The sequence below is a fragment of the Pseudoalteromonas sp. ASV78 genome (genome assembly GCF_047806705.1).
GTDB classification, from domain to species: Bacteria; Pseudomonadota; Gammaproteobacteria; order Enterobacterales; family Alteromonadaceae; genus Pseudoalteromonas; species Pseudoalteromonas prydzensis_A.
This window is the reverse complement of sequence record NZ_JBLOPA010000001.1, coordinates 519,044-576,714: the sequence shown is the minus strand read 5'-3', so window position 1 is coordinate 576,714 and position 57,671 is coordinate 519,044. Positions and strand designations below refer to the sequence as shown.

Here is a 57,671-nt window from a genome sequence, read left to right as displayed (position 1 = left end):
GTATGATGGCATGACATCCCATGATTCCTCCTTACTCAAAGTAACGACGCCTGTATCCCTCTCGTTTAATTGCTTCGCCAATAGGCGTGCTTTCTGGGTGAATCCTTCTCTAATCTTAAGGGGACGATCATCGTAGCCCTTAGCATCATTGGAATCTCTAACGAAGAGAATTTTTTGCTCTCCATCCACGTTAAAAGTCGGATCTCTGAGAACGCCCTCATGCTCATGCACAGTGTGGCGCTCAGCCTCAATGTACTTACCTTTTACGTACCAGATTTTGTAACCATGAACCTTCTTTCCACCTAGCTGCTCGATTAGCTTCTCTGCGTTCATCTCACAACAACTCTGCCTACACCAAGTCTCTGGGGTTACCTCGATAAAAACGGGAGTTGCACTGCTCAGCCTCCGACAAAAAGAGGATACCTTTTGGTCTATGTTGTTCGGTGTAGTTAGACTTTTTGGATCAAGTTGCATCTGCGACCTCTTTTGCAGCTAACATTTTATAGTAAGCGCGTCGCGTATCTTTCTGCCGATGTCACGCTCATGTATCTAATAAATCTATTATTAACAAATAACTTAATGCATTGCCAACTATAATTTTTTATTGGTACTAAAGATATTCAGAAAAGAGAAAATGCGCTCGTCGCTCATTTTCTTGAATATGGGAGCAAAACAACTAGACGGTATACTTACTACAGTGCTTTATATTGGTAATGACATGAAAATGCGCTACAACTGTGGGGTAATGTGATTAGCCTTTTTCACCCATTGGGGCTAACGTATGTTAGCCCCAATGGGTGAATTTTATTTACAGTGTGTTGTTTAGTAACAACAAACCATAGCCTGCGAGTTGTTCGCCATTGAGGTCATGTTGCCAACTGGCGGTTAAACCGTCACGAGCGATGTTAGCAACAGTTTGTGGGTTAGCCGTTAAATTAAGCACGAACACACTTTTACTGCCGTTTAACTCGCGGGTTATTTCAACCAGGCCATTGTAGTGTTGAGTTAACGTGTAGCTGCCTTTAATGCCGAGCTCTGGGCGCTGTTTTTTCTGCGCGATTAATAATTTATATAGCTGCCAAATAGAGTCTGGCTGTGCTTGCTGGGCGGCTACGCTGCGATCTGCTGCTGCAAGTTGCTCGGCTAAAAATGCTGGCCACCAGCTTGCAAAATCATCACCAAACAATTCACTTTGTTCAACCCAGCTCGTTTTAGCTTTGGTAAAACCGGCTTGATTGCTGTTGTCCCACTGCATTGGCGCGCGTTTATAAACGTCGTGACCTGTGCCACCTTGTGTTAAGCCAATTTCTTCACCGTAGTAAATATAAGGGGTGCCCGGTGAGCTAAATAACATGGCGGCGGCAAGCTTTGCCTTGTCGTCATGCTCTGTTAGTTGATAAGCCACTCGCTCTTGGTCGTGATTGGTTAAAAACGGCGCAAAAAAGTCAAGTGGTGCGCTCGAGTCAATACGCTGTTGTAAGTTTTGCTTTAACACATTGGCATCAACCGCATTTTTTTGCTGGTTAGACTGCATAGTGCCAAATTGCGCTTCGCCACTGGCGTCAGGCTTTAATAAGCCAAGGATTTTATAGCCCACTTCAAAGTCAAAACCTTGATCGAGTCCTTTGCCATCGCCGTAATAACGCGCGGCAATTGGAATATCGGCCCATGCTTCACCGACTAAGTACGCGTCTGGATCAACACTTTTTACATACTGATTAAAGTGCTGCCAGTAAGCAATGGTTTCATCGGTGTCGGCTTGCGCATTGCCGCCGCTTTCCATGGCAAAGCGTACTGCGTCTAATCTAAAGCCTGCTACGCCTTTATCGAGCCAAAACTTGGCCATTTTTTCCATTTCGGCAATCACGTCGGGATGGCGTAAATTTAAATCAGGTTGGCTGGCACCAAATGCGCCATAGTAATATTGCTGACGGGTTTCACTCCAATGCCATACTGCATCTGGCTTGTCGTTATCGCTCCATGCGTGGCCCCAGCCACTGCCCGCTTTTGGCAAGTCGTCACGCCACACAAAATAGTCACTGTAAGGGCGCTCGCCGTTTGCAGAGCGTTTAAACCATGGGTGCTCACTTGAAATATGGTTAATCACTAAATCGAGTATCACCTTCATGCCTTTGTCGTCAGCGGCTTTTATAAAGGCTTCAAATTCTGCCATGCTGCCATAGTCGCTTTCTACTTGGTAAAACTCAGTAAAGTCGTAACCATGGTAAGATGGCGCTTCAAACATGGGGGTCAACCATAAAGCATTGACACCGAGCTCTTGTAAATACGGCAGCTTTTTAGTCATGCCGTTAAAGTCGCCATGGCCGTCACCGTCGCTGTCATAAAAGCTGCGTGGCCAAATTTGATAAAATATCGCACTTTGCCACCATGGCGTGGCGTGTTGTTCGGCACTGATTTGCGCCGTAGCGGCTGTATTAGTATTTTGTGTGTTAGTTGTGGGTGCGCTCTGGCAGCCCGTTAACATTAAAGCGAGGGCCAACGCACTCAAGGTAAAGGTTTTCATTGCATCTCCGTTATTATTTTAATAAATGCGCCTAGCCGTACGTTACTACGGCTAGTCATTTGCTGGAAAAGGTTATTGCAGTGCGTTTTCAACCACGGGGTAATGATCCCACACTTGCTTGTCGTGTAATGAACGAAGTAGTTTAATGTATTCAGCATGGGTCCATGCCAATGGTGTGGCTGAGTTGGTGCCCTCGCCTAGCTTATACCCTGCTTTGTTAACCCCTACGCCATCCCATACTTGCTCTGGTAGCATAAACCCTTGGTTAGCAAATGTTTCCATACCTTTTACATAGGTGTTTTTGATGGCGTTTTGCTTAGTGGTATCAAGGCTATTTGTGGCATTAGCGGCAGCAATTTCATAATGACCTCGCTCGCCGGTAAAAAACGGCCATACTCGCCCACGTTGCCCTGGGGTTTTTATGCCGCCTTCAGCGTAGTTTGCGCCCGTTACTTCGTCTTCACCGTAACCGTCGTTGCCATAACGGCGATAGCCAGAGAAAGTGCCTGAGCCGTCGGCAAACTCAAATGTGTAATGCACTTGCAAGTTATCTTCTAAGCTTTGATCATCATACTCAGGTAAGGTTTTAACAATACTCGGTGCGTTGGCATCTCTAACTCCGTAACGTACTAGCTCTAAAAAGCCGCCGTCGAGAATTTGCTTTTTATTAAAGCCTTCACGGCCATTATTGGCACTAATTTTAGTGTTTGAGTTGGCGTTTTTATCTTGACCAATACGAATAAAGTACTCACCGTCGCTTGCTTTTGAGTCAAGGTTGCCTTGAGTGGTAAACATGGTGTTTTCAATGTCGGCATTATAACTTTTTGCGGTTGCAAGGTAGCGTTTAGCATTGGCCTCATCACCCGCCATTTTGGCAATATCGGCGGCGGTAATTAAACCCGCTATAACCGCTGCGCTGGTTGACGGTGAATAACCCTCTTGCTCTTCCCAACGCTCTTGTTGTGTGGCCGGTGGGGTTATTTGTGTGTCGTTCCATAAAATTTTGGCAAGGCCGCCGTCCACTAAAAAATCTGCCGCAGGCTTTAACATACGCCCATACCAATCTGTGAGCTCGCCATCAGTTAATACACCGGCTTGATGTAACTTCCACGCCAGCATAATCGGCATCGCGGTTTGATCAAGCTGCACGCCGACCCATTCAAGCTCGCCATCAACATGCGTTTTTTGTAAAAACCAGCCTGTATCGCCTTGGTTGCCCGGGGTATTGTGGTTGACTTGCACTTTATCTAAATATTCGAATGCGGTTTTTGCGGTGTGGGTATCGCCCATGGCCATAAATGCCATCGCCACTTGGTAAAAGTCACGCACCCATACCGCTTTATAACCGGTAGAGCCGGTTTTAGCAGAGACGGTTTCGCCCCATGGGTTAGATAAAGACGCAATAAGCGCACCGGCATGAGTTTTGTCTTCTTGCGCTTTTAGCACCATGGCACTGGTGTACAGTAATTTGCCGTTGTCTGCGCTGCTGCTAACAAGGCTTGCAAGAGGTGCCAAGCTGTTAAGGTAATCCTGCCAGCCTATCGCCTCACCTTTACCATTGTAGTTATCAAGTACAGTTTGATAACCACGGGCTAAACTTGCTTGGCCTTCTTTAAAGCTGGCTTGCTCGCTGTTGCCAAAGCTAAGGGTTAAATCAAACTGCGTATTTTTGCCAATTTCACCCAGCTCTGCCAATAAACTAACATTACCTGATTGATCACCGGTATTTTTATAAACACTGCTAAGCTGCTGGGTTGTTTTAAGCGCGTTTAAACCATCACTTACGCCTGTAAAACCAACACTTGTTTGTTTAAATGGTTGTGCGCTTTGTAATGTTAAATAATTATCATCTTGCCACGCAACCAACCCTTGCTCGGTGGTTTTTGCAAAATCATCTAAGCCGTTATTGTTTATGTAAGGGTTAACAGTAACAAAAGCTTTTACGCCTTCATGCTCAGTATTAAATATACTGCGCACAAATAACGTTTGCCCGTCTGGATCGGTGAATATGTGTTTTTCGAGGCTAAAGCGCCCTTGCTTGTCTTTGCTTGTTACTTTGTAAGCCAGCGATAATGGCCGCCCTGCTTGATCTTTGTATAAGTAATCAATGCTTACATCTAAATCATCCGCTTCTGTAACGGTAAAGTCTTTGCCCACCACTATAAATTGCATGTCTTTAATTTGTGCTTGGTGAATAAGCCCAAACATGGTTTCGGTGATCATGCCTTTGGCAATGGAAAACCATACTTTTGACACTGTGCCAGTGGCGGCACTATCACTGTATTGGCCATTTTGATATTGCTCAAACGAGGTACCAATACCAGTTTTACCCGAATACGCCCAAAATGGCTCGGCGCCGGGGGCGCCAGGAGCTGATAACTGCACACTTGGTTTGGGTGTAACGGCTTGTTCAGAGCTACATGCACTAAGGCCAAGGGCCAGTATAGTTGCAGTAATAATGTTATAGTTTTTCACTGTGTGTCCCCTAAAATTATGATTGTTTAACGCGCAGTACGGCAATTGCTGCAAACACCAACGACAGCGCACCCAGCAATAATGCGTAAATAGGCTGGTTATCAAAAAAGTGGCGTAAAATTAGGCCTAAAATACTGGCGGCAAGTAATTGTGGGATCACAATAAAGAAGTTAAAAATCCCCATAAACACGCCCATTTTATGGCTCGGCACTGAGGTGCTTAGCATTGCATACGGCAGCGATAAAATTGACGCCCACGCAAAGCCAATACCTATCATTGGCCAAATAAGTAATTGCGGATCGGGTATCACAATAAAACTCGCCAGACCTAGTGCTCCTAAAATAAGGTTAAAGCAATGCGCCCACTGTATACCAATTTTTTTCACAATGAGTGGGATACACAATGCGGCCAGTGCGGCAAACCCATTGTAAGCAGCAAACAATACGCCAACCCAATCTGCACCATTGTTGTAAGCAACTGAGCTGGTATCACTGCTACCATAATGAAAACTGGTTACCGCTGAAGTGGTGTAAATCCACATTGCAAATAACGCAAACCAGCTAAAAAATTGCACCCACGCCAGTTGTTTCATCGTTTCTGGCATGGTGAATACATCGTTGATCACTTGATAAAAACCACCCGATGTTTTACCCGTTGCTTTTAACCGCGCTGCTATAAATTGGATCACGCCAAAAGAGATCAATCCAGCGGAAAGTAAATACAACTCTTTTTCAAGCTTAAGGCCAACAACCAAGGCTAATACAGCAACCCCTAAGCCAATAAATATCAGCGCACCTTTATTAAAATTAACTTTATTTTCAATAACTTGCTCTGATGCATTGGCGTCTTGTTGGTTAAACTCGGCAAGTTCTTTGGGTGAATATTCTTTGGTGGTCACTATGGTCCAGCCAACCGCGACAAATAAAATAACCGCACCAAAGTAAAACGAATATTTTACAGAATCAGGGATTTGCCCAGCGGCTGCGGTGTTAGCAATATCAAACCAGTTGGTCATCATCCAAGGCAAGGCCGATGCCACCACCGCGCCTACACCAATAAAAAAGCTTTGCATGGCATACCCAGTTGCTCGTTGCTTTTTATTGAGGTTATCGCCAACCAAAGCCCGAAACGGTTCCATGGTGACGTTAATAGAGGCATCCATGATCCACAACATACCTGCCGCAATCCATAGCGTGGGCGAATTTGGCATAATAAATAACGACAAGGTGGTGAGGATTGCACCATATAAAAAGAATGGCCGACGGCGACCTAGTTTGCCCCAGGTTTTGTCGCTCCAAAAGCCAATAATTGGCTGCACAATTAAGCCCGTTAACGGCGCAGCAATCCATAAAATAGGAATATCATCAACATTCGCGCCTAAGGTTTGAAATATACGGCTGACATTACCGTTTTGTAATGCAAAACCAAATTGAATGCCTAAAAAGCCAAAGCACATGTTCCATATTTGCCAAAAGCTTAGGTTGGGTTTGTTATTATTCATTATGTGCTCCAGTGGTCAATACTGCACTGCTAAGCGCATTTAACGTTAAACTGATTTTTACCTGCTCAGGTGTGATTGTTAACACGGCAGTTTGATTGGCTTCAAGCAGATCAAGTAATTGCTGCTCTGCCTGTTTGTGGTTTGCTAATGTGTTAAGTGGAATATCAATACTTACCGTATTTTCTTGCTCGGCAAAGTTGCTCACCACCCAAATGTGTTGTTGACCAATACTGCGGCTAAACGCAGCAACTTGGTCGCTACCTGTCACCGTTAACGGGTGCATGTCACCGGCAACAACCGCGGGATGTTTACTCAACGCCATAACCGCTTTGTAATATTCACGTAACTGACTTTGCTCGGCAGTTAATGCGCCGCCATCAAACTTGCCGTTGTTCATCCACGCTTGATGCGCTGGCACGCCAATATAATCAAAAATACTGGTGCGAGTTGGTTTGCCAAAACCAGCCTCTTCAGAGCCATCTTCACCTACATCTTGGCCAAAATATAATAGTGTTGGCGAGCGGCTAATAAGGTTTGATACTACCAATGCGGGTTTGCCCTTTTCACTGCTACCTGCAAAATCTGGGCTGGCAATGCGTTGTTCGTCATGGTTTTCTAGAAAATGCAGCATGTGCTGTTCAATATCTGCCACTTGTTGCTGTGCTGCAAAAATGCTACTCGCGGCTTGAGTGCCTTGCATCACGGCTTTTAGGGTGTCGTAAAAGCCCACTTTATCGTACAAGTAGTCCATTTTGCCTTGCTGGATATACGGGCGATATAAATCTGGGTTGTATACTTCGGCTAGTAAAAATGCCTCTGGGTTGTGCATCTTGATAGATGAATTTAAAAAGCTCCAAAACTCCACGGGCACCATTTCAGCCATATCATAGCGAAAACCATCTACGCCTTTATCGAGCCAATACAAGGCGATATCACGAAATTTATACCAGCTGTTTGGCAACTCTTTATCTTGCCAAAATTCAAAGTGCGCGCGTAAATCTTGATTGGCATAATCGTTTGGTAACGTTGGAAAGTCGTAGCTACCATCGGGTTTTACACCGTAGTTAACTTTAACCGTTTCGTACCAATCGTTACTATCAGGCTTGGCAGCTCGGGCACCGTTACCAGTCCATTTTGCAGGCGTTTCATCAAATAAGTTGTCTGCAAGTGGGTGGGCATTACCGCCCAGTACTTGGTAATTTTCACTGGTTGGTACTTGAAATGACTGCCCAGTAACGTAGTAAAAGTTATTATCGCGGGCATACTCTACACTGGTGTCATCTTGCTCACCAAAATCTTTCACACCAGTAGGTTTAGCAGTCGATTGATAATGACGCGCCACATGATTTGGCACAATATCAATCACCACTTTCATACCGTGTTGGTGGGTGCGCTCAATCAATGCCGCAAATTCTTCAAGGCGGCGCTCTGGATTGATTGCTAAGTCAGGGTTTACATCGTAATAGTCTTTAATAGCATAAGGAGAGCCTGCGCGCCCTTTCACTACATCCGGATCATCTTGGCTAATTCCATATTGGCTGTAATCGCCTACCAACGCGTGGTGAAGCACACCAGTATACCAAATATGGGTGGTGCCAAGTTCTTTAATACCTGCTAATGCGACATCGTTAAAATCACTAAATGTGCCTACGCCATTTTGCTCTTTGGTTCCCCATGGCACATTGGCTGTTTGGGTATTACCAAATAAACGGGTGAATACTTGGTAAACCACCGGCTTTGAATGTTCGTTAACTTGTTCAGCTACTTTTTTGTCAGCACTGGGGATTGTGGGCTCATCTGAGCAGCTCGATAACAATAAGCTACTAGCTAATACCCATGAGCCATATTTAAATGTACTAATTGTGGTTTTGTTTGTTGTCATAATGTTCTTACTTAGATCTGACGTTTTAATGGATTGTCATTTAAACGTCATTTTTATTATAAATTTAATACTAAAGTGAACAGCCACTGACTGACAGCGGCTGCATACGTATTCACACAGGCTTTATTCAATTATTAATACCGTTGCACTCATAGGCGCTAAAGTCACTGTATCAATTAGGCTAATTGCTTGGTTAGTCAAAAGGTTTATGGCCTGTTTATGTTGCCCAATAACCTCCTGCATATATGCTAATGACCAGCTTTTTGCTGCGGTATTTTTATTTAAAAACACCAGTACCGTTTGCTGATCACTGATCCGCGCATAGCTGTATATACCTGCTTTAGGGCTAAAGTGAGTCAGTTTACCTTGCGCTATTGCTGGGCTTTGCTTTCTAAAATTAAGTAAAGTGGTAATGGTTTGCTGCATATCACGCTGCTCATCTGATAAGCCCTGCCCTGTAAACGCATTACTTGGTTGGCCTTTAAAGCCACCGGGGAAATCAATGCGAATATCACCGTGATCATTACTGCCCGTGTTATCAAGCAAAACTTCGGTACCGTAGTACATTTGCGCAATACCACGGGTAGTTAAAAGCAATGTCATCGCCATTTTAGTTTTCGCTAAATCTTGCTTAAGCTCAGTATAAACTCGGCTCATGTCGTGGTTATCGGCAAACACCAGTAAGTTGTCTGGGTTTGGGTATAAAAAGTCATCGGCGATTGATTGATACACTTTAACCCAGCCGGTGTTCCAACTTTCCTCTTCATTAAGTGCTTGAATAAGTGACTCTTGTAATGAAAAGTCCATCACGCTTGGTAAACTTGAAGTATAGCCGTCGTTATTTACCTTACCGGCTTGCCAATATGAGGCAATCGCAGGATTGCTGGTCCACTCTTCACCAACAATATTAAAGTTAGGGTATTCAGTCATTATCGCTTTAGTCCAGTCAGCTAAAAAGGCTTTGTCTGAATATGAATAGGTATCAACGCGAATACCGCTTAAGTCGGCGTACTCAATCCACCATATCGCATTTTGAATTAAGTAAGTTGCTAGTAATGGTTGGCGCTGGTTCAAATCTGGCATAGTGGCAACAAACCAGCCATCGCTAAACTGGCGTTTATCGAACTCGCTGGCATGGGGATCTTGAATAGTTTGACGAGCATGGCTGGTAGCATGGTTACCGTTTGCAAACTCGCCATTAAAATTGATCCAATCTGCTGTGGGTTTATCTGTCATCCAGATATGCTCAGAGCCAAAGTGATTCAGCACTAAGTCCATCACTAAACCTATACCATGTTGTTTTGCTGTAGCAGATAGCTCACGGTACAGTTCATTTGAGCCCATGCGCGGGTCGATAGTGTAAAAATCGGTGATTGCATAACCATGGTAAGAATAGCTAGGCATATCATTTTCAAGCGCTGGCGTTAACCAAAGCTGGGTAACGCCCAGTTTTTGTAAATACGGCAGTGCGTTAATTACACCTTGAATGTCGCCACCGTGACGCCCGCCTCGCTCAATTGGCTTTGCAGCCTCAAGCATTCCTTTTACGGTGTCGTTGCTGCTATCACCATTAGCGAAGCGATCCGGGTTAATTAAGTAAATGGTATCACTGCTATCAAAACCACTGCGTTTACTGCTGTTTGCTTTGCGTGCATGCAATTGATACTCAAAACGCTCCCCTGATTTGCTGCTAAATACTAACACACCAGGCTTTGCGCTCGGGTTTATTGCAAGATTTAGAAAAGCGTAATTTGGGTTATCCGTATGCGTAATGCTTGTTAACTCAACGCCAGCATGTGATTCAAGTTGCCATTGCTGCTTAGCAACATTTGGCTCATGCAGCATAATTTGTAGCTGCTTGTTTTGCATACCAACCCACCAGTTTTGTGGTTCAATGCGCATTTTTGCGTGCAGCTGAAAACTCAGCATTACTGTTACTAACAGTAATGTGCTTTTTGATAGTCTCATATTAATGTCCTGATTATTTTTGCTGCGGGATGATGGGTGTAAGCGCTCTAAAATGGCTCGCACACTGATGGTTAAAATTATAAAGTTCTTTAATTTGCTGTTGTTGCACATAACTTGGCTTAGCAATGCTAGCAGGGAAGACGCCATAACCGCTCAATAGGCTATGCCACGACAGGCTTGAATAGTAGTTTTCGATCCCTTGATGGGCAATTTCGCCAGTTAAATCATTACGCGATAGCCAGCACTGAAAAATATTTTTTAGCGAGGCCGATAGCATTTCATTTTGACCATTTGCTTGCCAATACTCTGTGTCTCGACGATTAGATGCGCGATAATGACATACTATATAATCGCGAATACCTTCTATACGGTTATTAATTTGCGTATTGAATGAATCACGCTTTGCTTCACTCGGTTGGTTATGCTCAAAACATGCGATAAACGATTCGATTGTTTGCTGCACCAAATGTAAAGCAGTTGCTTCAAGAGGTTCAATAAAGCCTTGCGATAAACCGACAGCTAAACAGTTTTTATACCAATGTTGCTTAACTCGTCCTACTTTCATTGTTAGCTTACGTGCAGGTACATCGTAATTGAGTAAGCCGAGTTTGGTTCTAAGTTCTGTTTCTGCTTCATCAGCACTACAAAAGTCTTGGCTGTAAACATAACCATTGCCAATACGATTGGTAAGGGGAATAGCCCATTGCCATCCATATTTTAATGCGGTTGAAGTAGTTTGTGGGGCTTGTGATTGATTACTCATTGTCGGCAGTACAATAGCACTGTCGTTAAATAGATTTTCTTTAAAACTAAGCCAAGGTACGGCTAATGCTTGCTGAATAAGCAATCCTTTAAAACCACTACAATCGATAAAAAAATCAGCTGCAATACACTGCTGTCCATCACTGTCTTCATCGAGAACAAGCTGCTTGATATTGCCTGCAGTATCAAGCTCAACCTGTGCTATGGTACTTTTTAGGTGCTTAACACCTTTGCTTGTTGCTCTATTAGCTAAAAATAGCCCAAGCAGTGCCGAGTCAAAATGATAACCATAACTTTGCTGAAACGGAAAGTCCGCTTGAGTATGTGGCCCACGCTGTTGCTTAGCTAAGTAGGCTGCTAAAAAATAGCTGTCGGGATGTGCATCAATCGCTATGCCTTGGCGTTTTAACAAACAACTTTTTATAAATTGCTGCTGTGTATGTAAGTCCGTTTGCCCATAAAATGAGTGAAAATACTGCTCATGACCTGGATGGGTAGACCAATTTTTAAATTCAATCCCCAGTTTGTAGGTTGCATTGCATTGAGGCATCCACTCACTTTCGCTAATATCTAATGTATCGAAGAATTGTTTTAACTGCGGAGTCGAGCCTTCACCAACACCAATAGGCGCAATTGTTGGTGATTCAATTAAAGTGACATGGGTATCAGTGAGAGAATGATTTAATAAATTAGCAGCCATCCACCCTGCTGTACCACCACCAACAATAACAATATTCATACTAAATTTGACCTTTTGTTAGCTCTGTGTCACTACAGAATTGCTGCAAATATTCCTCATGTGTTGGTAAGTGAGTAACGTATTGCTGTTGGATAGTCGCTATATTAGATAAGAACTCATCAAGCTCAGAATCTGAAATTGCACGTGCGAGCGGGTGATAACTTTGTGGTCTGATCCCTTGCCCAATCAAAACTTGTAGCCAAGCAACCTCTGAAAAAAGTTCATCTGCTTGTATTGAAAGCGTGCCTGTTCGTTTAAATAGTGCAATACGTTGCTGTAATGAGTCAGGTAATGTCATCGTGCCACACCGTTGCCAAAATGGCTGCTGTTTTTGATTAACTGCGTAGTGCAAAATAATAAAATCACGAATTTTTTCAAATTCATTTTTAGCTTGAAAATTATAAGCATGCGCCGATAACTCACAATCAGGGTGCGCCGGAAATAACTTAATAAACCGAGCTATACTGGTTTGTATTAAATGTAAGCTGGTAGATTCCAAAGGCTCTAAAAAGCCACTAGATAAACCGATACTTAAACAATTTTTAAACCACTGCTGTTCGCGTCGTCCTGGCGTGAACTTAATATGTTTTGGGGCCGTTATGGTCTCGGTTTCTAAACTATTTAATAACTGTTGCTCAGCTTGTTCAGCACTCATAAATTGGCTGCTATATACCAGCCCATTCCCCACTCTATTTTGCAGCGGAATTTGCCATTGCCACCCGGCATCTTTTGCAATTGAGCGAGTAAACGGCGGCGTATTTTTCAGCGCTTTAGTTTGCACTGCAATTGCACGGTCACAGAAAAGCCAATGCTGATAACTTTGGTATTTAACCCCCAACGCCTGTTCAATCAAGCGTGCACTGGAGCCGCTGCAATCAATAAAAAAATCACCTTTTATGGTCTGGCCATCACTGAGCTCAAGTGCTTTAATCAAGCCATTATCGCCTAATTTTACAGACTCCATCGTCCCACTGAGATACTCAACACCTTGCGCAATTGCAAACTCTTGTAATAACTTTGCGTACTTGCCCGCATCAAAGTGATAGGCATAAGTAAGCCCAGCTAGAGGCGTTTTACCAATGTGTGGATTTGGGTGGAATTTATTATTGTTTGCCGCAATGGCATTAACACTGAACTCCCACAGGGATTGTGTTGTTTTTTCTTGACTGCTTTTGAGCCAAAAGTGATGAAATGGAGTGATCCCAAGCCCTCGGCCAATATCACCAAATGCATGCTGGTAACTATCGCCTTGTTGACCCCAATTTTCAAATTGAATACCAAGTTTATAAGTGCCTTGAGTGCGCTTTAAAAAAACGTGTTCATCAAGTCCCAATACATTGTTGAAGGTCTGTATCGCAGGGATAGTTGCCTCCCCGACACCAACAGTTGGAATATCGGGTGATTCTATTAAAGTGATTGATAGCTGCTTAGAAAACACTTTTGCTAACATCGCTGCGGTCATCCAACCTGCACTGCCGCCGCCTAAGATAACAATTTTTTCTATCGCTTTCATTTACCACTCCTCACAAATAAAAAAGGGATCTCTATTGAGATCCCTAGTATCTTGTCTCAATCGCGTTTAATACAACTGAATAATACTGATTTGGGTATATTTAATTAAAATTTATAAGCAAAGCCTAATAAATAATTAGCCCCATAGCTTTGATAATCACGTACCGTTGCTTTATTACCGTCATGGTAAGTTACAAACGGCTCATCAGTTAAGTTTTGTGCTTGTAGCGATACTGTAAGACCTTGTAATGCTTCAATGCTAGACTCAGAGAAATCGTAACCAATTTGGGCATCCCAGATAGTCTCTTCTGCAACAACGACCGTTGTTCTTGCTAATGATAGACCATTTACTTCACCTAAGAAGTCAGAGCGGTAACGCATACTCACACGTGCTTGAAAACCGTAGTTTTCATAATAAAGTGTCCAGTTATAAACTTTATCTGATAGACCTGGAATGTCTTCTTTTTCACCGTTAAGATTATCAAGCGATGAATCTAAAAAGGTAGCACTAATAACAGTACCAAAGCCTTCAAGGCTATCACTGAGTATATTACCTGGTAATGTCGCCGTTAATTCAAGGCCAGATACTTTTGCATCACCTACGTTATCCCATGCACTCACTAGACCTTGATTAGTGATCGGCACTTCACCGTTAGGTGTATCAACATCAGCAAAATCACCCACTATTTGTGTATTGAACTGCCAATCTTCTATGTCTTTATGAAATAAAGCAGCAGCAAAATAACCTTCCGCACTAAAGTAATACTCATACGATAAGTCGATTTGATTAGCCATCACAGGACGTAAACTCGGATTACCGCCGCTTGCACTCCACGGTGAATTTTCTAGGTTAGTCGGTGGTGTTGTAACGTTATTTTTTGCCGCATCAAAGCTGTAGCTGTTACTTGCATTCATACGATCCATACGTGAACGCGACATTGTACGGGCTAAACCAAAGCGTAGCATTTGCTCTTCAGTCAACGATAAGTTTAAGTTCAAGCTTGGTAAAAATTCAGTGTACTTGTCACCAGCTGTATTAGATTGTACACGGACAAGGCCTGTATCCGGATCTGAATCAACCGCATAACCGTCAGAGCTTTGATCTGTATTTACAATTTGCAAGCCCACGTTGCCACGGGCAGGTAAACCAAACAATTCAGTATCTAAATCAGCTTTAACGTAGGCAGTTAAAATATCCTCTTGGACAGCCCAAATATTTGCCCAACGGCCTGTATCGGTATCAGCTTGATTAAATGAATCGTATGCGCCGCTGTTGTATAGGGCTAACGAATCATACGCAATCATGTCACCCATACCAATAAAATCAAGTGATACTGAGCCTAAGTAGTATTCATCTGGGATACGCACCATTTCAGGATACTGCTTTAGGCGCAGGTACTCACCGGTATCTTGTTTATCTTTTTCACGGCTGCTGTAGTTAACACCAAATTCAACTTGGCTTATCGGACTATTTTCAATAAACGTTTTTGCACTTAGCTTTAATGATGCTAATTCATCTTCAACATGTGGTCTATTTAAAAAGCCATCTTGACCATCGCCACCAACAACACTATTGCCCCAAGTACGTGCTGCACCCAGTTGAAATAAATCACGGTCTGAATAATCAAGTGTAGGGGTAAAAATGGCCCCTGCCATACCACTATCAAGGCTGTATTGTAGGTTATCACCCAGGCCTTCGTTGTCACCACGTCCTGTCGCTGCATAGCTTTCAAGGCCCCAGACATCACGTTCAACCTTTGAATAACTCACATCAGCAGCCACTTGCCAGCTGTCATTTATATCGTATTCAACGTTAAAACCAAGCGCGAGTAAATCAGCAGTCCTAAAGTTTACGTCATTACGAACTAAGGTTTTAATATTATTAACTTGGCCTTGAGTAACAACTCCACCATTGGTGGCTAACGTTTCATAATTTGTATCTGCACGACCCGCATTTAATGGCAGCTCTATGCCCCGTAATATTTGCTTATCTTCAAAATCAACATACATCGCATCGGCAGTAATATGTAGTTTATCTGATGGTGCAAACTCAAGCACACCTAAAAAGCTATCTCGGGTTAGCTCTGATGAACGTGCATAAGGCTTAGCGCCCGTCAAACGTAAATCGCCATCAGCACCACTTGGATCATAACCCCATGCATTCCAGCGTTGTTCTTGATTTGGTGATTCCATGTGGGCATAAGCAAATGCAACACCAATGGTATCGTCAGCAAATTGATCTACATAGCCAAACGAACCACGATAGCCTTTATTATCCATTTCTGGATTAACTGCATCCATTTCGTTTTGTTCAAAACGCACATTTGCAGTAATTGATTGTTCACCGGCTGATAGAGGACGCGTAGAGCGTAAATCAACGGTACCGCCAATCCCCTGAGTCATTAAAGATGCGTCAGGCGTTTTGTATACAACAACTTCGCTGATCACTTCTGACGGGTATAAGTCGTACTCAACACCGCGGTTATCACCAATCGATACTTGCTCACGACCATTAAATGTTGTGGTACTAAAGTCTTCGCCCATACCACGAATAGTAATTGAACTTGCACGGCCATCTAACCGTTGCGCTGCAAGACCTGGTAGACGGGCAATTGATTCTGCAATAGATGAATCTGGTAACTTACCGATATCTTCTGCTGAGATTGCCTCTACTACTGAGCTGCTGAAACGTTTAGTGTCGATAGCTTGAATTAAACTACGACGATAACCTTTCACTTCAATGACTTCTAAATCTTCATTCGCAGTTGTTTGTTGCTCAGCTGCAAAACCTGACACGCTAGTTAAGCCTGCGGTTGCAAGTGCAATTGTTAATATACTTGGTTTGAACATAGACATGATGTGTTTCCCGTTACCCAATTTTATATTACTAACTTTTAGCGAGTTGCTTGTGATAGAAGCAAAACCATTTGTTAGCTATTTTGTTGTCAGGATGAATATTAACGCCCGCCTTATTTTATTAACAACTTTATGCATACGTATTCAGGTTAGTGCAAAACCAACAACCTTAACAAATAATTCACAAAAATAACGACAACACCTTGTTTTTATAGGTATAAAGATGGGGCAGTTGAGCATTCTATTTTATAAAAGAAATATTCACTGCTTCGAGTTCCTTTAATGCGGTAATTTACAGTTTAATACCTTAATTATTAGTGTATTCACACTTTACATGCGCGTTTCAGTCGCTCTTCTCCCAAAGTGATAATTGGTAAGACCATTGATGGCGCTGCATCATAACGCTACAGAACCCATAGAATATGCACCAAGTTGGATTTACTACTTTGTTAATGATACGAAAACGAGAATTGGTAAACATTCATTTGCCGAACACATACCTTTGTTAATAGGTATTTCTGAGACTGTTTTCCTTGTCAAAGCGATCTATTTAGCATGCATACGTATGCATCCTTTTTACAGTATCAAGCCCTTCACGTATGCTTTTTAAAAAATAACGTAGTTCGTTTTAATCGAACTGCTAACAAGATTACGAACACACCATTTCTAAACAGCAATAATTGCTAGGGTAAAATGGGCAGTGTTGTCACGATGGAGAAAAAAATGGCTCAACAGCAGTGGTATAAAGGCGCAGTGATTTATCAGGTTTATCCGCGCAGTTTTCAAGATACCAACGGTGACGGCATCGGTGATTTAAAAGGGATCATCAGCCGGATAGACTATATTAAAAGTCTGGGTGTTGATGCTATTTGGATCTCACCATTTTTTAAATCGCCAATGAAAGACTTTGGCTATGATATCAGCGATTATCGTGACGTAGACCCTCTTTTTGGTGATCTTAATGACTTTGACGAACTTATTGCTCAAGCTCATCAACGTGATATTAAAATTATTATTGACCAAGTATTGAGCCACACATCAGACCAACATCAATGGTTTTTAGATAGCCGTGAAAACAAAACTAACGACAGATCTGATTGGTATGTTTGGGCTGATGCAAAACCAGATGGCACCCAGCCAAACAACTGGCTTTCTATTTTTGGTGGCCCAGCTTGGCAGTGGGAGCCGCGTCGTGGTCAATATTATTTGCACAACTTTTTTACTGAACAACCGGATCTTAACTTCCACAATCCAGATGTACGTCAAGCAGTATTAGACAACGTTGAATTTTGGCTGAAAAAAGGCGTGGATGGTTTTCGTCTAGATGCAATTAACTTTTGCTATCACGATGCACAACTACGTGACAACCCAGCCAAACCACCAGAAAAACGCCAAGGCCGTGGTTTTAGCGAAGATAATCCGTATGCATTTCAGTATCACCATTACAATAATACCCAACCTGAAAATATCAGCTTTATGCAAGATATTCGCACCCTGTTAGACAAGTATCCAGGTACCGTGTCTTTGGGTGAAATATCATCAGAAGACTCACTTGCGACTATGGCTGAATACACCGCCGGTGGCGATAAACTGCATATGGGTTACAGTTTTGAGCTACTAACCAATGATTACAGCAGTGAGTATATTCGCACAACAGTTAAAACACTGGAAGAACGTATGACTGAAGGCTGGCCTTGCTGGGCTTTTAGTAACCACGATGTAGAACGTGTGGCTAGTCGTTGGAGTAACAATGGCGAAGTAAACCCTGCGCAATGTAAAATGCTTACCGCCCTACTCGCTTCATTACGCGGTAGTGTATGTATGTACCAAGGTGAAGAGTTAGGTTTAGGTGAAGCAAGTGTGGCGTTTGAAGACTTACAAGACCCGTACGGGATAACTTTTTGGCCAAACTTTAAAGGCCGAGATGGCTGTCGTACGCCTATGCCATGGCATAATGATGACTGTGAACAGGCCGGGTTCTCTGCAACGAAACCGTGGTTACCGGTAGACGAAAACCACAAACACCAAGCTGTAAGCAAACAAGATAGCGATAGCGATTCGATTCTAAATGCGTTCCGCCATTTTATGACATGGCGCAAGCAACAAGCTATTTTACTCGAAGGCGATATTGAATTTATTAATACCCCAGAGCCATTGTTAGCTTTTTACCGTCGTTTTGCAGGCCAGACTATGTTGTGCGTATTTAACCTAGCGCAAGAGCCTGCAAGCCTCAACATTGAACACACTGATATTGTGCCACATACTGAACTGAATCATCACAATGGTACTGTAGAAGGACACACCCTCACCCTGCCCAGTTTTGGTTGTTTTTACGCAGCAGTTAGTTGATATTTTTTAGTAATATAAAAAGGATTTGCAAGATTGTAATTTCCTTTTCGAAAAGAGTAATCGGTCATAATCTATATTGTGGCCGATTTAATCTTTAAGTAATTTATTGTGCAAAGCGAACATGAATATCCACAAATGTCTTTTTAGTTAACATCAACAACCAGTACAAAAAACATACGCATGATACCAAGTCGATCAGTTTTACATGATCGGTGACAGTCATCACCTTGAACTTGCGAGCCGCTTTGGCCGCTAAGCCTTGGCGGCTCATACTGCCACTGATAGTTTTAGTTTGCTAATTATCTTCCAATCTTCCAATTCGACTTGGATACGGGATACGAGTGGCATCATATCGCTGCCTTAAATCAGCAAAAATCTGTTGTATTTGTTCATCGCGCAGCTGTTGTTACAATGCTCGCTAACTCGACAGCTAACCGAATTTAAGCCACTGATAAAAACCACTTCGCAATACCTTAAGCACCAAAGCCATACGCGACACCTTAAATTCTACTTGGTGTGTTAGCATAAATTTGAACCGCTTTATTTTTTTGATTCTTCGCGAAGTAGGTAGCCGCTTTTTTTAATATGGCTAAGTCCTCCGTTTGCTCTGCAAGTTGACGTTTCAGCTTGGCGACCTCGACAGCGAGTTCAGGTTGGCTTAAGCTTTTCTTTTGCTGGAACTTATTACTTATCGTGCCAAGCGGAGATTTGCGATTCATACTCACCTAAATCTCTAGCACCGGCAGCAACACCGATTTTTGCAGCTAACCGAACGGCTTCTTTTTTAAATTCAGTGGCATGAGTTTTACGTGGTTTCTTTGTTGTCATAAGTACCTCTATGGTAATGGTGATTGTACTTACTTAGTAGTGTGTCTAGAAGTAGTGGTAGGGATCACAAAAGAATAGTGACGAATTTAGGTCAGTGCAGCTAGTCAGAACTTGAGTAATTTATTGGAAACAATTCGTAGTACAGCCCACTTTAAAAAGATGCTGAATTTATAGCTTTTTCATACTCTTTTATTAATGCTTTTAGCTCTAAAAAGCCAAAGCCAAACAGAACCCCCCATAAATCCAATGTAGAGACTAAAATAACCTAAAAAGAAAAAATATCGCTAGAGCATATAGCCCTTCGACAGCTAAAAAATAAACCCTGTTCAAAAGAACAGGGTTTATCGTCAGCCTAAAGCCATAGTATACAATAAATTTAATTAGAACTTAGTTGTAAAGTTCAATTGTAAATAACGACCTGTTACATCATAAGCTTCTGATACTGTATTAATACCAGTACCACCATGCGATGAACTTTGGTTTGCAACTGGTGGTTGCTTATCAAACAAGTTACGAACTGTTAATGTAACACTTGTATTATCAGTAAAGTTATAACCTGCTGATACATCATGATAAACAACAGATGGGAAGTTATTATACTTCTCTAATGGTGTAAAATCAGTGTAGTTAAAGTTAGCACCTTCAACACTATCTACTGAGCGATCCCAGTAGCGCATACGCCATGAAACATTTAAATCATCCATACCGTAAGTTAGGTTTAAATTAGCTCTGTTATCTGGTGTAAGTACTTCACCAGCATATTCAACTGTTTCACCACTTTCGATACCAGTAGTATCGTATTTACGTAGATGGTTCCAGATTAAGTTAGCACCAAAAGCACCGTATTCAGTATCCAGAGTATATGCTAATTCAATATCAATACCTGAAGTTTCAATATTATTTTCGTTACTAGTACCTGAATTAACTTCAACTAATGCACCTTTATTATCACGTAATGCATTGCCGCCACAAGATGGGTCAAAGTTAGCTGAACTAACATCAAAACAGCGATTAAGTACAGTAGTACGACTAGTAGTAGATATTGCATCTTCTACTGAGATATCGTAGTAGTCAACAGTTAAAGAAAGCTCTTCTGTCATCTGCCAAATAACACCTACACTATATGTGTCAGCAGTTTCTTCTTTAACATTTTCGTTACCGCCAATAAAACCACCAGCGCTTTGAGCTTCGATCTGTGTAAGCTCAAACTTTCCATCAGCGGCTACACGCGCGGCTACTTCAGGAATTGATAAACAGTTTTGAGCTGCATTACCTGTGTCAGAAGCAGTAACGCCGCTACACGGATCTGTTACACCAGCAAAAGTCTCACCACGACCACCAAATAAATCAGCAATATTAGGTGTGCGGATTGCTGTCGCTGCAGAAGCACGGAATTTAAGCGTATCTAATGGAGAGTACTGAATACCAGCATTCCATGTTGTCTGACCACCAACAATCTCATGATCTGAATAGCGCGCAGCTAAATCAAGCTCAAGGTTATCGAGTATTGGTAAAATAGTTTCTGCATAGTAATCATTTGAATAATAACTACCATCTGTTGGCAATGATTTGTTAGTGCTAGATGCACCGGTTTGTGCCAAATCACCTGGGTTAAAGAAACCACTTTCTAAACGATGCTCTGCACCAACAGCAACACCTACAAAACCACCAGCTAATTCAATTGGTAACTGACCAACTAATGATGCTGAAACAATAAATTGTTCTGTTTGGCCGGCTATTTTAGCAGGTACTTTAATGTAATCAACAGCTTCCTGAGACACTGTACCTGCACCAAACAAGTTAAGTGGTACACAGCCTTGTAAAATAGCGAGATCGTCAGCACATTGAAGTGTGCCATCAGCGTTTTCTACAACGTCAAGTGCTTTTGCAGCCCTTTCTATATTAACTTGACCACCACTGTCTTGGCGCTGATCAGTTTTACCCCAAGAAACATAAGTATTTAAAGACCAGTCGTCATTTATAAACCAGTCAAAACCAGTTGCAATACGGATAGTATCACGCTCTAAATCTGTAGAACGAGGGCCAAACTCAACCATACGACGAACTAACTCAGGTATATTATCATCCATTGTAAGATCAGGGTTAGCCGCCATTAAATTTTGACGTAACAAATCAGGAATCATTGGATTACTTAATTTAATACCGCCTGTACCCCCGCGCGATGGAATATATACATCATTGGTAGTAAACGGAGTCTGTTCAATAGTTGAATTATAAGTTTTAGATGAATTCCAGTTCATTTCAGCAAAAAATTGAACCTCATCGTTTATATCTTGCTTGATATTTAAAGCTGCATACTTTCTTTCAAGGGGAGTAACAAGTTGGCGGAAAGCTGCACGGTTGAAAGCTTCTCCACCTGCCAAGCCTTTATATGGTGTACCATCAGCATTGAACCCACCAACACGACCTTGTGGAGGATAAGATGAAAACACCTTGTCAACATACTCATTACCATTTTCATCAAGTAATATAGCTTCATCAAATTCAGAGAAATCACGGTCTGCAGGTTTTAAGCCTTTATCGTCATCATAACCAAAAGATGCGGTTACGTTACCTGTGTTCCAGCTATTACCAGCTGTCAAACTTAAAGAGTATTTTTCACGATCACCTTCAGATGAAATACCTGATTGCGCATTAACTTCAACACCTTCAACATTATTACGAGTAATAATATTAACTACACCAGCGACGGCATCTGTACCATAAATAGCAGAAGATGCGCTTTTAAGTATATCGATACGCTCAATCATTGATGCTGGAATAGAGTTTAAGTCAACTGCATAACCGGTTGAAGGTGAACGACCAGATACAAAGCGACGGCCATTAACTAGAACTAGCGTTCTTGACTCGCCAAGGTTACGAAGTGAGGTTGTATTTAAACCAACACCAGAGGTGCTGAATGATGAGTTAGACTGGTCTGCTCCAGCTATTGTAACAGGAGACTGATTTAGGATATCAGAAACATTAATTGCACCCATAGCTACAATATCAGATCGACCGATTGTAGTAATTGGAACTGTAGTTTCGATATCAGTACGCTTTATACGTGAACCTGTAACCTGAATACGCTCAACTTTTTCTGCACCTTCTTCTGCAGCAATAGAACTTGCTGAAAAAGCAGCAGTAGAAGCTGCACCAAAAGCGATCGCTAAGCGAACTGCTTTTGAAACTTTATTATTTAACATTTGATTCTCCCTGGGTCATATTTATATATGATTTTATTAGTTTTAATTGCTGAAAACTGAGTACTAGGTGTCAATGTATGACACTTAGTACCGAATTGAGCAAGTCGATACTAATATTAGAGATGGCCAAAGGTCAACAGTTATTTAACCTGTAAATCGATAACTTTACAGATAAAGAACAAACAAGTTCAAGAAAGTTACATTACAACTAATTGTTTTATCTAAAAATAAAGCTATTATTTATATTGATAAGGTGATTTCCTTTAAAAAATTAACTATGTAAAAAACTTGTTCTAACTCAATAATTCATAGAAAAATCAATAAGAAGTTATACAATAGATTGCTTAGTAATGATATCAAAAGCGTTTATGGTGCCTCTAATACTTTCTGAGTTAGCGTTTTGTCGCGAAAAATTAAATCTATTCTCTATGTTAAAAAAAAGCCCTAACATATCGGGCTTTTGTTAATTTAAATTTAATGACTTATAAACTCATTAAAACTTCAAATTTACACTCATGTGGATAAAGCGACCTAATGTGTCATAAAATCCAGCAACTGTGTTTGCGTTTGAAGAAATGGTATTACCAACCATTGGAGGTTCTTTATCGAAGATATTATTCATACCACCAGTAAACGTTACATGTTCGTTAATAGAGTAACTACCAGATAAGTCGATAAAGCTATGAGAACCTATACCACCATTTTCAATTAATGAGGCATCTGCTGTTCCGTCGTAGTCAATACCACCATAGTAACGCCATTTAGCTCCTACACGCCAGTCATCACGGATGTAATTAACGTTAGCAGTATGACGCCATTTAGGCGAAGCAAAACAGTCTGTATTAATATTACCGGCACAGTCATAAGCTAAGGTTGAATCACCTAAGATAGGTTCAACTTCTTTCTTCATGCTGTAGTAACCGTTAATGTCAAACTTCAAGCTTGCATTTTCTAGATCCATTGAATAGGCTGCTGTAAGGTCAACACCTTCCCATGTTCTACCACCAATGTTGTCACTAAGGTTTGTTACAAAACCTGCTTGACCTAACCAAAGGCTACCAGATGGACTACGAGTAATGTTGTTACAGAAAAACTCGTCACCTGTTTCAGCACAGTTATTTAATATACGCTCTGCACCTACTGTACCAATAACTTTTTCAATTTCAATTTTGAAGTAATCAACAGAGAAGTTAAAGTTTTCAAAAGGAGAAGCAACTAAACCAATCGTAAGTGTCTCACCTTCTTCAGGTTGAAGTGCTGGGTTACCACCAGCTAGCTGGTTATATTGTCCTGCAGGTGATTCACCAATGCTACCGTATTGGTCAGCACTCACACCAGCATTAGCACATTGACTAGCTGAATAAGTAGGTCTCTCAGCTGCATCAACTGCACTTGGATCACCAGCACAACCGTCGGCACCACTCCATAGGCCAAGGCTTTGAGCTGCAAATAACTCACCTACGTTAGGGGCGCGTACAACTTTTGCAAAACTAGTTCTAAATTTGTAAGTATCTGCAAGAGTATAATCAACACCAACTGAATAGGTAGTATCTGAACCCGTTGTAGAGTAATCAGACCAACGAGCTGCAGTCGAAACATTTAGATTATCTAATACTGGAATTTGTAGCTCACCGTAAACTTCGTTTACGTCAATTGCACCATATAGACTTGGTGAAGGCCCACCTTGTCCAAGTAATTGACCTTCTTCGTAAACTGTATCTGATACACGTTCGTAATCTTGTTCACGGCGTTCAACACCAAATACAGCACCGACAGGAAGAGAAGTTGTAGGTAGAGTCCAATCGAATTCACCGCTAACATAACCGCTGTAAATGATTTGTGTTACTAAACCTGTTTGAGTACCAACACCCGCTAACTGAGCAGCTTGTTCTGGTGTTACACCACCAAGTTCAAATACGTTGTAGTATAAACAACCATCAGCCTCGTCACACTCCGTACCCACAGCACCAACGCGAGGAGCGATTTTTGGTGCAAGTAAATCATTTTTGTAAACAGAGCTTGAAGTTGTTGCAGAGTAGTTGTAGCTAACGTCGTATGACCAGTTATCGCTAAGCTCACCTTCCATACCCGTAAGTATTCTGTATGATGAGTGTTCTAAATTATCAGAACGAGGACCGCCTTCAACATTACGTTTACCAATGTATGCGACAAATTGATCAGTTCCATCTTGGCTGAATAAGCCTTGAAGCTGCTGCTTTTGAGCATCAGATAATAAAGGGTTATTGTAATCAAATAAAATCTCTTCATTATAGAACGTACCAGATTCAGCAATCTGGCCTGCTGTTCTGTTATGCATGAAAGAGAACTCTAAGTATGGACGGAAAGTTTCATTGATTTCATAATCAATGAATGTACCTAGTGTAAAACGCTCGTTTGGTCTTAAAAAGTGATTAACTGGAGCAAAGTTATAACGATAACCATCGTCTTCTCTAAAACCAGAACCATTTGGATCGAGGTAACCGTAGAAGTTTTGTTTATAATCAACTTCACCATCAACTACAGGATAAATATCAAAAAATGGATTTGGAGTTGTACCAGAACCACCACAAGATTGACCTGCGCCATCTAATGCACACGATGAGTAATCTCTAGAGCCTTGCAACAATTCAGTTTGACGGTTGTACGTTACATAACCTACAGCGTGACCTTTGCTGCCATCGAATCCACCACCCACAGTAAAATCTATGCTGTAAGACTTACCATCGATACCTGTGCTACCTGTATCGTATTCGAAGTCTTTTTCATCCATCAAACCTTGAATGTATTTGTTATCATTATTGTGTTGATAACCAGAAGTACCTACGTTAAGAGAAATACCTTCAAATTGGTCATCCATTACAAAGTTAACAACACCGGCAACAGCATCAGCACCGTAAACAGCAGCTGCACCACCAGTTAAAACATCCACTCGCTTAATTAGTGATGAAGGAATTTGGTTTATATCAGCAACTTGAGATGTAATACTACCCGCCTGCATTCTTCGGCCGTTTATCAAAACTAAAGTTCTGTTTGAACCTAGGCCACGTAAATCTACTGTTGCAGTACCTGTTGCGCCATTCGCTAAAAATGAACTTTCTGCAGCTTCAATTTGCGGTAACTGATTCAAGATATCTTCAACACGAGTAAAACCACTTAATTTAATCTCTTCAGCAGTCATTACAGTAACTGGACTAGACGTCTCTAAGTCTGTGCGCTTAATGCGTGAACCTGTAACTTGAATACGTTCAACCTTTTCAACGCCATCATTTTCTTCTGCAGCAAATGGGCTGGCAGAAAACGCAGCTGTTGATGCTGCACCAAAAGCGATCGCTAAGCGAACTGCCTTTGAAACTTTATTATTTAACATTTGATTCTCCCTGGACCACTATATTGTGGATTATTTTTATTTAGCTTTTGTAAACTATCGCAACAATTATGTTGCAAACGCACCATGATACTAAACAAAAAAAACCAATATGCCAACATTTGTTCACATCAATTTAATAAAAACAGTATAAAAAACCAAGAAAATACTAAAAAATGGTACAAAACAGACCAAAATAGCAACAATTAAATTTAAGCCCCTTCTGCTTGTATACTTTTCAGTAACATAAGCACTTAATAATACCGATATTTGGAACTATCTAAAGTAGCTGTAATTGTGCTTTATTGGACGAGTTGAAATATTTATTTAAGGGGAGAAGGATCATTTGTGCGATTGGTTTTAGTTGCTTTTCGACGTAAACGTTGTAGTCAAATTGAAATTCAGTCACTGATATTTGTTCAATAAATAGCTCTGCGCCTGATTTTGTATATACATACTCAACAACTTGCCCTTTACTGATCACAAATTCAGGGTGAGTTGCTTGGTATTTTTTTACTGCTTGTACTTGCGGCGGGGTGTTCTTTTGGTAATCAATTAAATGTTGGCCGAGTCTTTTTCTGTAAACAAGTTTATTGTCAAACTCTCCTGCGTATAAACGCGTAATATAACTTTCAATAATGGGTGTTAACATTTCAACAGTAAAACTGTCGCTGAATAAAGTTTCAAACAGTTCGGTTTGAAATTCATGGGCAAGCTGGGTCCAGTCACTGCGCGCAGTTTCCATCCCTTTGAAAATTAATTGCTTTTCACCATCTTTTTGCACTTGACCAACATAACGCTTTTTTGAACCGGTGGTTTTGCCACGGATAGTTGGCATAAAGAATGGGCTATAAAGTGTTTCAAATTCTATTTCTAAATAACTTTGTGTCGTGAAGCGCTGTTTTATTGTTTGCTGCCACTTTTTATTGATCGTATTAGCTAATTGCTTGCCGATTTCTTTACAACTTGCGGCATCTAGATCGTCGGGTAAACTGACAAATGTTGAATCGGTATCGCCATAAATAACGGTGTAACCAAGCTCTTCAATCCACTGTCTGCTGGTTTGCATGATTTCATGGCCACGTAAAGTTATGGAGCTTGATAAACGTGGATCGTAAAAACGACATCCTTTAGATCCTAACACCCCATATAAACTGTTCATGATGATTTTTATAGCTTGCGACAGCATGGGTTGATCAGTGTTTTTTGCGTGCTGCCTTGATGAGGCTAACTTTTTTATTAAATTAGGAAGGTGATGCTCAGTGCGAGAAAAAAATGCGTCTTTAAAACCGGCTATCGCGTTATCTGGATCTGCTAAGCCGCGAATTAGCCCGAGCGGATCAATACAAAACGTTTGCATAATTGATGGATACAAGCTTTTAAAATCCAACACGATGACATTTTTATACAGCCCAGGAATTGACTCCATCACAAAACCACCAGGACTTTCAAACGATAAACCATGATCGCCTAAGTTCGGTGCAACATAACCGCTACGATGCAATAACGGTAAATATAAGTTAGTAAATGCAGCCACTGAGCCACCCATTCGTTCCAGCTCAAGCCCTGTTAATTGTGTACGAACAATGGCAAATTCAATCAGCTTTAACTTTGCAAAGATACGATTAACTAACACGCAATCTTGACGGTTATACGCTGCAAGCGAGAGTTTATCTTCATTGAATTGACGAATAATTTCGCTCAAGCGGTTATCACTTTGGATTAACTTTTTCTCGCCTAGTATTTTATGGCTCACATTCGCAAGTGAAAAACTATCAAAATGATAAGTAGCATTTTTTAGCGTATCAATGCCATCGACCACACAGCGCCCTGGCAGGGTTAAACGGGTAAAATGCCCCTCGCGTATTTGTAGTTGACCATTACCTCGACCCAGCAATAATTTAACGCCTAGCGCCTCAGCGCGCCGATTAAGTACATTAAAATCAAATTCAATGACGTTCCAACCAATAATAATGTCTGGATCTACTTGTTGTATCAGCTGTTGTAATTGAGTCAGTAAATCAATTTCATCATGGCACCATTGGATTGCTTGTTCGCAATGCTCAGGTTCACCAACCATAATTACGCAATCAATTCCCTCTCCCACTAAAGCGACGGAAAACAACACGCCTTCGCCACTGCACTCAATATCCAATGACAGCGTTTTAAACTGTGGCGTATACGGTTCAGCGGCTTTTAACTGCGCGTTATCAATTTGAATATAACCTGCTTGCTGAGTTACATCACCGGTGACCCACACCCCACCACGAATAAAACGTTCCATTAAAAAACGGTCGCTGTGGCGTACATCTCCTTCGTACACTGTGATCTGGTTTTCGAAAGATTGGCTTTCTAAAAGCTGTCTTGCTTGATATAACGCTTGCGAGCTTGAAAAATAGCAAGCGATGCATTGTTCACCACTAAAGTGTTTGATAGCAACATCTTTAAATTCAATATTGATGTTGTGCTTTAAAAACAACTGTTCAGCAAGAGCATGCTGATTTGCTGGAATAAAAAACACCGCCTGTTGATTTGGCACTAGCACTTTTATCGGCCCATGATCTGAGCTTAGCCAATAACACAGGGTGATCCCGCTATGGCGGCTATACTTATCAGCGGCATATTGTTGCCTAGAAAGTATAAAGCCTTGATAGATTGCTTGTGTCAATGTTCGATCCCAATTAATATACAGCACTGTAATTATATACATACTTTAGGTTATTCACCCATGCTTTCTGATGCATTAAAAACGACGATAAGAAAAATTCACAAGCATGTGGCCGATAACCTCAGTGATTATCGCCCTCGCAGTAGCCAAAATTACTTAGTAGCCGAAATTGCCAAAACACTGGCGGGCGAGTACCACAAAAAACAACGAATTTGCGTTATTGAAGCAGGTACTGGTACGGGTAAATCGCTGGCTTATTGTTTAGGCGCGTTACCACTGGCGCTTGCGCAAAAAAAGAAGTTAATTATTTCGACCGCCACGGTAGCACTGCAAGAGCAATTGATAAGTAAAGAACTGCCCTTTTTTAAAAAGCATTCAGGCCTTGATTTCAAGTTTGATTTAGTCAAAGGTCGCCAGCGCTACCTATGTGCTCACAAACTACATAATGCGGTCAATGGTGATAATCAAACGCAAATGGAGTTTATGCCTACGCTTACTTCGCCACTGAGTGCAATGGAAACCAAATGTTTGCAGCAACTCTATGATGCTTACACTAATAAAAAATGGCAAGGCGATCGAGACAGCTGGGCAGATACCATTCCTGATCGCGTTTGGGGACTCATTGCTTGTGATAAACATGCTTGCCAACGGCAAATGAAAGCACATCAAACCTGTCCATTTCAGCTTGCTCGCCAACGCTTAATGCAAATGGATGTATTAGTGATTAATCATTCATTATTATTGGCTGATCTTGACCTAGGTGGCGGGAAAATTTTACCCGAGCCAGATAATAGTATCTACGTTATTGATGAAGCTCATCACCTTGCTCATATTACGCGTGACTTTTCATCTGCCGCAGCCACCATTAAAGGCACCATTGATTGGCTTGATAAACTCACTAAATTTAGTGGCAAAATGGCCAAAGTATTAGTCGGTCAAAAAGCCATTGGGCAAAATTTTAAGCTTTGTGACAGTATTAATGATGCTAATAAAGACTTAAAAGTTGTTCGCGATATTTTGGATAATGCCGATTTTAACTATTCAAAAGACGATACATACCGATTCGAGCACGGTGAAATACCTGAATCGTTGCACACTAAAGCCAAAGATATCAGCGAAGCCACCCTCGATGCCCTGCGCTGCTTAAATAAAATGCACGATACCTTAGTACAAGATGTCAGTGATGGTGATATCAAACCCTATGTTGCCGACCCTATTTTAGGCGAAAGCGGTCATTACATTAATCGCTTAGAGCAACTAAATAAACTGTGGTATAGCTATGCCACCAAGGGGGAAGGCACACCACATGCGCGTTGGATAAAGCGTTTAGAATACAAAAATCATCACGACCATCTACTCAGCGATTGCCCTATTGAAGTTGGCTACTATTTAAAAGATAAACTGTGGCGACAATGCGCAGGCGCGGTTTTATGCTCAGCGACCCTAACTGCGCTTGGTTCATTTGATCATTTTGCTTACGAAAGCGGCCTGACTAAAGAAGAAGGTGTAAAATACTTAAAAGTGCCTTCTCCGTTTGATTACCCGAATCAAGCCACCTTGCATATACCCACCTCACACATCGAGCCGACGGATAAAGAGTTTAGCGATCATCTGGCCAAAGTATTGCCGGATCACTTAAATACACAACACGCTAATTTAGTGTTGTTTGCATCTTACTGGCAAATGGATCATGTAGTAAAAGCCTTGCGCGCTAAAAACCTCGATATTTTAGTGCAAGGTGAAATGTCGCGTGAAGCACTATTAAAGCAACACACAAAGAATATAGATGCGGGCAAAGGCAGTATTTTATTTGGCACCCAAAGCTTATCCGAAGGGCTAGATTTACCCGGTAAATACCTTGAGAACTTAGTGATCACTAAAATCCCATTCGCGGTGCCCACCTCCCCCATTGAAGAGGCACAAGCAGAGTTTGTACAAAGCAAAGGCGGCAATCCATTTTTATCTATCACAGTGCCTGATGCGGCCAAGAAATTAGTGCAAAGCTGTGGTAGACTGCTGCGTAAAGAAAACGATCAAGGCCGTATTACCATCCTCGATCGCCGTTTAGTAACCAAGCGATATGGCAAAGCCATGCTTGACACATTACCACCCTTTAAAAGACAAATAGATTATTAATGTTTGAACTTGCACTAGACCCAACAACTTGGGCACTTCTTTGCGCCGTGGCGCTTGCCGCAGGCTTTATAGACGCAGTGGCCGGTGGCGGCGGTATGTTAACTGTCCCCGCACTTTTGACTGCAGGCCTGCCCCCCCATTTAACACTCGGTACTAATAAACTCGCCGCGAGTTTTGGCTCACTCACTGCAAGTGTGACTTACTTTCGTAAGCAACTATTTAATCCTCGATTCTGGGCCGCTTCAATTATCGCAACCGCCATTGGCGCGTTAATTGGCACACTAATTGTTGATTACCTTAGTATCGGATTTTTAAACAAGCTATTACCCATCGTGATTATTCTAGTCGCTTGTTATAGTTTGTTTGGCAATTTAAGCACGGTAGAGCACGATGATCTTCCACCATTGAATAAAGCAACTAAAATAAAACAATGGTTGCAAGGTTTAAGCTTAGGCTTTTTTGATGGGCTGGCAGGCCCTGGTACTGGCACTTTTTGGACTGCGTCAAATAGCTTACTGTATAAAATGAGTTTACTGCTAAACTGTGGTTTAGCCCGTTCAATGAATTTCGTGTCAAATTTTGTATCTCTTATAACGTTTGTCGCACTTGGTCATGTTAACTTTTTACTCGGCATTACTATGGGCTTCTTTTTGATGTTTGGAGCCTGGCTTGGCGCTCATTCAGCAATTCGGTTTGGCAGTAAGTTTATTCGCCCGGTTTTCAATACTGTGGTGATAATTTTAGCGTTAAAACTAATTTACGAGGCTTATTTATAAAATGCGAACAGCTTCTTTTGATAAGCTTTGCCAACAGGTTGCAACCTTAAAGCAGCATGCTGAGCAATTTGATAAAGCCAAGTTATTTGCTAAAAACCGTTATATGCAGGCGCAACCCAGTTTATTTGACCGTGGGGTGTTTACTACTAAAAGCATGAAATTAGTTGATTATGTGTTAGAAATTGAAGATGAAGTTAATAGCCTTCCACCACTGGAGCGTCGCCATGCTCATAATTATGCTTTAGAGCGGATCGGTAATCAGGTACAAGCCGTATTTAATGTTATAAAATCTACGCCGATTTGGGAAAAAGAAAATAAAAGCACTTACAAAGCCCGCAGTAAAACATTCAATAAATCGGCACCTTACCAACAAGCCGTAAAACAAATTATGCAACCCGCTCATGAGCTGTATGACGAACTTAAACAAAATCACGAGTTTGAGCGCCGCTTAGTGCTGATGGTTGAAGAATGTAAGTTAAGAATGCAAAACGTGGGTCCTGTAAAAGCCAAAGCCATCAACCTTGAGATCTTAGCTCTTCACGGCCGTCTTGGCCGTTGTAGAAAGGCGATATCTGCCACTGAGGAAAAAATTCAAATAGTAGAAAAACAACAGTTACGCTAGCTTTAACATCTACTCTGCGCTTGTACCACCTAACACCATTGTTTTCAATTGCTAAATATTAATTACTTAAACACGCGATTACTGAACTTGGGTTTTCGCAGCACACCACAAAAGCAAACGTAATGCTGCTTTTTTAAGCGATTGTCGATTTATACCCACACTTGGTATAAACTAAAAACAGCTCAATACCACTAAGGTAGATAACACAGTGCGATTACATGACGATATACACAATTACTATGAAAAAGTTATGATTGAAGAAATCATTAAACGACAACTTGAAAAACACTATAGTGAAGACGTAATGGCTGATTTTTGCTGTACTGTACTAAACCAACTACCCGCCCGTTACATTCGCTATGATGTGGATATGGAGTTTTACTTACCACAGGTCGAACGCATTCATATGGAGGAGCGAGTAAATATCGCCATTGATGTAGCAATCAGCCAAATAGCGAAAAAAAAGGCCGAGCATGAGTAAAGAGTTAACCCAAGCACCTACACACGTAAAACTAGCCGTAGACTTAATTATGCTGCTTGAACAACATGAAGTTGCCGCAGATGATGTGCTCAAAGCACTTGAGATCATCAAAAGCGATTATGAAAAAAAACGCCTCAAGCCTAACACACAGCCAGCGTAGTTTACTGGCTGTCGAATATCTACATAATCGCATTATTCGTCTTTAAAAATTGCTACATAGGTCGCTTGCGTATTTGATTTGCTGGCCCGGTACATACCACTGGTATTAAACGGTAAACTGATATTGCCTTTATTATCAACAATAATCACACCACCAGTGCCACCTATCGGCTTCAGTACATCGTTAATGACCTCATCGCCTGCTTGGACAATGGTTTTATTTTGATATTTAACTCGTGCGCAAATATCAGCCGCGACATTATAACGAATGAAATACTCGCCGTGGCCAGTGGCAGACACTGCACAGGACGCATTTTCAGCAAAGGTGCCAGCACCAATCACGGGGGCATCACCAATGCGACCAAAACGTTTCGCCGTCATACCACCAGTTGATGTACCCGCCGCCAAGTTACCGTTTTTATCAAGCGCAACAGCACCCACCGTGCCCATTTTATAATTAACCGGTAACGCCTGATGTGCTGCCTGATAATCTTTACTGGTCGCTTTGGCTTTGTCTAATTTTTCTTTGGCTTTTAGCAAGGCTTTATAGCGGTTTTCTGTATCAAACAGGTTATTTTCGACCAATGGAACGCCCTGCTCTTTGGCAAATTCTTCAGCACCTTGACCACTGAGCATCACATGCACAGATTCTTCCATCACTAGCCGAGCTAAGTTAATGGGATTTTCTATATGCTTAACCCCAGCTACAGCACCCGCTTGGCGATCGCGACCATCCATAATTGACGCATCTAATTCATGGCTACCATCGTAAGTATAAACAGCGCCACGTCCGGCATTAAAATACGGTGAATTTTCTAACACGTTGATTGCGGCAGTGACTGCATCGAGACTTTCACCGCCTTGCTCAAGCACTTTATAGCCAGTTTCAACCGCCTCTTTGAGTTTAGAGCGATAAGCTTGTTCTTGCTCTGGAGTAAAACGGCTTTTTTCAATCGTGCCCGCACCGCCATGAATAGCGATAGCGAAAGGTGTACTGGCGCTGATGGCTAATGGACTCAACGTTAAGCAGCACGCACTAATTAATGCGCTAAAAAGTGACTTGTTCATACAGGTAACTTGTGTTGGAAGTAAGTACCTCCAATGTGAATAAACTCAAGCTAAATTACAACCCTAACCAGATAAAAGACACAAAAAAAGCGCCCAAAGGCGCTTTTTTAATACTTCGTTTAAATTACGCTTGTTGCGCTTTTAAACGTGCTAAACGCGCTACTTGATGTGTAGACGTTAGGAATGAGTAAATTGGTGCTAGGTAGCCACGCTTACGAAGCTCTAAAAACTCTTCGTCGTTTAACTCATTAAGCTTTTTCTCATCAATAAGGTAGATCCCATTGATGTCTTTTTTCTCGCCTTTGATATCAACTGTCAATGTTTGTGCGACTAAAAGCTCTTTATCAGCAAGGTATTTAGTGAATGCTTCAGTTACATGAGAAAACTCAATAAATGATACTAGCGCTTCTTTACGACGTTTTAAGTAATCAGTTTCTTCGCCGTTTTCAAATAATGCATTCCCTTCAGCTTCACCCACTAATGAGCTTGCTTCGTCAATCACGATACCGTATTGATCTTCTTGTGGGTGTTTAACTAATCCAAGTGGGTAACGTGTTGTCGCCATAGGTGCAAATGCTGCAGTCCACTTACCATCTTTTACAAAAAGGTTTTCGCCTGGCTCTAAACCAAACATTGCTACCGCTTGAAATTGACCTGTTTCGTTGTTTTTCACGAAAGACATAGGGAACTCATTTGCTACACGCGCAAACTCATGTGCAACAACTGGCACTAAGTGTTGAGTTTTTAAAAATTCTACATTGATGCCGTTTTGAATTTTAGTGTTGGCATGCTTTTCATTGTGTAAAGGCTGTACTTGTTGCTCCGCCATGTTACTGCTCCGTTATATATAAGTTTATATTTTTGCTGTTAGTACCCTAAGGCTAAAGGTTTTGACGGCAAAAAGGAAGTGAAAATTTTGTGTCAATTTGCATGCTACCAAGTAAAAATAAGCTCCTCAGATAGTTGAAGACGGATAAAGAGTTTATCGTTTTTTATAAGCTTCATACAAAAGTATATGACCGATAATAACCATCTGTGAAAGCGGGTGAATTAATTAGTTAACATTGAACACTATTAGCTAAATACCCTAATACTGCTCTTTGTATGGGCTTTATTCAAAGAAGCGACTTAATAAAATCTTTAGCCGCTTTTTTATTTTTTTATGAAATCAAATATATTTTATTTCATAAAAATTAAAATTATTGTTAAATTTAATTTTTCGTTATATTAAGTATTTGCAGATAAATCTATAACACGTTGAAACTGACCAAGTGAAACAAGATGCGAGTATATAGCCTCAAGCATCCCTTGTTTTTGTAAAGACAATAAAGACTCGTCATCCAGCGATTTTAATAAATCCCTATCAACAGAATAAAGGCCTGAAATTTGCTTTTTTTGGCCATCGCCTAAATCAAATTTAAAAGAACACTCAGTGAGTAGCCCAAGTTCTACCAGTCGACTGGTAAACTGTGTTGATAACTCCTCTTGTCGGGCAAGTTCTTTTAGTTCAACTTGCTTATGAAGCAAATAGTCAGATGGCTCTCCTAACTCGTCAAATAATGCTTCACCATCATTTTCTGTATTTAATGCAGCTGTTTCAACAGCAAGAAAAACTTGACCTTCTGGGGTTTTAGCAAGCGAAAATGGGTGCTTTTTAACATGTTGAGGCACATATATTGCGTTAAACTTACCATCCTTGTAAAAAACATTTTTACCCGATTCAAGCCCTAAAATAGCAACCATTTTAAATGGGTTCTCATCGCTTGATTTCATAAAACATACAGCAAAGTTGAGTGCTACTTTGGCAATTTCAATAGGGGTGATAGGAACAACATGCTGATCCTTTATATGTGAAAAATTAGCATCAACTTTTACATACTGGCCTTTGTGTTTTTCCACGTTAAAAACTTCAAATTTATCTGACATTAAACACCTATTAATATATTATTATTTACTTAAAAATAACACGTATAAGAGACAATTTAAAGCATGCAAGTAGATAGATTAAGCATTAATAACATCAACAATATACAAGAGTTTTTGTGCAATTTAAATGAGCCAATTATAATAACAGATTTATTTTCTCATTGGCCAAGTGTTACACTTGCAAAACAATCACCTTTAGTGCTTCTTAGAAGCCTTGTTACTCAAGCATCTACTGAATTAGTGGATACTTTAATTATTGACAAGAAGTATAAAGGCCTAATTGGTTATACTGATAATAAATTTAAAAACTACACTTTCGAAAAACACAACGCACCACTTATTTCTGTACTTAAAAAATTAATAATTAATTTTAATAATCAAGGTTCAGATACTATTGCAGTACAAAGTGCACTAATAAATGAATGTTTACCTGATTTTTGTATTAAGAACTCTGCGCCTAAATTTTTAGCTAACGTTCCTCCTCGTATCTGGCTAGGCAATGCTGCTACGGTTCCTGGACATTATGACACTGAACATAATATAGCCCTAAACCTCTGTGGTAAAAGAACTTTTTATTTGTTACCCGCAAATGAAATAAAAAATCTTTACGTAGCACCCATTGATAGAACTGTGGCTGGCCCTGCAATCAGCTTAGTGGATTTTGAAAACCCTGATTTTGAAAAGTATCCAAAGTTTAAAGCCACAAAGGAGAAAGTGTTAACTGCAACTTTAGAGATCGGTGAAGCTCTCTATATACCTCCACTTTGGTGGCATAATGTAAAGGCCATTGATCCTGTTAATATACTCGTAAATTATTGGTGGGATCCAACGTCTACAAAATCGGATTTAGGATTAGAGGCAACAGATAGTTTATTACATAGTATATTAACACTTCGTAATTTGCCTGAATCACAGAGATGTGCTTGGCAAGCCCTTTTTTCTCATTATGTATTTGAGAAAACAGATGAGTTTAAAAATAAAAGTAATGAATATCACGGTATTCTTTCAAACTCTCATGAAAGTCTAAAGTCCGTTGCAAATGCATTAAAAGAAAGAATGAAGCAGTAAAAATAAAAATGCCGCTATACAGCGGCATTTTTTATGCACTCTGTTCGATTAGAATCGGAAATTTGCACCTAGTACGAATCTACGACCATTTTGGTAGATAGATAGTACACGATCTTCACTAGTGTTGAACTCAACAACTTTTTCATCCGTTAAGTTTATAGCTTCTAATACAACTGAAATATTTTCAGTTACATTATAAGTTGTACTAAAATCTAGCTGACCGTAGTCATCATTCCAAAGTTCTGTACCTGATGAATGAAGTCCTTTGTACCATTTAGTGCGGTAGTTATACATTGCACGAACAGAAAACATATCATTTTCATAAAATGCAGAAGCATTTAACATGTTTTCTGATGCGCCCATAACTAAACCTGAACCAGGGTTAGCCACATCACGTTCGCCATCATTATTTGCATCTGTGTATGTATAGTTAGCAGACACACCAAAACCATTACCTAAATCATACTGAAGTGATGCTTCTAAACCTGTTGTAGTACCACCTTCACCATTTGCAGGACGAGAAACTGTTGCTGTAACCCAGCTAGAAGTTTGCTGATCATAAAAATCTTGTGAAGATGTAGCTGTAGTTTGATAACTTTCAATATCTTTATAGAATAACGTTACAGCGAATAATGACGCATCATCAAAATAGAACTCCCAAGCGGCATCAAACTGATTTGCTATTTGTGGAGCTAGATTAGGATTACCGGCTTGTGCTGTAGGGTTAGTTTCACCTAAATTACCAGGCGCTGTAATTGGCGATATATCAAAGAAGTTAGGACGAGCCATTGTTCTAGCTGCAGAAAGGCGCACAATTTGGTCTTCTGCTAAGTCATATGACAAGTTAAAGTTAGGTAAAATCTCTGTATAGCTGCGAGATTCAGTAACCCATTCAAGTGTTGTTGGTGTTAAATTTGCATTTTCACCTGGATTTTTAACTGTTAATAGACCAGCTGAATCAGAAGAGAATAAGTAACCTGAAGAGTCTTGATCTGTTCTAGCTACACGAATACCAATGTTACCGCGGTAATCATCGCCAGAAAAATCACCTTGTACATAATAAGATGTTTTCTTTTCAACTACTTCAAAGATCTCACCTAAGTTTTTATGTACAGCATAAGAGGCATTTGGACCTAAGCCAAGTTCTATCATTTGAGCGCTGTTATGCGTTAATTGTTGCGTAATATCACCATTAACAACATCCGCACCTACGCTATCACTACCGACAGCAAGATCACACTTCGCTAAGGTATTACATTGCGAAGACAAGATCTGAGTCATGTAATTAGGGCTTGTACCATCCGTTGCAACACCCCAATGCCAGCTATATGCATTTCTGTCTTGTGTACGTTTTTGATCGCGATATTTCACACCAAATTTAACAGCTGTGAATGCACCTAATTCTACAGGTACATCAAAGTCAACTTGTCCATATGACTCATCATCAGTTGTTGGTTTATTACCACCCCAAATCCAACCACCATTAAATTTAGAAGGATCAGTACCATCAACCCCAGCATTTACTGTTGGTGTTGAGCCTGTTAAATCGAAGTTATAGTCACCTTGTCCACCATATTCCCATGATGTTTCATTTAAAGTACCACCTTCAGCTGCAGTAGTACCTAACTCAACATTCATAGAGAAAGAATCAGTTGCAAAATCAACATCTAAGTGAATTGAGTTTGTATCTGTTTTTGAAATACGGTTGATGTGATTCCAACGAACATCGGTACCACCAGTGCCTTTAACTGCATTACTGCCTACGTATGTTAAGTCAGCTCCTGCGCCAGGATTCATAAGTAAGAAATTAGAGTTAGTGTTATTAACATCCATTTTCGAATCTAAGATGTTTAATGTTGCGCTAAAATCATCAGAAGGTGCGAACTGAATTGAACTGAAGAAAGTTGTTCTTTCACGATCTTGACGGAAAACAGGAACGCCCATAGTACGCGGCGCGTAAGTACCGTCAGCTGAATTTGCATCCCAACCTAGTACTTCAAAACCTTCACGACGAACTGTACGGTCAGATTTTGAACCTGAGATCAAAATACCGAACTTTTCGTCTTCGTTTTTCCAAGAATAAAAACCTTCAACTAATGGATCATGTTCTTCTGATGATTCTGAATACTGGCTCTGTAATGTGATATGAGCCGTGCCAGAATCTAAATCGAGTGGTTTACGAGTTCTTAAAATAACAGTACCACCAATTGAACCTTCATCTAAGCGAGCTTCTGGTGATTTGTATACTTCAAGGCTACTTACTAGTGAAGAAGGTAGCATAGTAAAGTTAAAGCTACGTGATGGGTTATCAAGTATGAACCAATCCGCTGTACCTACGTTTTGACCATTCAATAAAGTACGGTTTTTAGTCGGATCAGAACCACGAACAGTAATTTTCTCACCTTCACCAAACTCACGGCTAACACCAACACCTGTAATACGTGAAAGTGATTCAGCAACGTTTTTATCTGGGAATTTACCAATATCTTCTGCAGTAATTGAATCTACAACCGCGTTTGCAAAGCGTTTGTTGTTGATATCGGCTTTCGCTGAAGCGCGAATACCGCGTACTTCAATGACTTCTACGTCTTCTTGAACTTTTACTTCATCAGCTGCGAATACAGCACCAGTGAAACCGGCACTCATTACAAGACCGATATTTACTGCTAATAAGCTTTTTTTAAAATTTTTAGCTAACACAGGATTCCCCTTGAATCATTTTGTTGGTTTTATTTATCACTTCTGCCCAGTGATGATGACAGCGTTGTCATCTAGTAACAAACCATACACTCTAAATTACAATTGTGCTACATCTTTTTAGTTATATTGTGTAAAAAAATAGCTATAAAAATACTAACCAATTGAATATTAATAGATTAAAAAATTAGAGTTTAGAAATTGTTACAGTTTAACGGCGTGAATATAACATGAATAAGTTTGAAAAGAGAAAAGCAAATATACTCTTTTGGGGAATTTTATGATCTTTGCTAAATCTATGTGTAAAAAAAACGTTCCACTTTATTCTCAAAAAGTGGAACCAAACTCATTAACTAGTGATGATATTAGCACGATTGGGGAATTACAAATGCATCACTTAAAACTGATTTCAACAGATAAATTAGGGCAAATAATTTATCTAAGGGGAGTAAGAATAAATAGTTATCAATATCAATGACAGCGTTGTCATTTTTTTAAATTATAAAGAGCTATGCTACTTATGTCTACCTTTATTTCTAAGTACCTTATTCATTGCGGCTAAATATCTCAGGGATTATTTTATTCTAACTGTTCAGCTCATTAAACCTTTCACTCCTTGGTAGCAACGGGTTCTATTTTATAAAACTGCTTGATGGCAATGCCATTAAATGAGTGATCGATTATAGAATTAGGTAAATAGCTTAAAACCTGACAAAAATCAGGGTGTATCGCTGCTCGCTATAAATGATTTTTAGCTCGATTGCATGACTATGTGTTAATAAATAGGTGTTGCCTGAGGGTTAAATAAAGAGTTCAAAATCTGCTGCTGAGTGATATGTTAACGGGGTATTTCTAGCGGCTTAGAATTTCCCCTGACAAATATAAACAACAATTACAATGTGAAACCGCTGCAATGACAATACCCTTTATCGACGGATACAAAAATGCAGACTTATAGTCTGCATTTTAATGTGTTGGGTAATTATCTAATTATGGCGCCCAATACACTTCAATATTAATCGTTGGGTGATTTAGCACGGCACGTAATGGCATATCATTGACATCACCACCGGCTTTTGCTGCTTTATAAACAGCGAGTTTTTCTTCACCACTGATCAATAGCTTAACCACTTTAGATTGCGCAATCGCAGCCAAAGTTAAGGTCATACGTTCAGTAATACTGCCAGTTACATCACTTTCAATTGCATTGATTGCACAGATTAAGTCTGATGTGGTTAAACCACACTCAAGGCCATCCGCATGCGGAAATAATGAAGCAGTATGGCCATCCGGGCCCATACCTAAAATAGTTACATCAAATGGGCGCTTTAGTTGTTGATAAGCGGTTTCACATTCTGCACTACCCTGCTGAGCTGTCTCGGCATTGTTTTTCATAGTAATGAAGTTAGCTGCTGCGCCATGGTTTTGCAATAAGGTGCTTTTTATAAACGCCTCATTACTTTTATCATGTGCTACATCAACCCAGCGCTCATCAACCATTGCAACATCTATTTTCGCCCAATCTAACGCTAAATTAGACAAATGTTTATATGCAGGCGCTGGTGATGAACCACCAGATACCATAAGTACGGCACGGCCATCAGCTTCAATACCGCTGACTAAACTTTGCTCAAGCGTTGCTGATAACTCTGCGGTTAATGCATCTTTTGAATCAAAAAATTTCTCTACGATGGTTGCCATTGTTATGCCTTATCGCCAGTGTTAAACCAAACATGATTGTTTTCAGCTAACAATTCGTCAGCATCATCAGGTCCCCAGCTACCAGCACGGTATAAAGCAGGCTTACCTTTTTCTTGCCAGCGCTCGATAATTGGGTCAATCCATTTCCAAGCTTGACGTACTTCATCACGATGGATAAACAGTGATGGATTATTTGCCGCGGCATCAAGCATTAAACGTTTATAGGCATCTGAGTGAAAACCATTACTATAAGCTTGTGAAAGCTCAATATTCATAGTTACCGGCTCTAATTGCATCTCTAAATTATCAAGGCGTTTAGACATCAAGGTTAATTGAATTGTCTCTTCAGGCTGAAGGCGGATCACCAAGCGGTTTGGTTCAATATTGCCAACGTTATCACCGTACACGTTGTGTGATACTTTTTTGTATTCAACCACAATTTCAGCGCAGCGTTTGGCCATGCGTTTACCTGTACGCAGGTAAAATGGCACGCCTGCCCAACGCCAGTTATCAATATGTGCACGAATGGCGACGAAAGTTTCTGTTTTACTCGAACCTTCATTTAGCTCTTCAAGATAACCTGGGACAATTTTGCCATCCAAATCACCCGGTACATATTGACCGCGAATAATATTGTCATCTACATCTGTTGCAACAAGCGGACGTAATGATTCTAATACTTTTAGTTTTTCGGTGCGGATGCTGTTCGCATTAAGTTTATTTGGTGATTCCATCGCGACTAAACATAACAATTGTAATAAGTGGTTTTGCACCATGTCACGTAAAGCACCCGCTTTATCATAAAAACCAGCGCGGCTTTCAAGGCCAACGGTTTCAGATAAGCTGATTTGGATATTATCGATTGACTTAGCATCCCACATATTTTCAAATAATGAATTTGAAAAACGCAGTGCCATTAAGTTTTGCACCGTTTCTTTACCTAGGTAATGATCGATACGGAAAATTTGCTCTTCGCTAAAGTATTCAGCGATTTTTGCATTGATCTCTTCAGCCGAACTACCACAATAACCAATTGGTTTTTCTACAACGACACGTGATGTAGGGGTGATCAAACCTTTCGTTGATAGTATTTCACAACAGCTGCCATAAACAGCAGGTGGCAGTGATAAGTAAAACACGCGAGATTTATCTGCATCGTGTTCATCAAGGATTGTTTTTAGTTTGTCCCAATCATCGTCCGCTTCGGTAACGTTAGTTACTACTGGCACTAAACACGCTGAAAAGGCTTTCCAATCTTTAGCATTAAATTCACCTTTACTTAAAAACTCTTTTAATGCTTGGTGAGCTGTTTCTATGTATTCCGCACGTTTACTTTCTTCACGAACCGTCGGTAAAATACGCGAACCTTGTGGAAGGTTGCCTTCTTGATATGCGCGATACATTGCAGGTAATAATTTGCGTAATGCAAGATCACCACCGCCCCCAAAAATTACAATATCAAAAGGATTTAGCATAATTTACTCTCTACGTTTGCTATGCCTGGTTGTCGACTATCTGCTATTGATAGTACAGGCATACATTCTTATTGTTTAGATGATGTCAGCTTTTTGGCATCGTGCTCGAGAAAAAGCCTGTTGAATTCGCTTGTTTTTATTGCTGAATATTGATCCAGCTGTACTCATATTAAACTGGTAATTAAATGAGTCTTAGGGGCTCTGTATATCCTCTCACAAATATACAGGCCCTAAGAACTCCAGCGCTACCCGTTCAAAGGTATTTGGTTGCACAGCACACTTGATTGTACTGTGCGAATTTTTTACTGTTCACGACGTTGTTTATAATAGCTCATTAAGCCATTTGTCGAGCTATCATGTGGATGAGTTACACTGTCATCCAATAACTCAGCTTCAATTTTTGACGCTAAGCCTTTACCAAGTTCTACACCCCATTGATCAAATGAACAGATCTCTAAGATGATACCTTGGCAGAAAATTTTATGTTCATACAAGGCAATTAAGCGACCCACTGTTTTTGCATCAACCGTATCTAACAGCATTGATGTCGTTGGACGATTCCCCTGATGAATTTTATGGTTCAACAATTCTGCAATTTCAGCTTCAGACTTACCTTTGGCAGTTAAATCAGCACGTACTTGCTGTGCATCGACACCCATCATCATCGCTTCAGTTTGCGCAAAGAAGTTCGATAATAAAATATCATGATGCTCACCAACATTAACTTGCGGTTTAATTGACGCAATAAAATCGGCTGGAACAACAATGTTACCTTGATGTAAACACTGATAAAAGGCGTGTTGACCATTAATACCTGTCATACCCCAGATAATTGGCACTGTGGTATACGGCACACTATTACCCGCAAAGTTTACATGCTTACCATTACTTTCCATTTCACCTTGCTGCAAATAGGCAGGTAACATATGCAGTGCTTGATCATAAGGTAAGATTGCTTGTGAATCGAAACCTAAAAAGCTGGTATTCCACACACTTAGCAACGCCATCAACAGTGGAATATTCTGTTGATATTTAGCAGTTTTAAAGTGTTCATCAACTTCAAATGCACCTTCAAGGATAGCCTCAAACGCTTCAAAGCCTAAGTACAATGCAATTGGTAATCCTATCGCACTCCATAATGAAAAGCGACCGCCTACCCAATCCCACATTGTGAATACGTTTTCATCTGCAATACCAAACGCTGCTGTTTTTTCTAAATTAGTGCTCACTGCAACAAAGTGTTTCGCAATCGCTTGGTTGTCATTGGCTGACTCTAAAAACCATGCAACAGCCGTTTTCGCATTAGTCATGGTTTCAGATGTAGTAAAGGTTTTTGATGAAATCACAAACAAGGTCGTTTCTGCGTCAATTTCTTTTAATACTGACGCAATCTGTACACCATCTACATTTGAGACGTAATGCACGTTAAGAGTATCGTCTGCGAAACTTTTCAGTGCTTCCGTGGCCATTTGCGGACCTAAGTTCGAGCCACCGACACCAATACTTACCACATCTTTAACTGTTTTACCGGTATAACCTAACCATTGCCCGCTACGTACTTTTTCAACGAACAATTTAATCTTTTGCAATTCAGCATTAACCACCGAACTTACATTCTCGCCATCTACAACTAATGATGAGGCACTGCGATTGCGCAGTGCAGTATGCAGCACCGCTCTATCTTCGGTGATATTGATTTTTTCACCGCTGAACATTTTGTCACGCCAATTGGCGATATCACACTCTTGTGCTAAAGAAATCAACTGTGCGAGCACACTGCTATCAATCAGTTGTTTTGAATAATCGAATAAAACACCAGGGATTTGAGTCGAAAATTGCTCGAATCGTGTGCTGTCATTGGCAAATAAATCTTTAAGATGAGTTTCCTTCATCTTATTCGCACTTGTTTGTAATGCTTGCCAACTAGCTAACTGTGAACGACAACTCATTTTTTAACATCCCCTTAAACTTGCAACAAACTGATTTATAACTATCTTTATATAAATAAAGTGAACTGATAGCGTATTAACCTACAAACGAAGTTAACGATAAGTTAAGATGACAACGCTGTCAATAAGCTACTTTTATATTTTATAGTTCAGATAATAACGCACTTTTACTCATTTGACACCGGTATCATAAAAATTATCTCAATTATTTTACTGCTAATTTAACTGAACATTAGATACACTAACTGGTCTTGATGAAGAATTAATGAATAGTACTTTGCTAAGTCTACTCAAAAGTACTCATCACAGACACAGGACAACACTAAACCAATAACCTAAAAGTAACTCTATGAAAGTAACTATAAATGATGTAGCGAGACTCGCCGGGGTTTCGATGAAAACGGTTTCACGGGTGATCAATAAAGAGCCCTCTGTGCGTAAAAAAACTTACGATATAGTCATGGAAGCTGTCAATGAGCTGAACTATCAGCCAAATCTTGCAGCACGAAACCTAGCAGGTACATCATCATTTACTGTCGGTTTAGTTTATGACAACCCCAATGCGTATTATGTGATTGATATGCAAAATGGTGTGCTATCTCGCTGTAAAGACGAAGGCTATGAACTGGTGATCCATCCATGCACTTACACTGATGCAAACATGGAAGCAGATTTTATCACTATGATAAAACGCTCTCGTCTAGCCGGACTTGTGCTTACTCCGCCGTTATCAGAGCAAAGCAGCATCACTAATTTGTTGGATGAATTAAACATTCACTACGTGCGAGTGCTCTCAGGACGACCAACTGATGATGACCAAGATACCTGTATTTATGTCAACGATTATAAAGCCGCGTACGAGATCACCACTCACTTATTAACACATGGCCATGAAAATATAGGTTTTATTTGTGGTGATAAAGAGCACAAATCTACATCAGAGCGTCTTGAAGGTTATAAAGCGGCACTGGCAGATCATAAAACTCAATTCAACAATGAGTTTGTTTATGATGGTAAATACTCTTTTGAGTCAGGTGTTGAAGGCGCAAAAACATTGTTAGCCGATGATAACAAATTGGCGATCACAGCAATTTTAGGTGGTAACGATGAAATGGCCGCAGGCGCTTTATTTGCGTCACGCTTAATGGGTATTGCTATTCCTGAGCAATTATCCATTACCGGCTTTGAGGATTCGCCCTTCTCTCGTCAGACTTGGCCAAAACTAACTACAGCCCACCAAGCCAACGATGTTATTTCTCAACATGCAGCACGATTATTATTTACCAAAACTCGCGGGGCGCGAAATCAAGATAAAGACATCATTACCTCGTTTACACCCTCAATCGTTATCCGTGAAAGTTCTGGTCCAAAACAGTAAGCCTTATGCCTATTCACAATAAACAAGGCGCTTTTTAGCGCCTTGTTTATTTAATCTTACAATTTGCCGTGCTTTTATAACAATGCCATACCGCCGCTGAGGTTATACACATTGGTAAAGCCAAGCTGAGACAAATTAGTGGCCGCCTGTTTTGAACGATTACCACTGCGACACAGTAAAATATATTTCCCTTGCGAGCTTAATTGCCCATCGACTAACGCGTTAGCCATTCTACTGAGCGGAATGTTCATTACACGCGCAGGATTGATTGCAAATTGCTGAGACACATTAGTTGCGCCATGCTCATAGGGTTCACGGGTATCAATTAAATATACGTCGCCTATTGTTAACATCTGTTTTGCTTGTGCGGCATTTAGTTCGTACGCAGTGCTATGTTGTAAACTATCAGCATAACCGCACAAGGTTGCAAATTTAGACAGATTGCATTCATCACTGTGGCGTTTTTGCTCTGAAAATTCGGTGTCACTTATTTCATTACTTAATAATGCCTGCAATAACGGCGTCTGCTGTTGCTGGACCTGCCAATTGATAGCAAAGCATTGCTGGTAATCATGACCAGAACAAATCACTGTCGAATTATCTAAACACTGTGCTAATTGGCGTAATGAGTGCGCCATAACTAACGCATTGCCGCCGTCAATGGCTGTATTACCAAGCCCGGCAGGCAGCAGTAAATCGCCACAAAAACAAAAACGCACTTGCTGAGATACATTACAACGCAATAAGTAACTAACACTATCCTCACTGTGTCCTGGCGTCGCAATACGTTCAATGGTGCACTCAGGTAATTCAATCACAGTCTGTGCAACTGGCCAGCCTAATTGATGTGCGTCATTAAAACTGAATTTTAGAGCTTGCGCCAATAACGCGGTTGCACCACAACGTTCTTGATGAGCATGGGTATCTAAAATTGCTGCCACAGTTAAATTTTGGGTGTGCACTATTTTTTCAAGGCGAGGAATGAGCTCAACAATAGGGTCAATGATCACTGCTTGTTTATCTGCGCTAACATAAAGCCAACAGCATGCTCCTTGATGCCGAAATTGGGTTAATCCTAATGCACAGGCTTCTTGTTGTGGCAATGATGAATCAGATACCACTAAACAGTTGGCTTGTAATATAGGTTTAAGTGAACGAATACGCGTACATGCCGTGGTTATTTCAGCTTGCGTTGTCGCAGGCCCAAATGACAAGCGAATTGCATTTTCACTACGCCAATCACTCACCCCCATAGCATCTAGAACAAAACTACGATTTGCACCGGAACTACACGCAGATCCACCACTGATACGAATACCTGCTGCATCAAATAAATCCATCACTTCTTTACTGCTTAACTCATCAACGGCGAAGTTTAAAGTCGTAGGCACTGATAATTCAAAAGCATGATTAAATGTTAAACTACCAAAGGTATCCACTAACGCATGATGTAATTGTTCACGATAGCCGTTTAACACCTCGATTGATTTAAACGTATCGTTTGTTTTATCCAGCAATAAACAAAACAGTTTGTTAAGACCTGCAATACCCGGTAAGTTTTCAGTACCAGAGCGCATACCACTTTCTTGGCCACCACCGGCGATAAAAGGCGTGTAAGCACTGCCTTGGCGAATATACAACACCCCAATACCTTTCGGTGCATACAGCTTATGACCTGAAAACGGCGCGTAGTCAATCGTTGTATCGCTAAGGGCTAATGCAGTTTTGCCCAGTGCTTGTACGCAATCCACCATCCACGCAACCTCAGTGTTATGGCTGCGAATGACCGCTTCAATGGCAGTTAAATCTTGATAAACACCGGTTTCATTGTTAACCGCCATGGTACAAATCATCAGCGCATCACTGGCGTGTTGAGCAAGAAACTCTAAATCTAAAATACCCTCGCTCGAAACAGGTATCGCAAGCACAGTGGCGTTAATACCTAATACCGCATTCCAATGTATTAACGTATTTGGTACCGCTTTATGCTCAGTGGCGCCGTATAATAAAACGGGGTTTTTGATAGTATGATTCTTAGCAGCAATTAACGTCGACACCACGGCAGTTTGAATGCCTTCGGTGGCCCCTGAAGTAAATAAAATATCGCCCTGCTGTGCACCAATAACATCACGCGCTTTTTGACGCGTTTGCTCTAATAAGTGTTTAGCTTGAATACCAGTAATATGAGAAGAAGAAGGATTACCAAAGCAAATTTGCATTGTATGTGACACTACCTCGGCAATACAGGGTAGCACAGGGGTCGTTGCGTTTGCATCTAGGTAAATTTGTGAACAAGTGTCAGTAGGAAATAATAAATCAGACATTAAAAAACGCACCATATTACTAAAAGATATATCTTATAACCCATTCTACATAAAATTAATGGGTAGCGTAATAATCAATTAGTCTCTCAAGTGCGTTATCTATACTATTTATGACTAAAGCGGGTTTTGTTCGCTCGTTTGTTCTTCATATTTAGTTGACCAAGCATTGAGTAACGCTTTAACTAAAGAAGCCAGCGGGATTGCAAAAAACACTCCCCAGAATCCCCATAAACCGCCAAAAAACAATACCGCGACAATAATAAATACCGGATTTAAGTCAACCGCTTCTGAAAACAATAACGGCACTAGCACATTGCCGTCCAGCGCCTGAATAACACCGTAGATAATTAAGATAGTCCAAAACTGCGTTTCTAAACCAAATTGAAACAGTGCCACAGCCGCAACAGGGATTGTCACAAGCGCTGCTCCTACAAAAGGGATCAACACTGAAAAACCAACTAATACACCTAATAACGCCGCATACCGTAAGTCAAAAATAGTGAATGCAATAAACGAGACAGTACCCACAATCAAAATTTCAAACACTTTGCCACGAATGTAATTCATGATCTGTTGGTTCATTTCATGCCACACTTGCAGAATTAAACGACGCTGTTTAGGTACCAGTTTTTCTGCACTGGTAACCAATTCGAGCTTATCTTTGAGCATAAAGAACACCAGTAATGGTACTAAAATAAGATAGATCAACCACGCCACTACATCTTTTAATGATGTCAACGAGACCGACAATAATACTTGGCCAAACTCAATTGCTTTGGCTTCAACGCTGCTGACCACTGATTGTACTTGCTCTGCATTAATTAAACTGGGGTATTGCTCAGGCAAATGCAGTAAAAAAGACTTTCCTTGCTCTATCATGTGCGGCGTTTCTTGCACTAAGTTACTTGCTTGCTGCCATAGTACAGGTCCCATACCAATCACTAACGTCAACATCAGCCCAGAAAAAATTAACATCACAATAATTGTGGCGGTAAACCGGTGTAAACCAAACCGCTCTAAATGCGCTACCGGCCAATCCAGCAAATAGGCAATCACCAAGGCAATTAATACCGGTACGATAAACGCGCCAAAGAAATAAAACATCGCCATTAAAGCGAGTAGTAAAAGCAGTAAAGTAACTGAATGTGGGTCAGAGAACTTCCTGTCGTACCACGTTTTTACATATTCAAACACGATTAAGCTCCACGATTAACAACCCATGTTGTTGCTCTAATTTGTAAGGATAATGATTTTTTTGCAAAAAGCGCTCAATATCTCGAGTCGATTGCTGCGCCAAGAAAGTAAATTTAATCGTTTGCGCAGTGTCGACCGCTTCGCGTAAAGCCAGCTTAAACTGGATAAATTGCTGTGGGCATTTAAATCCGCGCAAATCTTGCTCTAGCATAACCAATTATCTACTCTATAAAAATGAATAATAAGTATTATACCCAAACTATCTGATGATACAGAGTTCAGCGTTTCACAAGGGCTTAATATCAAGGCGTTACTTTGCAACACTGGCCTTTAGCAATGCTACAGATAACAAATGTAACTTTTTCTTAAAACCCGCATCGCAATAGTTTATCCTTATAGCATAGTTTGTAGTAAGGATAAGTTAATGTCTGGCACGCATAATAAAGCGCAACTACCCAGTAATCCAACTCTTAAAGAAATTAACTGGTATAAAAAGCAAATTAATTGGGGCGAACTGCCCCCCTTCTATCACCTTGTTGCCTCATCAGTGAGCGAATCAGAGGGGATATTAGAACACGGTTTTGATAACGCAGTGAAAAGAATCATTGATAAACGCAATTGGAATCTCGATATATTAGAAGGCCATGAAGATGCTTCAGGAGAAATTCACTGTGCAAATAAACCGCGAATTGCGTTACACCAAGTATTTACTGACCGTGGTTTTGAATTGTGGGCACTGCCCTACGCAAAAGACGTTACAATAGACAAATATGTCAAAGATAACCGTTTTATGGAGTTTACTGAGTGGGATCCGGTTTCAATGAAAAGCTTGATCCGCATTAACCAATTGCACAAATTTATTGGCTTTTATTTTGAACGTGGCGATAAAGCAGATAAAGCGCTTATCCTGCATGCGCACAAGGTAGTGCATAAAATCATTAGTTTTTTGCAAAGAGAATTGAACGTTGTAAAGCTAGATGGGGTCACAATCAAAGAGTTATATCAATTATGTGAACGAGACAGCAGAGCATGCAGTGACGAAATAGACATTGCAAAACTTATGCTCGGTGAAAACCATAACAAGGAATAAAATGCAGCTTAAATCAGCCTTTATCACATTATTCAGTGCACTTTTAACAGTTAGTGTACTGGTAAGTGAGCCATTAAAGGCACAATCCAGTTTTACATTACCCGATCTTGGTACTTCAGCATTACAAGCATTGCCCCTTGAAAAAGAACAAGCGATTGGTAAAGTAATGATGATGCAAATTCGCGGCTCTTCGCCTGTGGTTAGCGATCCGGTACTTGATGAGTATTTAAGCACACTTGGCCGAAAACTGGTTGCCAATGCCAATGACGTGCGCTTTCCATTCTCATTTTTTTGGATCAATAACCCTGAGATCAATGCATTTGCTTTTTATGGCGGTCATGTGGGTGTTCACACCGGTTTAATTGCCCAATCAGACAATGAAAGCCAATTTGCTTCGGTACTTGGTCATGAAATAGCCCACGTAACCCAGCGCCACCTTGCACGCCGTTTGCAACAGCAGCAAGATAACAGCGCACTGACTATTGCTGGTATGATTGCGGGTATTTTAGCCTCGGTGGTCTCTCCAGATGCCGGTATTGCTATTATTTCAGCGAGTCAAACACAAAGTGCATTTAGCCAATTAACACACAGCCGCTCTGCAGAGCAAGAGGCTGACCGCATTGGTATGCAAACACTCAATAACGCAGGGTTTGATCCTTATGCATCCAGTGAGTTTTTAACCAAACTTGCGGCGCAAATTCGTTACAAATATAAACCGCCAGCTTTTTTGCTGACTCACCCATTACCAGAGAGCCGAGTATCTGATGTACGTCTGCGAGCGCAACAATTTGAAAAACGCCAACTTCCTGATAGCTTGGATTTTAATCTTGCCAAAAGTCGTGTAATTGCCCGTTATCACGAAAAACCGGCAGCTGCAGAAAACTTCTTTAGAAAGCTCATTCGTGAAAACAGTTTCTATAATAAAACAGCGCTTAATTATGGTTTGGGTATTAGTTTATTGGATCAAAAAAAGCTTGATGAAGCTGCCGCTATTTTAGATGAACTTTTAGAGTCTGATCCTAAAAATTTATTTTATATTGATACCCATACCGATTTATTAATAGCACAGGATAAAGCCGCTGAAGCGGTAAAATTTTTAGCTGCGTTGCATGACAACCGCCCCAATAATCAAGTCATCACTTTAAACTACGCTAATGCAGCCATAGAAGCTGAACAATATGATGTTGCAGTCACTATTTTAAAGTCATTTTTACTGGAAAAACCTGAACATCATTTAGCCATGCAATTATTAACCAACGCTTACAAAAAACAAGAAAACTTGGCCGCTTACCATGAATCGAATGCTGAAGTGTTAGCGCAATACGGTGCCTATTTAAAAGCAGCCGACGAAGTTCAAAAAGCACTCAACTTTGTAGAGCCACAAGAACTAATTAAACAACAGCGTCTCAAAGCACTACTGACGCAATATCGACAAATGCAAAAAGAGCTCGCGAGACTTTAAGTCTCGCGCTGCTTGCCCTAAAATAGCCTTACTTTATCTAATTGGATTGTTACTATGTCTGTTACTATTTTTCATAATCCACGTTGTTCAAAATCACGTGAAACATTGGCCCTACTTGAACAAAAATCGATTCAACTAGATATCATCGAATATTTAAAAACACCGCTTAGTGCTGAACAGATCAGTACCTTAGTACAGCAATTAGGGTTTTCATCAGCACGCGAATTAATGCGCACCAAAGAAGATATCTACAAAGAACTAGACCTTAAAAATGAGCATGATGAAAGTGCCTTGATCGCAGCTATGCAAACTCACCCTAAATTAATTGAACGGCCAATTGTCGTTAACAACAATAAGGCGGCATTGGGTCGCCCACCTGAAAACGTACTAAGCGTACTTTAATGAGCATCACTATTGTTGTTTTGTATCATTCAAGTCATGGCTCTGTTGCCGCTATGGCGCATGAGATTGCAGAATCGATTGAATGCCAAGGCGCCACTGCACTGCTGCGAACATTTGAAAAAAGAGCACCTCACGACATTGTGATCAGCAAAGATGATTTAATTCAGTGTGATGGTTTAGCATTTGGCACGCCAACTCGGTTTGGTATGATGGCCGCACAAGCAAAAGCATTTTGGGAAACCACCAGCGATATTTGGTTAAAAGGACAATTAATCGATAAGCCGGCCTGCGTATTCTCATCATCAAGCAGTATGCACGGCGGTAACGAAGCAACCTTGCTTAACTTGTCTTTACCACTGCTGCATCATGGCATGATGCTAATGGGTGTGCCTTACGAAGTACCTGAATTGCTTGCCACACAAACAGGTGGCACCCCGTATGGCGCCAGCCATGTAGCCGGTGCACAAAATAGCGCGCAATTAAGCAAAGACGAAATTAAAATTTGCCAAAGTGTTGGCCAACGCTTAGTTAAAATAACGAGAAAATTACAATGACATCGCACAGCGATTTAAACCCACAACTGACGCCGAAAAAAGCCATCACAGTTCGCTTTCAGCGCATTGCTATTATCGGCTATGTTGGCCTATTACTGCTAATGCCACTGTGGTTATTTTTGATTGCCCCCCGTGAGGGCCACAGTAACGGCTTTATTTTTACAGTGTATATTTTACCGCTATTACTGCCATTGAAAGGCATTATTCAAGATAAACCGTATACCTACGCGTGGGCAAATTTCATCGTTATGTTCTACTTTATTCATGGTTTTACACTACTTTGGGTAGCGCAAGAGCAATTACTATGGGTATTACTTGAATTATTATTTGCCAGTATGATGTTTATTGGTTGCACGTATTACGCACGCCATCGCGGCCAAGAACTCGGGCTGAAAATTCGTAAGTTAAAAGATGAATTAGCACAAGAAAAAGCCGAGCAAGAATACGATAGAAAAAATCGTTAACCCTGTTATAAAAAACAAAAAACGCGCCTACTGGCGCGTTTCAGACTGTTGAAAAAGGGCTAGACACAGATCGAGCCCTTTGATCTAATAAGCAAAGTGAATTTGGAGAGTTCATTATGCTTAGAGATAAAACCCCGCAACAACATGAATTAGAAATGGTCGCGATTGACCAACTTGTTCCACAAGACCACTTAGTACGACTCGTAGACTTAGCTATCGACTTTGAATTCATACGTGATGAAGTCGCCCACTTATATTGCAAAAATAATGGCCGACCAGCCGTAGACCCTGTCCGCTTTTTTAAATACCTTTTCTTAGGTTACTTGTTTGGTATTCAAAGTGAGCGCCGCCTTATTAAAGAAGTGCAAGTGAATGTTGCATACCGCTGGTTCTTAGGTTTAGGGCTCACCGATGACGTTATCCATCATTCGACACTGAGCCAAAACCGTGTAAAACGCTTTAAAGACAGCGATGTTTATCAATCGATTTTCGACAATATAGTTCGTCAAGCGATGAAGCAAGAGCTCATTGGTGGGCATAGTTTATTTGCCGACAGCACCCATTTAAAAGCCAATGCCAATAAGCGCCGTTATGACATTGAAGACTTAAAAGTCAACCCCTCAGTGTATATTGAGCAGCTTAATGAAGCAGTTATAAAAGACAGGGAAGCCGAAGGAAAAAAGCCCCTGATGTATGAGGAAAAGGAGCCATGTACAAAACCAACGAAAGTAAGCCGAACCGACCCAGACAGTGGGTTTATGGTGCGTGATGAAAAGCCAAAAGGATTTTTCTATTTAGACCATAGGGTTGTGGATGGCAAACACGGAATTATCGTTGATACACATGCCACAGCAGGTAATGTGCATGACAGTCAGCCAATCATACAACGCTTAGACCGCGTACTTGATACGTTTGAACTCAACCCCATTGCCGTAGGATTAGATGCAGGATATTTTACAGCCGCAGTGTGCCATAATTTAGAAGAACGACAACTCATTGGTGTCCTGGGTTATCGACGGCCAAACAAAAAGAAAGGCTATTTCGCAAAGAGAGAATACAGCTACGACGCAGACACCGATACATACACATGCCCACAAGGCGAAATACTGATTTATAACACCACGAATAGACTAGGTTATCGGTAATACCACTCAACCCCGAAGACATGTAAAGACTGTCCAGTGCGGTCGCAATGCACAAACAGTAAAAACCATATCAAAGTAATTACACGGCATGTGTGGCAAGCAAGTGTAGAGGCAGCAAATGAAATACGGCTGAGCGAATGGGGTAAAAAACGATACAAACGACGAGGTGAAACAGTCGAAAGAAGTTTCGCGGATGCAAAACAACACCACGGGCACCGTTATTGCAGATACAGAGGAATAAAAAATGTCAGTGCGCAATGCTTATTGGCAGCGGCCTGTCAAAATATGAAGAAAATGGCGTTAATGAAGGCAGCATAGCCCAAGATGAGCGTAATAAGTCTCAGAGCCCCTCTAAAAGCCCGTCATACTGCGAAAAATTCAAGAAAAGTCACATCAGCACTAAAATTCAAAGAATAATAATAACAACAGAAAAATATCGCGAGCGCAGCCTTCGGCTGCTCATAAATAATAAACCCTGCAAAAAAAGCAGGGTTTATCGTCAATCTGAAACGCGCCTACTGGCGCGTTTTTTATTTAAAGGTATAGGCTAGACGACTTCACTCAGTGTTGCTAGTGCAACAATACTCGCTAAACCGAGCTGCGCTATCAAACTGAAAAACGAAAAACAGCGTAATACAAACAACCCCCATGGGTGTTTGATGTGTGGGTAGAGTGCACAACGCTTTAAACTCATTGCAAAAAAGAAACAAACAATTGCCAACATGGTTAAGCACAGTGTTAATTCACTTTTAATTGCAATCGAATCATCAAAAAAGAAAAACAGCTGTAATGGCAATAACAACGTCACTATCGCATGTAAACCATGTACTTTTTTAATTCGTGAAAACTGCCCTTCTGGCGATAGTTCTTTAATGCCAAAATCACGTTCTAGGCACTTAACTAACTGACTCGCTTTAATGCTAACAGCTAAACGATAGCAGCTTAGCCCGTCATTGTTACGTACGCGAAAATCATAGCCCGATTTCAATAACAGCACCATCAGCGGTTCATTTTTTGCGAGTACGGCATAGTGTAAGGCACTATTACCCAGTGCATCGCGTTGCTTTTTATCTTGTTTATCTAAAAGCGTCTGTACTAAATTAACAAACCCTTTTTCAACAGCCCACATGAAAGCGGTTTTACCGTTTTCATCGGCAAGCGTACCCGTTGCTCCTTGCTCTATAAAGCGCATCGCCATTGTTTGCTTAGCAGTATCCACACTTAAATGCGCCAGCAGTGCTTGCTCTAATAGCACCACAGAGTCAACATCAGGCGATACTTGAGTCAGCAAAGTAAAGTAATCTTTGCCGCCAGCCACCTTTTGCGCCGCTAAATCGCTCAGTGCACTCACATCAATAATTGCATCAGGAATAAAGCTACTTAAACGCTCTCTAAAATCAACTTCTTTCCACAACGCTAAAGCATCTTCTGCCGTCATTTTACTGCCCGCATTAAGCGCATGCTCAATAATGGTAAAATAGCGTTTTGAAAATAACTGGGATAGTAATGTGATTGGTGTTTTTATCGTCGTTTGCGCAGCAACAGCTGCATATTTTTCAAGGCGTTGACAAAGTAATAGCACTAGACTTTCGGGACTATAGTCGTTGTCAAAATAGTAATTTTTTGCTGCTGATATATATTGCTGAGCCGCTTCATCATATTCACAAATATGTTGAAAAAAACACTCTTCAAATGGCTCAAGGGGAGTTAACCAAGTTAGATAATAGATAGGCGGTAATACAGTAGTGCACACGCCGTCATCTTCTTCAGTCGAGCGACAAGCCGGCCATGCTTCTAAAGCGTCTAAAATGAATGCACCGTTTTGCTCAATAAGTCCTTTGACTAATAACGGGTATTCTTTCGGCCAAATAAGTACATTTTCCATTAAAAAAACACAACTCCAGTGTCTATCTTGCTCGGTACAAAGGTCAGTTAAAGAGTTTAACAACTAAAAACTGACACTGCGCTTAATATAGTAATGAGTACCTTAAAATTTTCTAAGGCTATTTAAGCGCTTATTCTAGCATAGCCAAAACCACAGGCTATAGACAAACAATGTGATTTTAAAAGAAAATAACAAAGCGGCACGGTGTTTTCACAGCGTGCCGCTTTTGGTTGGAGACGTACTTGGCAATGGTTACTTACTATTAAGTTCGGCTGTCACTTGATCAAGCCCAACTTCTGAAATTCGTTGGATCACTTCTTTTTGTTTTGCACTGAGTAACGAAATACCCTCGGCGACAATATCATATACTTTCCAACTGCCATCTTTGCCTTGACGAAGCTTAAAATGTAAATCAATGGTTGGTGCATTAGCATCAATAATTTGTGTTTTCACTGTTGCAAAATCGCCAGCCGTTGTGTCGCTGCTTTGTGCAAACTTTATTTCTTGGCCAGTGTACTTCATTAATGCACTTGCGTATGTCGTCGTTAAATAATGCTCCACGGCACGAATAAATGCAGTCGCTTGTTCGCGCTCAATCCCTTTTATATGCTTACCTAATAATTTATAAGACACAAATTTAACATCAATATTAGGCATTAAATACTGTTCAACAATCTGTGCCATGTCACCTTTACTGGCCGTACCTTGACTGTTTATTTTGCCAATTTCGCTAAACAGCTGATCCCCTACTTGGGTTAGTAACTGATGTGGCGACGGTTGAGTCTGCGCAAACAACGAAGCACTAAAAAAAAGTGAGATAAATAAAATGTAACGGCTAAGTAAAGTCATTGTTGAGTAAGTCCTGAGTAAATCTTATGGTGTAATTTACGCTGTTCATAAGAGATTAAAAAGCCACAAAATAGCACCTTATTAATGCCAAATAGACACCAATCTATTTAATCTTTTTATTTCATATTGTTAGCTAAGCTCATGCAATAACACACAGAGTCTGTGAATTTACGCCACTTGAATTAGCCTCCCCCACGCCCTTATTTTGTAAATAACATTTCCACCTTAAGAG

At 40.7% G+C, this 57,671-nt stretch carries 42 protein-coding genes and 1 pseudogene (1 of these 43 cut by a window edge); 16 read left to right on the top strand and 27 right to left on the bottom strand.

Going from position 1 to position 57,671, the window contains the following annotated elements:
* From ACMVDV_RS02545 to ACMVDV_RS02505, 9 genes are all read right to left on the bottom strand, one after another.
* Window positions 1-474 carry the 5' portion of a hypothetical protein gene (locus ACMVDV_RS02545; RefSeq protein WP_416157082.1) on the bottom strand. It extends 57 nt beyond the left edge of the window, so only the first 474 of its 531 coding nucleotides appear in the window; it begins with the start codon at window positions 472-474; its stop codon lies beyond the left edge, outside the window.
* A 334-nt stretch (window positions 475-808) separates the two neighbouring features.
* The gene (locus ACMVDV_RS02540; protein WP_416157081.1) at window positions 809-2,524 is read right to left on the bottom strand and encodes an alpha-amylase family glycosyl hydrolase; all 1,716 of its coding nucleotides are present in this window, start codon (window positions 2,522-2,524) and stop codon (window positions 809-811) included.
* A gap of 72 nt (window positions 2,525-2,596) precedes the next feature.
* Window positions 2,597-4,999 (bottom strand): glycoside hydrolase family 15 protein, encoded by a 2,403-nt coding sequence (locus ACMVDV_RS02535; RefSeq protein WP_416157080.1) that lies wholly within the window; start codon window positions 4,997-4,999, stop codon window positions 2,597-2,599.
* 16 nt (window positions 5,000-5,015) lie between these two features.
* Window positions 5,016-6,500 (bottom strand): MFS transporter, encoded by a 1,485-nt coding sequence (locus ACMVDV_RS02530; protein ID WP_416157079.1) that lies wholly within the window; start codon window positions 6,498-6,500, stop codon window positions 5,016-5,018.
* Window positions 6,493-8,382 carry an alpha-amylase family protein gene (locus ACMVDV_RS02525; RefSeq protein WP_416157078.1) on the bottom strand — a complete coding sequence of 630 codons (1,890 nt, stop codon included), beginning with the start codon at window positions 8,380-8,382 and terminating at the stop codon, window positions 6,493-6,495. Before ACMVDV_RS02525 ends, ACMVDV_RS02530 begins: the two co-directional genes overlap by 8 nt.
* Before the next feature lie 123 nt (window positions 8,383-8,505).
* Complete coding sequence (locus ACMVDV_RS02520; protein ID WP_416159041.1) at window positions 8,506-10,311, bottom strand: glycoside hydrolase family 13 protein; 1,806 nt, start codon at window positions 10,309-10,311, stop codon at window positions 8,506-8,508.
* A gap of 52 nt (window positions 10,312-10,363) precedes the next feature.
* The gene (locus ACMVDV_RS02515) at window positions 10,364-11,851 is read right to left on the bottom strand and encodes a tryptophan halogenase family protein (protein WP_416157077.1); all 1,488 of its coding nucleotides are present in this window, start codon (window positions 11,849-11,851) and stop codon (window positions 10,364-10,366) included.
* Between the two features lies 1 nt (window position 11,852).
* Window positions 11,853-13,364, bottom strand: coding sequence for a tryptophan halogenase family protein (locus ACMVDV_RS02510; RefSeq protein WP_416157076.1), 1,512 nt, complete (start codon window positions 13,362-13,364; stop codon window positions 11,853-11,855).
* 104 nt (window positions 13,365-13,468) lie between these two features.
* Window positions 13,469-16,219, bottom strand: coding sequence for a TonB-dependent receptor (locus ACMVDV_RS02505; protein ID WP_416157075.1), 2,751 nt, complete (start codon window positions 16,217-16,219; stop codon window positions 13,469-13,471).
* A gap of 723 nt (window positions 16,220-16,942) precedes the next feature.
* Here ACMVDV_RS02505 and ACMVDV_RS02500 point away from each other — a divergent pair.
* Window positions 16,943-18,568: an alpha-glucosidase family protein gene (locus tag ACMVDV_RS02500; protein ID WP_416157074.1), complete on the top strand. Its 1,626-nt coding sequence runs from the start codon at window positions 16,943-16,945 to the stop codon at window positions 18,566-18,568.
* Window positions 18,569-18,671: 103 nt separating this feature from the next.
* Here the strand turns inward: ACMVDV_RS02500 and ACMVDV_RS02495 are convergent, their stop codons facing one another.
* From ACMVDV_RS02495 to ACMVDV_RS02470, 6 genes are all read right to left on the bottom strand, one after another.
* Window positions 18,672-18,839, bottom strand: coding sequence for a hypothetical protein (locus ACMVDV_RS02495; RefSeq protein WP_416157073.1), 168 nt, complete (start codon window positions 18,837-18,839; stop codon window positions 18,672-18,674).
* Window positions 18,840-19,068: 229 nt separating this feature from the next.
* Window positions 19,069-19,287 (bottom strand): hypothetical protein, encoded by a 219-nt coding sequence (locus ACMVDV_RS02490; RefSeq protein ID WP_416157072.1) that lies wholly within the window; start codon window positions 19,285-19,287, stop codon window positions 19,069-19,071.
* Entirely contained in the window at window positions 19,253-19,396 is a 144-nt protein-coding gene (locus ACMVDV_RS02485) for a hypothetical protein (protein ID WP_416157071.1), read from the bottom strand. The genes ACMVDV_RS02490 and ACMVDV_RS02485 overlap by 35 nt, the downstream gene beginning before the upstream one ends.
* Window positions 19,397-19,776: 380 nt before the next feature.
* Window positions 19,777-22,602 carry a TonB-dependent receptor domain-containing protein gene (locus ACMVDV_RS02480; protein ID WP_416157070.1) on the bottom strand — a complete coding sequence of 942 codons (2,826 nt, stop codon included), beginning with the start codon at window positions 22,600-22,602 and terminating at the stop codon, window positions 19,777-19,779.
* Window positions 22,603-23,095: 493 nt separating this feature from the next.
* On the bottom strand, window positions 23,096-25,969 hold the full coding sequence (locus tag ACMVDV_RS02475; RefSeq protein ID WP_416157069.1) for a TonB-dependent receptor domain-containing protein: 2,874 nt from the start codon (window positions 25,967-25,969) through the stop codon (window positions 23,096-23,098).
* Window positions 25,970-26,246: 277 nt separating this feature from the next.
* Window positions 26,247-28,634 carry a DNA polymerase II gene (locus tag ACMVDV_RS02470; protein WP_416157068.1) on the bottom strand — a complete coding sequence of 796 codons (2,388 nt, stop codon included), beginning with the start codon at window positions 28,632-28,634 and terminating at the stop codon, window positions 26,247-26,249.
* Window positions 28,635-28,694: 60 nt separating this feature from the next.
* Here ACMVDV_RS02470 and dinG point away from each other — a divergent pair, with 60 nt between their 5' ends.
* The 5 genes from dinG (at window position 28,695) to ACMVDV_RS02445 (ending at window position 32,809) form a co-directional block, all read left to right on the top strand.
* Window positions 28,695-30,770, top strand: coding sequence for an ATP-dependent DNA helicase DinG (gene dinG / locus ACMVDV_RS02465; RefSeq protein ID WP_304178895.1), 2,076 nt, complete (start codon window positions 28,695-28,697; stop codon window positions 30,768-30,770).
* Window positions 30,770-31,546, top strand: a complete 777-nt coding sequence (locus tag ACMVDV_RS02460) for a sulfite exporter TauE/SafE family protein (RefSeq protein ID WP_304178897.1) — start codon at window positions 30,770-30,772, stop codon at window positions 31,544-31,546. The genes dinG and ACMVDV_RS02460 overlap by 1 nt, the downstream gene beginning before the upstream one ends.
* 1 nt (window position 31,547) lies before the next feature.
* Complete coding sequence (locus ACMVDV_RS02455; RefSeq protein WP_182767869.1) at window positions 31,548-32,168, top strand: primosomal replication protein; 621 nt, start codon at window positions 31,548-31,550, stop codon at window positions 32,166-32,168.
* 208 nt (window positions 32,169-32,376) lie between these two features.
* Window positions 32,377-32,649 carry a late competence development ComFB family protein gene (locus tag ACMVDV_RS02450; protein WP_416157067.1) on the top strand — a complete coding sequence of 91 codons (273 nt, stop codon included), beginning with the start codon at window positions 32,377-32,379 and terminating at the stop codon, window positions 32,647-32,649.
* The gene (locus ACMVDV_RS02445; RefSeq protein WP_416157066.1) at window positions 32,642-32,809 is read left to right on the top strand and encodes a DUF2496 domain-containing protein; all 168 of its coding nucleotides are present in this window, start codon (window positions 32,642-32,644) and stop codon (window positions 32,807-32,809) included. The genes ACMVDV_RS02450 and ACMVDV_RS02445 overlap by 8 nt, the downstream gene beginning before the upstream one ends.
* A gap of 32 nt (window positions 32,810-32,841) precedes the next feature.
* Here ACMVDV_RS02445 and ACMVDV_RS02440 read toward each other — a convergent pair whose 3' ends face one another.
* From ACMVDV_RS02440 to ACMVDV_RS02430, 3 genes are all read right to left on the bottom strand, one after another.
* Window positions 32,842-33,876: an isoaspartyl peptidase/L-asparaginase family protein gene (locus ACMVDV_RS02440; protein ID WP_416157065.1), complete on the bottom strand. Its 1,035-nt coding sequence runs from the start codon at window positions 33,874-33,876 to the stop codon at window positions 32,842-32,844.
* 124 nt (window positions 33,877-34,000) lie between these two features.
* A complete protein-coding gene (locus ACMVDV_RS02435) occupies window positions 34,001-34,705 on the bottom strand; it encodes a SapC family protein (protein ID WP_304178906.1) in 705 nt (234 codons plus the stop codon).
* A gap of 398 nt (window positions 34,706-35,103) precedes the next feature.
* Entirely contained in the window at window positions 35,104-35,802 is a 699-nt protein-coding gene (locus tag ACMVDV_RS02430) for a SapC family protein (protein ID WP_416157064.1), read from the bottom strand.
* Window positions 35,803-35,865: 63 nt separating this feature from the next.
* Here ACMVDV_RS02430 and ACMVDV_RS02425 point away from each other — a divergent pair, with 63 nt between their 5' ends.
* Window positions 35,866-36,870 (top strand): cupin-like domain-containing protein, encoded by a 1,005-nt coding sequence (locus ACMVDV_RS02425; RefSeq protein WP_416157063.1) that lies wholly within the window; start codon window positions 35,866-35,868, stop codon window positions 36,868-36,870.
* Between the two features lie 48 nt (window positions 36,871-36,918).
* Here the strand turns inward: ACMVDV_RS02425 and ACMVDV_RS02420 are convergent, their stop codons facing one another.
* Window positions 36,919-39,570: a TonB-dependent receptor gene (locus ACMVDV_RS02420; protein ID WP_416157062.1), complete on the bottom strand. Its 2,652-nt coding sequence runs from the start codon at window positions 39,568-39,570 to the stop codon at window positions 36,919-36,921.
* A gap of 277 nt (window positions 39,571-39,847) precedes the next feature.
* Between ACMVDV_RS02420 and ACMVDV_RS02415 the strand changes: the two genes are divergently transcribed.
* Window positions 39,848-40,045, top strand: a complete 198-nt coding sequence (locus ACMVDV_RS02415) for a hypothetical protein (RefSeq protein ID WP_416157061.1) — start codon at window positions 39,848-39,850, stop codon at window positions 40,043-40,045.
* Between the two features lie 512 nt (window positions 40,046-40,557).
* Here the strand turns inward: ACMVDV_RS02415 and pgl are convergent.
* The 3 genes from pgl to pgi all read right to left on the bottom strand — a co-directional run bounded on the left by pgl (window position 40,558) and on the right by pgi (window position 44,692).
* Complete coding sequence (gene pgl, locus ACMVDV_RS02410; RefSeq protein ID WP_416157060.1) at window positions 40,558-41,268, bottom strand: 6-phosphogluconolactonase; 711 nt, start codon at window positions 41,266-41,268, stop codon at window positions 40,558-40,560.
* Window positions 41,269-41,270: 2 nt separating this feature from the next.
* Window positions 41,271-42,743, bottom strand: a complete 1,473-nt coding sequence (gene zwf, locus ACMVDV_RS02405) for a glucose-6-phosphate dehydrogenase (RefSeq protein ID WP_416157059.1) — start codon at window positions 42,741-42,743, stop codon at window positions 41,271-41,273.
* Window positions 42,744-43,045: 302 nt separating this feature from the next.
* On the bottom strand, window positions 43,046-44,692 hold the full coding sequence (pgi, locus tag ACMVDV_RS02400) for a glucose-6-phosphate isomerase (protein ID WP_416157058.1): 1,647 nt from the start codon (window positions 44,690-44,692) through the stop codon (window positions 43,046-43,048).
* Window positions 44,693-45,041: 349 nt separating this feature from the next.
* Between pgi and ACMVDV_RS02395 the strand changes: the two genes are divergently transcribed.
* Entirely contained in the window at window positions 45,042-46,070 is a 1,029-nt protein-coding gene (locus ACMVDV_RS02395; protein WP_304184675.1) for a LacI family DNA-binding transcriptional regulator, read from the top strand.
* Between the two features lie 74 nt (window positions 46,071-46,144).
* Here the strand turns inward: ACMVDV_RS02395 and ACMVDV_RS02390 are convergent, their stop codons facing one another.
* The 3 genes from ACMVDV_RS02390 to ACMVDV_RS02380 all read right to left on the bottom strand — a co-directional run bounded on the left by ACMVDV_RS02390 (window position 46,145) and on the right by ACMVDV_RS02380 (window position 49,799).
* The gene (locus tag ACMVDV_RS02390; protein ID WP_416157057.1) at window positions 46,145-48,394 is read right to left on the bottom strand and encodes an aminotransferase class V-fold PLP-dependent enzyme; all 2,250 of its coding nucleotides are present in this window, start codon (window positions 48,392-48,394) and stop codon (window positions 46,145-46,147) included.
* Between the two features lie 114 nt (window positions 48,395-48,508).
* Window positions 48,509-49,588: an AI-2E family transporter gene (locus ACMVDV_RS02385; RefSeq protein WP_416157056.1), complete on the bottom strand. Its 1,080-nt coding sequence runs from the start codon at window positions 49,586-49,588 to the stop codon at window positions 48,509-48,511.
* Window positions 49,581-49,799, bottom strand: a complete 219-nt coding sequence (locus tag ACMVDV_RS02380) for a sulfurtransferase TusA family protein (protein WP_304184681.1) — start codon at window positions 49,797-49,799, stop codon at window positions 49,581-49,583. The genes ACMVDV_RS02385 and ACMVDV_RS02380 overlap by 8 nt, the downstream gene beginning before the upstream one ends.
* 213 nt (window positions 49,800-50,012) lie before the next feature.
* Between ACMVDV_RS02380 and ACMVDV_RS02375 the strand changes: the two genes are divergently transcribed.
* The 7 genes and pseudogenes from ACMVDV_RS02375 to ACMVDV_RS02345 all read left to right on the top strand — a co-directional run bounded on the left by ACMVDV_RS02375 (window position 50,013) and on the right by ACMVDV_RS02345 (window position 55,256).
* Window positions 50,013-50,678: a hypothetical protein gene (locus ACMVDV_RS02375; RefSeq protein ID WP_304184682.1), complete on the top strand. Its 666-nt coding sequence runs from the start codon at window positions 50,013-50,015 to the stop codon at window positions 50,676-50,678.
* Between the two features lies 1 nt (window position 50,679).
* Window positions 50,680-52,140 (top strand): M48 family metalloprotease, encoded by a 1,461-nt coding sequence (locus ACMVDV_RS02370; RefSeq protein WP_304184683.1) that lies wholly within the window; start codon window positions 50,680-50,682, stop codon window positions 52,138-52,140.
* A gap of 54 nt (window positions 52,141-52,194) precedes the next feature.
* The gene (gene arsC / locus ACMVDV_RS02365; protein ID WP_416157055.1) at window positions 52,195-52,542 is read left to right on the top strand and encodes an arsenate reductase (glutaredoxin); all 348 of its coding nucleotides are present in this window, start codon (window positions 52,195-52,197) and stop codon (window positions 52,540-52,542) included.
* Complete coding sequence (gene wrbA, locus ACMVDV_RS02360) at window positions 52,542-53,096, top strand: NAD(P)H:quinone oxidoreductase (protein WP_304184686.1); 555 nt, start codon at window positions 52,542-52,544, stop codon at window positions 53,094-53,096. The genes arsC and wrbA overlap by 1 nt, the downstream gene beginning before the upstream one ends.
* Window positions 53,093-53,560 (top strand): DUF2069 domain-containing protein, encoded by a 468-nt coding sequence (locus ACMVDV_RS02355; RefSeq protein WP_304184688.1) that lies wholly within the window; start codon window positions 53,093-53,095, stop codon window positions 53,558-53,560. Before wrbA ends, ACMVDV_RS02355 begins: the two co-directional genes overlap by 4 nt.
* 116 nt (window positions 53,561-53,676) lie before the next feature.
* Window positions 53,677-55,023, top strand: a pseudogene (locus tag ACMVDV_RS02350) (IS1182 family transposase).
* Complete coding sequence (locus tag ACMVDV_RS02345; RefSeq protein ID WP_416159119.1) at window positions 54,963-55,256, top strand: hypothetical protein; 294 nt, start codon at window positions 54,963-54,965, stop codon at window positions 55,254-55,256. The pseudogene ACMVDV_RS02350 and the gene ACMVDV_RS02345 overlap by 61 nt, the downstream one beginning before the upstream one ends.
* Here ACMVDV_RS02345 and ACMVDV_RS02340 read toward each other — a convergent pair.
* The gene (locus ACMVDV_RS02340; RefSeq protein WP_416157054.1) at window positions 55,253-56,590 is read right to left on the bottom strand and encodes an ankyrin repeat domain-containing protein; all 1,338 of its coding nucleotides are present in this window, start codon (window positions 56,588-56,590) and stop codon (window positions 55,253-55,255) included. The genes ACMVDV_RS02345 and ACMVDV_RS02340 overlap by 4 nt on opposite strands.
* 252 nt (window positions 56,591-56,842) lie before the next feature.
* Entirely contained in the window at window positions 56,843-57,439 is a 597-nt protein-coding gene (locus ACMVDV_RS02335) for an MlaC/ttg2D family ABC transporter substrate-binding protein (protein ID WP_416157053.1), read from the bottom strand.
* Window positions 57,440-57,671: the final 232 nt, after the last annotated feature.

Coding starts and splice junctions, on each gene's coding strand:
- ACMVDV_RS02540 (WP_416157081.1), bottom strand. CDS start 2,524: ATGAAAACCTTTACCTTGAGTGCGTTGGCCCTCGCTTTAATGTTAACG.
- ACMVDV_RS02530 (WP_416157079.1), bottom strand. CDS start 6,500: ATGAATAATAACAAACCCAACCTAAGCTTTTGGCAAATATGGAACATG.
- ACMVDV_RS02525 (WP_416157078.1), bottom strand. CDS start 8,382: ATGACAACAAACAAAACCACAATTAGTACATTTAAATATGGCTCATGG.
- ACMVDV_RS02520 (WP_416159041.1), bottom strand. CDS start 10,311: ATGCTGAGTTTTCAGCTGCACGCAAAAATGCGCATTGAACCACAAAAC.
- ACMVDV_RS02515 (WP_416157077.1), bottom strand. CDS start 11,851: ATGAATATTGTTATTGTTGGTGGTGGTACAGCAGGGTGGATGGCTGCT.
- ACMVDV_RS02510 (WP_416157076.1), bottom strand. CDS start 13,364: ATGAAAGCGATAGAAAAAATTGTTATCTTAGGCGGCGGCAGTGCAGGT.
- ACMVDV_RS02505 (WP_416157075.1), bottom strand. CDS start 16,219: ATGTCTATGTTCAAACCAAGTATATTAACAATTGCACTTGCAACCGCA.
- ACMVDV_RS02500 (WP_416157074.1), top strand. CDS start 16,943: ATGGCTCAACAGCAGTGGTATAAAGGCGCAGTGATTTATCAGGTTTAT.
- ACMVDV_RS02495 (WP_416157073.1), bottom strand. CDS start 18,839: ATGAGCCGCCAAGGCTTAGCGGCCAAAGCGGCTCGCAAGTTCAAGGTG.
- ACMVDV_RS02490 (WP_416157072.1), bottom strand. CDS start 19,287: ATGAATCGCAAATCTCCGCTTGGCACGATAAGTAATAAGTTCCAGCAA.
- ACMVDV_RS02485 (WP_416157071.1), bottom strand. CDS start 19,396: ATGACAACAAAGAAACCACGTAAAACTCATGCCACTGAATTTAAAAAA.
- ACMVDV_RS02480 (WP_416157070.1), bottom strand. CDS start 22,602: ATGTTAAATAATAAAGTTTCAAAAGCAGTTCGCTTAGCGATCGCTTTT.
- ACMVDV_RS02475 (WP_416157069.1), bottom strand. CDS start 25,969: ATGTTAAATAATAAAGTTTCAAAGGCAGTTCGCTTAGCGATCGCTTTT.
- dinG (WP_304178895.1), top strand. CDS start 28,695: ATGCTTTCTGATGCATTAAAAACGACGATAAGAAAAATTCACAAGCAT.
- ACMVDV_RS02460 (WP_304178897.1), top strand. CDS start 30,770: ATGTTTGAACTTGCACTAGACCCAACAACTTGGGCACTTCTTTGCGCC.
- ACMVDV_RS02455 (WP_182767869.1), top strand. CDS start 31,548: ATGCGAACAGCTTCTTTTGATAAGCTTTGCCAACAGGTTGCAACCTTA.
- ACMVDV_RS02445 (WP_416157066.1), top strand. CDS start 32,642: ATGAGTAAAGAGTTAACCCAAGCACCTACACACGTAAAACTAGCCGTA.
- ACMVDV_RS02440 (WP_416157065.1), bottom strand. CDS start 33,876: ATGAACAAGTCACTTTTTAGCGCATTAATTAGTGCGTGCTGCTTAACG.
- ACMVDV_RS02435 (WP_304178906.1), bottom strand. CDS start 34,705: ATGGCGGAGCAACAAGTACAGCCTTTACACAATGAAAAGCATGCCAAC.
- ACMVDV_RS02430 (WP_416157064.1), bottom strand. CDS start 35,802: ATGTCAGATAAATTTGAAGTTTTTAACGTGGAAAAACACAAAGGCCAG.
- ACMVDV_RS02425 (WP_416157063.1), top strand. CDS start 35,866: ATGCAAGTAGATAGATTAAGCATTAATAACATCAACAATATACAAGAG.
- ACMVDV_RS02415 (WP_416157061.1), top strand. CDS start 39,848: ATGATCTTTGCTAAATCTATGTGTAAAAAAAACGTTCCACTTTATTCT.
- pgl (WP_416157060.1), bottom strand. CDS start 41,268: ATGGCAACCATCGTAGAGAAATTTTTTGATTCAAAAGATGCATTAACC.
- zwf (WP_416157059.1), bottom strand. CDS start 42,743: ATGCTAAATCCTTTTGATATTGTAATTTTTGGGGGCGGTGGTGATCTT.
- pgi (WP_416157058.1), bottom strand. CDS start 44,692: ATGAGTTGTCGTTCACAGTTAGCTAGTTGGCAAGCATTACAAACAAGT.
- ACMVDV_RS02395 (WP_304184675.1), top strand. CDS start 45,042: ATGAAAGTAACTATAAATGATGTAGCGAGACTCGCCGGGGTTTCGATG.
- ACMVDV_RS02390 (WP_416157057.1), bottom strand. CDS start 48,394: ATGTCTGATTTATTATTTCCTACTGACACTTGTTCACAAATTTACCTA.
- ACMVDV_RS02380 (WP_304184681.1), bottom strand. CDS start 49,799: ATGCTAGAGCAAGATTTGCGCGGATTTAAATGCCCACAGCAATTTATC.
- ACMVDV_RS02375 (WP_304184682.1), top strand. CDS start 50,013: ATGTCTGGCACGCATAATAAAGCGCAACTACCCAGTAATCCAACTCTT.
- ACMVDV_RS02370 (WP_304184683.1), top strand. CDS start 50,680: ATGCAGCTTAAATCAGCCTTTATCACATTATTCAGTGCACTTTTAACA.
- arsC (WP_416157055.1), top strand. CDS start 52,195: ATGTCTGTTACTATTTTTCATAATCCACGTTGTTCAAAATCACGTGAA.
- wrbA (WP_304184686.1), top strand. CDS start 52,542: ATGAGCATCACTATTGTTGTTTTGTATCATTCAAGTCATGGCTCTGTT.
- ACMVDV_RS02355 (WP_304184688.1), top strand. CDS start 53,093: ATGACATCGCACAGCGATTTAAACCCACAACTGACGCCGAAAAAAGCC.
- ACMVDV_RS02345 (WP_416159119.1), top strand. CDS start 54,963: ATGCTTATTGGCAGCGGCCTGTCAAAATATGAAGAAAATGGCGTTAAT.
- ACMVDV_RS02340 (WP_416157054.1), bottom strand. CDS start 56,590: ATGGAAAATGTACTTATTTGGCCGAAAGAATACCCGTTATTAGTCAAA.
- ACMVDV_RS02335 (WP_416157053.1), bottom strand. CDS start 57,439: ATGACTTTACTTAGCCGTTACATTTTATTTATCTCACTTTTTTTTAGT.